Genomic DNA, 57,671 nt, shown 5'->3' with positions numbered 1-57,671 from the left:
ATCGACGAAGTGTTCATCGGTTCGTGCATGACCAACATTGGCCACTTCCGCGCTGCCGGCAAGCTGCTGGAGAAGGTCAAGGGCGGTATTCCGACCCGTCTGTGGCTGGCCCCGCCAACCAAGATGGACGCCCACCAGCTGACCGAAGAAGGCTACTACGGCATCTACGGCAAGGCCGGTGCGCGTATGGAAATGCCAGGCTGCTCGCTGTGCATGGGTAACCAGGCACGTGTGCAGACCGGTTCGACCGTGGTCTCCACCTCGACCCGTAACTTCCCGAACCGCCTGGGCGACGCGACCAACGTTTACCTGGCCTCGGCCGAGCTGGCAGCTGTCGCTTCGATCATCGGTAAACTGCCGACTGTCGAAGAGTACATGCAGTACGCCAAAGACATCGACAGCATGGCTGCCGACGTTTACCGCTACCTGAGCTTCGACCAGATCGCCGAGTTCCGCGAAGCGGCGGCCAACGCCAAGATCCCGGTTGTTCAGGCTTGATCAACAGTAAGCTGTAAGAAAAAACCCGGCAGAAATGCCGGGTTTTTTTATTGCGTTTTGGGTAACACCGCCAGAAAGTTATCCCGCGCCACCCGAATGGCCACCCCTTCCGGCAGGGCATCAAGGAACGGCTTGAATCCGTGCATCTGCTCACCAACACTGCCAAATTTCCCTACGACATCAGAGCCGAGCATGAACCGCTCCGGGTAACGCTCGACCAACGCCAGCCATTCCCTGCGCGGCACACCCTTGTCATCCAGTAGATAGGGGTGGAGCACACTCCAGGACAAGTCCACATACAAGTTCGGGTAGCCCTCCAGCAACCGCGTCAGCACCGGCAGCAGAAAGTCCATCTGCGTCTGGTGCCGGTGAATCTCCATGCTCGTGCCCGCATGCGCCCAGATGAACCGGGTATGCGGATGATTGCGCAGCGGTTCTTCGATCTCGGCCAGGTACAGCGGATTGCGCTCACGTTTAGAGGTGATGTTGGAATGCAACAGCACCGGCATGTCGCGCTCGGCGGCCAGATGATAGATGCGCGTCATGGCTTCGTTGTTGGCGCGCGGCGTGTCACCACTGGTGAGCGCCGTCAGGTCGTCGTGGCGGGTAAATACCTCGCCAATGCCTTGCCACAGCCCAGGGTAGAGGTCGAGCATGCGCTCGATATGGCTGACGGCGTTCTTGTCCACTGGGTTGAAACCGGTCAGAAAAGGATGAAAGCGCTTGCGCTGTGCTTCAGGCAGTTTCTGCAGCGCAGCCGCAACGTAGGTATCGGTGGCGCTGTACCAGTAGGCATCGGCGTCATCACCCGCGTAATAGCGCGGACGCTTGGGCTCGTCTTCATGCCATTTCTTGGCCACCGGAATGCCGGAGATCATCGAGTGCTCAACCCCTGCTTGATCCATGGCGTTGATCAGGGCAGGCATGCCCTCGGTCTCCTGGAAGAAGTCCAGATAGTGCAGGTGGGCGTCACTGTAGCGGTAATCACGCGCCTGCGCCGCTTGGCACAATCCTCCACATAACATCAGGCAGGCCAGCGCTCTGGCAATCATGGGCAGCTTCCTTCTCCGGGCTTGAGCAGAGTAGACCCGGTAGCTGAGACGACGGTTCAGCATTGCCAGGCAAACCGTTATGCTGGGCGCACCTGCACCCGCCTGGAGCCCCGCATGAGCAGCCCCCTGATCATCCGCCCGCGCGCCGAATCGGTCGAGGGCCAGCCGATCCTGCGCCCGCTGCCGTCGGCCCAGTGCCGCAGCGTCGGGCCCTTCGTGTTTTTCGACCATATGCTGGAGACCGACTATGTCCCAGGCCATGGCATGGACATCCGCCAACATCCGCATATCGGGCTCTCGACCCTGACCTATCTGTTCGAAGGGGCGATCGTGCACAAGGATAGCCTGGGCTCGAACCAGCGCGTGCTGCCAGGGGATGTCAGCTGGATGACCGCTGGCAAGGGCGTGGCGCATGTCGAGCGTACGCCTGCGGATGCGCTGGCCCAGGGTTCACGCCTGCACGGGCTGCAGGTATGGCTGGCATCGCCGCGAGCGCACGAGCTATGCGAGCCCAGCTACAGCCATCATCCCGCAGCCAGCCTGCCGGTCAGCGAGAGCCTGGGGGTACGCATCTGCATGATTGCCGGCAGCGGTTTTTGCCTGGAGTCACCCGTGCCGGTGCTCTCCCCCACCCTTTACGCGTATGTGCGAATGCAGCCGGCGACCACACTGCTTGTGCCTGGTGAGCATGCGCAGAGGGCGCTGTATGTGCTCGAAGGCGAGCTGATGCTGAACGACCAGGAAGTTGAGCCGTGCAGCTTGGTAGTGCTGCCAGAGGGCGAAGAAGTCACTCTTTATGCGGAAGGTGAATGCCAGCTGGCACTGATCGGGGGTTCGCCTTTGGATGGGCCGCGGCGGATGAACTGGAATTTCGTGGCAAGCGACCCTGAGTTGATCGAGCAGGCCAGGGCCAAATGGGCGGCCGGCGATTGGCCGACGGTGCCGGGTGAAACGTCGCGTATCGAGTTACCCCGCTGATGGGGGCCGCCTTGCGGCCCCCATGCACCTTCAGCGCTGGAACACTTCGCTGAGCAGATTGTGCATCGCGCGGAACGCCCGCTCGGAAGTCCGGCGGTCATACTGCATCTTGCCCGGCACATTGGCATTCGGGTCGGTGAACGAGTGCACCGCGCCGCCATAGCTCAGCAACTGCCAATCGACCTTGGCCGCGTTCATCTCGTCCTCGAACGCCGGCAGCTGCTCTTTCGGCACCAGTGGGTCGGACGCCCCATGCAGCACCAATACCGACCCCTTGATACGCTTGGCATCCTCTGGATTCGGCGTATCCAGCGTGCCGTGGAACGATACGGCAGCCCTCAGGTCAGCGCCAGTACGCGCCAACTCAAGGGCGCAGCACCCACCGAAGCAGAAGCCGAAGGTTGCCACCTTGCCCGGCTCCAGCAGTGCCTTGGATTGGCCCAGCAACTGCGCCAAAGCTTCCTGCATGCGCTTGCGCAGCTCGGCGCGGTCATTCTTCAACGGCATCATCGCCGCCCCCGCCTCGTCGGCGTTTGATGGGCGCACTGATTGCCCATACAGGTCGGCGATCAGCACCACGTAACCCTTTTCGGCCACTTCCTTGGCAATGCGCTCGGCGCCTTCGCCGATACCCATCCAGTTCGGCGCCATCACCAGGCCCGGGCGCCCAAGCGCACCGGGCTCATACACCAGGCGGCTTTCGTAGGTTTTGCCAGACAGGTGATAGACCAACGATTCGACGATTACCTTGCTCATCAAGCACTCCTTTTGCCTTCACCATGAAAAAAGCCCGCCGAAGCGGGCTTTCCTGTGTATCAACTCAAGCAGACAGCTCGACCAACAGCTTGTTCAGACGACGAACGTACGCCGCCGGGTCCTTCAGGCTGTCACCGGCCGCCAGGGCCGCCTGATCGAAGAGGATGTGCGACAGCTCGGCGAAGCGGTCTTCGCTCTGCTCGTTGTCGAGCTTCTCGATCAGTGGGTGGGTCGGGTTGAATTCGAAGATCGGCTTGGAATCCGGCACCTTTTGCCCGCTGGCTTCGAGGATCTGACGCATCTGCAGGCCCAGGTCCTGCTCGCCGATGGCAAGAATCGCCGGCGAGTCGGTCAGGCGGTGCGACACGCGCACTTCGGCGACGCTGTCACCCAGTGCGCCTTTCAGGCGCTCGACCAGGCCTTCCTTGTCCTTGGCGACTTCTTCCTGGGCCTTCTTGTCTTCTTCGGAGTCCAGCTTGCCCAGGTCCAGGTCGCCACGGGCGACATCGACGAAAGCCTTGCCATCGAACTCGTTGAGGTAGCTCATCAGCCACTCGTCGATGCGGTCGGTCAGCAGCAGCACTTCGATGCCTTTCTTGCGGAAGACCTCCAGGTGCGGGCTGTTCTTGACCTGGGCGTACGACTCGCCGCTGAGGTAGTAGATCTTGTCCTGGCCTTCTTTGGCACGGGCCAGGTAATCCGCCAGGGCAACACTCTGCTCGCCGCTTTCGTCATGGGTGGAAGCGAAGCGCAGCAGGCCGGCGATTTTTTCCTTGTTGGCGAAGTCTTCGGCCGGACCTTCCTTCAGCACTTGGCCGAAGTTTTTCCAGAAGCCCTTGTACTGTTCGGGCTCGTTCTTCGCCAGCTTCTCCAGCATGTCCAGCACGCGCTTGGTCAGCGCAGTCTTCATCGAGTCGATGATCGGATCTTTCTGCAGGATCTCACGGGAAACGTTCAGAGACAGGTCGTTGGAGTCCACCACACCTTTGATGAAACGCAGGTACAGCGGCAGGAACGACTCGGCCTGGTCCATGATGAACACACGCTGCACGTACAACTTCAGGCCACGCGGCGCTTCGCGCTGGTACAAGTCGAAGGGTGCACGGGCCGGCACGTATAGCAGCGAGTTGTATTCGAGCTTGCCTTCGACCTTGTTGTGGCTCCAGGCCAGCGGGTTTTCGAAGTCATGACCGATGTGCTTGTAGAACTCCTGGTATTCCTCGTCCTTGATCTCGGTGCGCGGACGGGTCCAGAGGGCGCTGGCACGGTTGACCACTTCCCACTCCAGGGCCGGCTGCTGTTCGCCTTCGGCGGCAGCTTGCTCCTTCGGTAGCTGGATTGGCAGGGCAATGTGGTCGGAGTATTTCTTGACCAGGTTACGCAGGCGCCAACCATCGGCGAACTCCTGCTCGTCCTTTTTCAGGTGCAGGACGATCCGGGTGCCGCGCTCTGGCTTGTCGACGGTGGCGACTTCGAATTCACCCTCGCCTTTCGACGACCAGTGCACGCCCTCGGAGGCCGGCTGGCCCGCACGACGGCTGAACACGTCGACCTTGTCGGCAACGATGAAGGCCGAATAGAAGCCCACGCCGAACTGGCCGATCAGGTGCGAGTCCTTCTTCTGATCACCGGTGAGGTTCTTCATGAAGTCGGCGGTGCCGGACTTGGCGATGGTGCCCAGGTGGGTAATCACGTCTTCGCGGCTCATGCCAATGCCGTTGTCGTCGAGCGTGAGGGTACCGGCGTCCTTGTCGAAGCTCAGCTGGATTCGCAGATCAGCGTCACCCTCAAGCAGCTCCGACTTGCCCAACGCTTCGAAACGCAGCTTGTCGGCGGCGTCGGAGGCGTTGGAAATCAGTTCGCGAAGGAAGATTTCCTTGTTCGAGTACAGCGAATGAATCATGAGGTGCAGCAGTTGCTTCACCTCGGTCTGGAAGCCCAGGGTTTCCTTTTGTGTTTCCACACTCATGGTCTTCAAAACTCCGATCTGATGGCAAGGGACGCCTGGCGGCCGGTTTGGCCTGCGTTAAGGCGGATGTCATGCAGATGGGGGCTGCCCGGACGATTTCAAGGGCTTTTCCGGTTCGATCTTGAAATGCGCGCGTGCCGTGGCGATCGGCGTATCTCGATCGCCCTGCCAGGCAGTGATCGCAACATTGGTCACCCGTCGGCCCTGGCGCCAGAGTTGGCACTGCGCGTAGGTATCGCGAACATGCCCGGCGCGCAGGTAGTCGATGGAGAAGTCGATGATTTTCGGGATGCTGGCGCTTTCACTGTAAATGAGCAGGTACAAAGCCGCAGAGAGCTCCATGAAGCCTGCAATCACGCCGCCGTGAATGGCCGGCAGCAACGGGTTGCCAATGTTGTCTGTGTTGGCCGGAAGACGGAACAGCAAGTCATCACCCTGGCGCTCGCAGGCGATGCCGATCAGGCCGGCATAGGGGATCAGCGCCAACAGGGGCTGATAGTCACCCACGGCGTGGGCCGCATTGAGCTGTTTACGGACATCTTGCGCAATCATGCGCCACCCTCCTTCAGGCTTTTGCCGAAACGAATGCCGCCTTTGATTTCCGACCCCAGACGCATGAACGTACCCACCACTTGGCAGATTGGCTCGCCAGGGTCGTCCTGATAGGCCGTGCCGCGGGTAAAGATCACGTCCCGGGTGACCCGGTAGCACTGGGCATGGCCGTAGATGGCCTTGCCAGCCTCTGCCGGGTGCATGTAGTCGATGCGCAAGTCCAAGGTGGGACACACCTCAAAGCTCGGCAGCACGCACAGCGTGGCCATGCCGCAGGTGGTATCCATCAGCGTAGTGAGCGCACCACCATGCACTGCACCGGTCTGCGGGTTGCCGACAATGGCGGGCGACCAAGGCATCAAAAGGGTGATGCCATCGCCGTCTGCGCGGGCAACTTGCATCTGTAACACTTGGCAATGTTTTAACGCCGACAGGAAACGTTCAGCCATCGCCTGCAAATTTGAATCGGTCATTGGTGCATGCCCTATCACTATCCCAGCTGCATAAAATCAGCAAAAAGTCTATATAGAACGCGGTGTTATATATCTGTAAAAGATACGGAACTTATGCGGCGAGCTCGAACTCGAAGGAACAAGTCACTTATTCCACCAAGGAGAAACACACCCATGCGTAAACCATTTGCTTTTGCTCTGATGCTGGCTGCTGCCATGGGCCTGGCTGCTTGCGATAAAGCGAGCGAAGACAAAGCCCAGGACGCACAGCAACACGCCGAGCAAGCCCAGGAAAAAATGGGCGAAGCTCAGGATAAGATGAACGACGCTGCCAAGGAAAACGCCGAAGCCGCCAAAGATCAGGCTGAAGCCGAGCAGAAGGCTGCCGAAGAGGCCGCACCTGCAACCCCACCAGCCGAGCCTGCCAAGCAGTAATCGCGCCGTACGAAAAAACCCGACAATGTCGGGTTTTTTTGTGCCTGGCATTTAGCGATTAAACGTTTCAGGTGCTGAAACTTCCCGTCTTCGCTTCCATGGCGATACTTGCTGTCGGCGTGAAAACCATCACTTCCAGCACGTCGGAATGGAACTCGCGACGGTACAGGACCAACACCACCCCAACACTTACGACCATGAACAACCAGGCACTGATGAACCAAGTCAGCATGGCCATACCGAAGTAGTAACTGCGCAGACCGTAGTTGAACTGGTTGGCGGCCAGCGACAATACCCTCGCTGCCCGTGAGGCGAATGCCTTGGGCTCCCGCTCATCGGTCAGACGCTCGCCAACCATGGGCGCGGAGCCGACCAGCACGGCAGCAAAATTGTATTGGCGCATGCACCAACTGAACGTGAAGAACGCATAGACGAAGACCATCGCCAGGCTCAGCAACTTGAGTTCCGAAATGCCCTGAGAATCCTGTTGCACCAGCGGAAGGTGAGCCAGTAGCGACAGTGCGCGATCCGAGCCACCCAGCACGGTAAGGATACCTGCCAGAATAATCAGGGTACTGGAGGCGAAGAACGACGCATTGCGCTCAAGACTACCTACCACGCTGGCATCGGCGATGCGGCCATCGCGCAGCAGCATGCGCCGCATCCAGTCTTCCCGATACAGGTGCATGACACTGGCCAAACAGACAGTGCTGCGGCCTTTCCAGGTGGCGTAGCGGGTAAAGCCGCCCCAACAAAGAACAAACCAACAAGCGGCCACTACGTTGGGGAGATGTTCATGGATGAAGTTCATGCAAAGGTCTCGAAAGCCAGGCGCATCTGGATTAGAACCCATGAGCCCTGGCCTGCAAACACGGAAAAACACACCCCCTGAAACATAAAAAAACCCCGCATCCTTGCGGATACGGGGCTTTGGGTAAAACGACTCGCGGCTGGCACCTACGGCTTGTGGCCGGCGCGCGCAGCGAGTGTCAACACATCAAGCCAGCGCTTCGCGCGGCTTGCCGAGCATACGGTCGCAGACCACGGCGCCAGCCAGGGTCACTACCGACGGTACCAACCAGGCCAGGCCTTGGTCGCTCAGCGGCAGGTGCGCCATGAAGTCTGGCAGCACGTGGGCAATGCTGCTGCCCTTGATCGCATCGACCATGCCGAACACCAGCGACACCAGCATCACCGGCGCGAGGATGCGCGTTGGCGAATTCCACAGGTCTTTGACGAAGCTCAGGCCCACCACCACGATGCACGGTGGGTAGATGGCGGTCAGCACCGGGATCGAGAACATGATCAGCTTGGTCAGGCCGAGGTTGGAGATCAGCAGCGAGAAGCCTGCCAGGATCACCACCAGCGCCCGGTACGACAGTGGCAGGATCTGGCTGAAGTACTCGGCGCAGGCACAGGTCAGGCCAACAGCCGTTACCAGGCAGGCCAGCGCGATCAGTACGGCAAGGAAGCCACTGCCGAGCGAACCGAAGGTGTGCTGCACATAAGCGTGCAGGACCGCAGCACCGTTGGTGGCGTCGGCCGCGATATCGTGGCTGCCGGCACCCAGGCGGAACAGGCTGATGTAAACCAGCGCCAGGCCCACACCGGCAATCAGGCCAGCAATGATGGCATAGCGGGTGATCAGCTTCGGTGACTCGACACCGCGCGAGCGGATGGCGTTGACGATGACGATGCCGAACACCAGCGCACCCAAGGTATCCATGGTCAGGTAACCGTCGGAGAAGCCTTTGGAGAAGGCTGCGGCCGCATAGGCTGGCTGCGCTTCACCAATGGTGCCCGCCGGCAGCGCGAAGGCGGCAATGCCCAGTACGGCCAGGGCGATGATCTTCAGCGGCGCAAGGAAACGGCCCACGGTATCGAGCAGCTTGCCCGGATACATGGAAACAGCCAGCACCACGATGAAGTACACCAGGCTGTAGAGGAACAGCGCCAACGGGCTTTCACCGGTCAGCGGCGCCACGCCCACTTCGAACGACACGGTCGCGGTACGCGGGGTTGCGAACAGCGGGCCGACCGAAAGGTAGCAAACAGCGGCCAGCAGGCCACCGAAGAACTTGCCGATCGGGCTGCTCAACGCATCCATGCCACCACCAACCTTGGCCAAAGCGACCACGGTGATGACTGGCAGGCCCACGGCAGTCACCAGAAACCCTAGTGCGGCCATCCACACGTGCGGCCCGGATTGCAGGCCGACGATAGGCGGGAAGATGATATTGCCGGCGCCTACGAAAAGCGCAAACGTCATAAAGCCAAGTGCCAGGATATCCTGGCCTTTTAAAACTTTCATTTAGGGTAGTACCACACTGCTGAAATCGGGATTCGAGAAGGGATTTCCCCATGGATGAGGGAAATGCTGCCCGGCTTGGTAGGCCAGACCCGTTTAGCGTGTCGTTCCCTTTTGGGGTACGGGCACAGAGTGAGCGCGTAGATTAACCGTTTTACCCGGCAAACGCACCGCAATAGTGCTGCTTGTCCGATGTGCGTACATGTTTGTCGTCTGGATGTCTGTGCTGGACGACAATTTATTGCTGAATCGAGCCAATGTCTGGTTGAAAATCCTGATGGAGTTAATCGAATTTTCCTAATCTGCATAACGACAAAGGCCACCCGAAGGTGGCCTTTGTGCGCGTGGGGGTATTACGTGTTACTTACTTCTTGGCTTCCCAGCCAGTCAGCTCAGCCAAGGCCTTGCCGATGTCAGCCAGGGAACGCACGGTCTTCACGCCAGCGTCCTGCAGCGCGGCGAACTTCTCGTCCGCTGTGCCCTTGCCGCCGGAGATGATGGCGCCAGCATGGCCCATGCGCTTGCCCGCAGGTGCGGTAACACCGGCGATGTAGGAAACGACTGGCTTGGTGACGTTGGCCTTGATGTAGGCTGCAGCCTCTTCTTCAGCCGAACCGCCGATCTCACCGATCATGACGATCGCTTCGGTCTTCGGGTCTTCCTGGAACAGCTTCAGGATGTCGATGAAGTTGGAGCCTGGGATCGGGTCACCGCCGATACCGACGCAGGTCGACTGGCCGAAGCCGGCGTCGGTGGTCTGCTTAACAGCTTCGTAGGTCAGGGTGCCGGAACGCGACACGATACCGACCTTGCCTGGCAGGTGGATGTGGCCTGGCATGATGCCGATCTTGCACTCGCCCGGGGTGATGACACCTGGGCAGTTAGGGCCGATCAGGGTAACGCCCAGCTCGTCGCACTTGACCTTGGCATCCAGCATGTCCAGGGTAGGAATGCCTTCGGTGATGCAGACGATCAGCTTGATGCCGCCGAAGGCTGCTTCCAGGATCGAGTCCTTGCAGAAAGGAGCCGGTACGTAGATGACCGAAGCGTCAGCGCCGGTCGCTTCTACGGCTTCTTTCACGGTGTTGAACACCGGCAGGCCCAGGTGAGTGGTGCCGCCTTTGCCTGGGGTCACGCCGCCAACCATCTTGGTGCCGTAGGCGATGGCTTGTTCGGAGTGGAAAGTACCCTGCGAGCCGGTGAAGCCCTGGCAGATGACTTTGGTGTCTTTATTGATCAGGACGCTCATTACTTGCCCTCCGCAGCTTTGACAACTTGTTGAGCAGCGTCGGTCAGGCTGGTTGCCGCAATGATGTTCAAACCGCTTTCTGCCAGTACTTTAGCGCCCAGTTCGGCGTTGTTGCCTTCGAGGCGAACGACAACCGGAACTTTAACGCCGACTTCTTTCACTGCACCGATGATGCCTTCGGCAATCATGTCGCAGCGAACGATGCCGCCGAAGATGTTGACCAGAACGGCCGCAACATTGCTGTCGGACAGAATGATCTTGAACGCTTCGGTAACGCGCTCTTTGGTAGCGCCGCCGCCAACGTCGAGGAAGTTGGCTGGCTTGCCGCCGTGCAGGTTGACGATGTCCATGGTACCCATGGCCAGGCCGGCACCGTTGACCATGCAGCCGATGTTGCCTTCGAGGGCAACGTAGTTCAGTTCGAACTTGGCAGCGTGGGCTTCACGGGCGTCGTCCTGCGACGGGTCGTGGAAGGTCTTCAGCTTAGGCTGACGGTACATGGCGTTGGCGTCGATGTTGAGCTTGGCATCGAGGCAGTGCAGGTCGCCGTCTGCCTTGATGACCAGCGGGTTCACTTCCAGCAGGGCCAGATCGTGATCCTTGAACAGCTTGGCCAGGCCCACGAAGATCTTGGCGAACTGTTGAACTTGCTTGCCTTCCAGGCCCAGCTGGAACGCCAGCTCGCGACCCTGGAACGGCTGAGCGCCGACCAGCGGATCGATGGTGGCCTTGATGATCTTCTCAGGTGTTTCGTGAGCGACTTTCTCGATGTCCACGCCACCTTCGGTGGAAGCCATGAACACGATACGGCGGCTCGAACGATCCACTACAGCGCCCAGGTACAGCTCTTTGGCGATGTCAGTGCAGGATTCGACCAGAATCTTGGAGACGGGTTGACCGTTGGCGTCGGTCTGGTAGGTCACCAGATTCTTGCCCAACCACTGTGCAGCGAACGCCTTGGCGTCTTCTTTGCTGCGAACCAGCTTTACGCCGCCCGCTTTACCGCGACCACCGGCATGTACCTGGGCCTTAACAACCCACTCGGAACCGCCGATCTTGTCGCAGGCTTCTGCTGCAGCTTCAGGGGTGTCGACTGCGAAACCCTTGGAAACTGGCAGGCCGTATTCAGCGAACAGCTGCTTACCCTGATACTCGTGAAGATTCATGCTTTTTACCGTCTTCGTTAGGTACTGCGCTTCGGCGCTGCGCCATTACTGGCGCCGCACCACCTGTGACCGTTGACCCCGGGTTTGCCCGTGTAGTCCGGTCCGGCGAACGTTCCGCGGTGAGTCATGCACGCAAGACTCACGACGGGCAGCCCGCCGTGGTTTCTTATAATTAACGCTTCTTACGGTTGGCCACGTGAATGGCGCCGCCATTCACAGCCAGCGCTGCTTCATGCAGCGCTTCGGACAGGGTTGGATGGCTGAAGACCATCATGCCCAGATCCTCGGCACTGGTGCCGAATTCCATTGCGATTGCGCCCTGCTGTACCAGTTCGGCAGCCGATGGGCCAATCACGTGCACACCCAGTACGCGATCGGTCTTGGCATCGGCGATGACCTTGACGAAACCACCGGTGTCGTTGGCTGCCATCGCACGGCCGCTGGCCGCGAACGGGAAGGTGCCTACGTTAACCTCAACACCCTCGGCCTTCAAGGCTTGTTCGGTCTTGCCGACCCATGCGATTTCCGGGTGGGTGTAGATAACCGATGGGATCAGGTCGTAATTCATCTGGGCTTTGTGGCCCTTGATGCGCTCGACGACCATGATGCCCTCTTCCGAGGCCTTGTGGGCCAGCATCATGCCGCGCACCACGTCACCGATGGCGAATACGCCCGGAACGCTGGTGGCGCAGTGATCGTCGACGAAGATGTAGCCACGCTCGTCGATGGTCACACCGCTGTCGGCGGCCAGCAGGTCAGTGGTCACTGGGCGACGACCAACAGCAACGATCAGCTTGTCGAAGGTGATCTTCTGTTCGCCTTCGGCATTGGTGTAAGTCACTTCGACTTCGTTGCCGTTGACTTTCGAGCCGGTGACGCGAGCGCCCAGCTTGATGTCCAGGCCTTGCTTTACCAGGGTCTTCTGGGCTTCTTTCGACACAGCGGTGTCGGCAGCCATCAGGAAGGTGTCCAGGGCTTCCAGCACGGTCACTTCAGCACCCAGGCGAGCCCATACCGAGCCCAGTTCCAGGCCGATCACGCCAGCACCGATTACACCCAGGCGCTTCGGCACGGTCTGGAATTCCAGGGCGCCGGTGGAGTCGACGATGACGTTCTGGTCGACCGGAGCCGGCGGAATGTCGATCGGACGCGAACCGGAAGCCAGGATCACGTTTTCGGCTTCGATGATTTCGGTGGTGCCGTCAGCCTTGGTGACTTCGACTTTCTTGCCAGCCAGCAGTTTGCCGTGGCCCTGGATCGAAGTGACGCCGTTGGCCTTGAACAGGGTGGCAACGCCACCGGTCAGGTTCTTGACGATGCCAGCCTTGCGGCCAACCATCGCGGCCACGTCCATTTTCACTTCGCCCGTGGAGATACCGTGGACGTTGAAGCTCTCTTTGGCTTCCTTGTACTTCCAGGAGCTGTCCAGCAGCGCCTTGGACGGGATGCAACCTACGTTCAGGCAGGTGCCGCCCAGGGCCAGCTTGCCCTCGGCGTCGGTGTACTTCTCGATACAGGCAGTCTTCAGACCGAGCTGGGCAGCCTTGATGGCAGCCACATAGCCGCCAGGACCTGCACCAATCACCACTACGTCGAATTTCTGGGTCATAAAAGATTCCTTATCAGCTACAAGCTACAAGCCGCAAACCGCGCGGCCCCGCTTCTTTCGAAGCCAGGGGCCGAACGGTACGCAGCCAGGGGGTTAGATGTCCAGCAGCAGGCGAGACGGATCTTCCAGCAGGTTCTTGATGGTGACCAGGAAGGTTACCGCTTCTTTACCGTCGATCAGGCGGTGATCGTAGGACAGCGCCAGGTACATCATCGGGCGAATCACAACCTGGCCGTTGATGGCCATCGGGCGCTGGATGATGTTGTGCATGCCGAGAATGGCGGCCTGCGGCGGGTTGACGATCGGGGTCGACATCATCGAACCGAAGGTACCGCCGTTGGTGATGGTGAAGGTGCCGCCGGTCATTTCGTCGATCGACAGCTTGCCGTCGCGGGCCTTCTTGCCGAAGGTGGCGATGCCGCCTTCGATTTCAGCCAGGCTCATCTGCTCGGCGTTACGCAGTACCGGAACCACCAGACCACGGTCGCTGGACACGGCAACGCCGACGTCGGCATAGCCGTGGTAGACGATGTCGCTGCCGTCGATCGAGGCGTTGACGGCCGGGAAGCGTTTCAGCGCTTCGGTGGCTGCCTTGACGAAGAACGACATGAAGCCCAGGCGCACGCCATTGTGGGACTTCTCGAACAGGTCCTTGTACTTCGAACGCAGGGCCATGACTTCGGTCATGTCGACTTCGTTGAAGGTGGTCAGCATCGCCATGTTCGACTGGGCTTCGACCAGACGCTTGGCAACGGTGGCACGCACGCGGGTCATCGGCACGCGCTTCTCGGTGCGGTCGCCAGCGGCGGTCACAACCGGGGCAGCGGCGGCAGCGGCCGGCTTGGCAGCCGGAGCAGCGGCAGGTGCGGACTTCTTGTTGGCGACTGCTGCCACCACGTCTTCCTTGGTGACGCGACCGCCTTTGCCGGTGCCAGCAACGGTAGCCAGGTCGATGCCGTTCTCTTCAGCCAGCTTGCGCGCGGCTGGTGCGGCAACTGGGTCGTCTTCACCTGCGTCGGCAGCGGCAGCCGGAGCAGCAGCAGCCGAAGCGGCAGCAGGCGCGGCGGCGGCAACGCCACCGGCTTCGATCGACCCCAGGACTTCGTCGGACAGGACGGTCTCGCCCTCACCCTTGACGATGGCGCCCAGCACGCCGTCGGCGGTGGCCAGGACTTCCAGAACGACCTTGTCGGTCTCGATGTCGACGATCAGATCGTCACGCTTGACGGCTTCGCCCGGCTGCTTGTGCCAGGTGGCAACGGTGCCGTCGGCAACCGATTCCGGGAAGGTTGGGGCTTTGATCTCGATAGCCATTATCTGTGTTTCCTTAAATTCGGTTTCAGGTGCGCGAAGGCGTTATACAGTGAAGGCGTCTTGCAGCAGTTTTTCCTGCTGTTCGGCGTGCTTCGAAGCGTAACCACAGGCTGGCGCGGCAGACGCGTCGCGGCCGGCGTATTCCAGGACCAGTGCCTTGTTGTGGCGGCCCAGGATACGGCGCATGTGGTGCTGACTGCTGTACCAGGCGCCCTGGTTCATCGGTTCTTCCTGGCACCAGACGGCGTGCTTGAGGTTGCTGTACTGCGCCAGGATTTCGACCAGGTCGTCTTCCGGGAACGGGTACAGCTGCTCCAGTCGCAGGATCGCGATGTCTTCGCGGCCTTCGGCACGGCGTTTTTCCAGCAGGTCGTAGTAAACCTTGCCGCTGCACAGGACCAGGCGCTCGACCTTGGCCGGATCGATCGCGTCGATTTCCGGGATCACGGTCTGGAACGAGCCTTCTGCCAGGTCTTCGAGGGTCGAGATGGCCAGCTTGTGGCGCAGCAGCGACTTCGGCGTCAGGACCACCAGCGGCTTGCGCAGCGGACGGATGACCTGGCGACGCAGCAGGTGGTAGATCTGTGCCGGGGTGGTCGGTACGCAGACCTGGATGTTGTGCTCGGCGCACAGCTGCAGGTAACGCTCCAGACGCGCGGAGGAGTGCTCCGGGCCCTGCCCTTCGTAGCCGTGTGGCAGCAGCATGGTCAGACCGCACAGGCGGCCCCACTTGTGCTCACCGCTGGTGATGAACTGGTCGATCACCACTTGCGCACCGTTGGCGAAGTCGCCGAACTGGGCTTCCCAGATCACCAGCGCGTTCGGCGTGGTGGTGGAGTAACCGTATTCGAAGGCCAGTACCGCTTCTTCCGACAGGAAGGAGTCGTACAGGTCGAAGCGCGGCTGGCCCGGGAACAGGTTCTGCAGCGGTACGTAGGTGCTGGCGTCCTTCTGGTTGTGCAGCACCGCGTGACGGTGCGAGAAGGTGCCACGGCCGATGTCCTGGCCGGTCATGCGGATCGGGTGACCTTCGAACTGCAGGGTGGCGTAAGCCATGGTCTCTGCATAACCCCAGTTGATCGGCAAGCCACCGGCCTGCATCTTCTGGCGATCTTCGTAGATCTTCGAAACCTGACGCTGGACGACGAAGCCTTCTGGCAGCTCGAGCAGCTTGGCCGAGAGGTCTTGCAGGGTCTTGAGGTCGAAGCGGGTGTCGTGACGCGCAGTCCAGGCGTGACCCAGGTACGGACGCCAGTCGACGAACAGCTCACGGTTCGGCTCCTTGACCAGGCTCTTGACCACGTGCAGGCCGTTGTCCAGCGCGTTGCGGTAGTCGTCGATCTTGGCCTGAGCGCGCTCGGCGTCGATACGACCCGCCTGGATCAGCGCGTCGGCATACAGTTCACGGGTGGTGCGCTGCTTGCTGATCTGCTGGTACATCAGCGGCTGGGTGCCGTTTGGCTCGTCGGCCTCGTTGTGGCCGCGACGACGGTAGCAGACCAGGTCGACAACCACGTCACGCTTGAACTGCATGCGGTAGTCGATGGCCAGCTGGGTCACGAACAACACGGCTTCCGGATCATCACCATTGACGTGCAGGATCGGCGCCTGAATCATCTTGGCAACGTCGGTGGCGTACTCGGTGGAGCGCGCGTCCAGCGGGTTGCTGATGGTGAAACCAACCTGGTTGTTGATCACGATGTGCACGGTACCGCCGGTCTTGAAACCGCGGGTCTGCGACATCTGGAAGGTTTCCATGACCACGCCCTGGCCAGCAAAGGCCGCGTCGCCGTGGATCGAGATCGGCAGCACCTTGTCGCCGACGGTGTCGTTGCGGCGGTCCTGACGGGCGCGCACCGAACCTTCGACCACTGGCGATACGATTTCCAGGTGGGACGGGTTGAACGCCATGGCCAGGTGAACTTCGCCACCGGTGGTCATCACGTTCGAAGAGAAGCCCTGGTGATACTTCACGTCACCGGAGCCCAGCTCGTTCATCTTCTTGCCTTCGAACTCGTCGAACAGCTCGCGCGGGTTCTTGCCGAAGGTGTTGACCAGCACGTTCAGACGGCCACGGTGGGCCATGCCGATCACGACTTCCTTGGTGCCGTAGGAGCCTGAGCGCTGGATCATCTCGTCCAGCATCGGGATCAGGCTTTCGCCGCCCTCGAGGCCGAAGCGCTTGGTACCTGGGTACTTGGTGCCCAGGTACTTCTCGAGGCCTTCACCGGCGGTCACGCGCTCGAGCAGGTGGGCCTGCACGTCAGCGGAGAAATCCGGACGGCCGCGCACGCTTTCCAGGCGCTGCTGGAACCAGCTGCGCTGCTCGGAATCGACGATGTGGGTGAACTCGGCACCAATGGTGCGACAATATGTCTTCTGGAGCGCGTCGACGATCTCGCGTAGGCTCGCTTCCTCTTTGCCGATGTACAGGTCGCCGGCACGGAAGGTCGTATCAAGATCGGCATTGGTCAAGCCGTAGTGATTGATCGACAGGTCTACGGGCGCAGAGCGCTGCCACAACCCCAACGGGTCGAGCTTGGCAGCCTGATGGCCGCGCATCCGATAGGCCTGGATCAGTCGCAGAACTTCAACCTGCTTCTTCTCGTGTTCACTGCTCACGCTCCCGGCAGATACCGGTTGGGCGCGGCGCTGGTTCTTTGCCAGCAGTACGAAATGGTCGCGGATTGTCGAGTGCGATACATCGGTAGCGGTGCTGCCATCAGCAGGCAACTTCTGGAAGTAAGTGCGCCACTCTTCTGGCACAGCGTTAGGGTCGTGCAGGTAGAGCTCGTAGAGCTCTTCCACATATGCAGCGTTACCACCTGAAAGGTGGGCGCTTTCCCACATGCGCTGCATCACGCTTTCTTGCATGCTTGGTCACCCTCGGTTAGGGGACTGATCGGCGAGAGCCATAGAAAACCTGGAAAAGTCCGAACACAGCGACTGAACCACGCCACTTGGATCTTGCTGATTTTCCGGGTACCAGCCCGGAAAGCCCCTGCTGGTCTCATATCTTCATAGGTATCGAACGCGGGCTTTGTGGGCCCTTGCTCAGGTTTTACCTCAGTGCGGGCTCACCACCCGCACCTCGGCTTACTGCAGTTACAACACTTTGAATCAGGTACCGCTTTGCAGCAGCATGTTACGTACGTGGCCGATTGCCTTGGTCGGGTTCAGACCCTTCGGGCAAACGTTGACGCAGTTCATGATCCCGCGGCAGCGGAATACGCTGAACGGGTCATCCAGGGACGCCAGGCGCTCCTGGGTCTTGGTGTCACGGCTATCGGCCAGGAAGCGGTAGGCCTGCAGCAGGGCGGCGGGGCCGAGGAACTTGTCCGGGTTCCACCAGAACGATGGGCAGGAGGTCGAGCAGCAAGCGCACAGGATGCACTCGTACAGACCGTCCAGCTTGTCACGCTCTTCCGGCGACTGCAGGCGCTCGATGGCCGGAGCCGGGGTATCGTTCTGCAGGAATGGCTTCACCTTCTCGTACTGCTTGTAGAAGATGCTCATGTCGACGACCAGGTCACGAATGACCGGCAGGCCCGGCAGCGGGCGCAGCACCAGCTTGTTGCCCTTGACCACGCCCGACAGCGGGGTGATGCAGGCCAGGCCGTTCTTGCCGTTCATGTTCATGCCATCGGAACCGCACACACCTTCACGGCAGGAGCGACGGTACGAGAAACCCTCGTCCTTTTCCTTGATCAGCGCCAGCACGTCCAGGACCATCAAGTCCTTGCCGCCGGTATCGACGTCGAACGACTCCATCTTGGGGGCCGCGTCGGTGTCGGGGTTGTAGCGATAAACTTCGACTTTCAACATAGCAGCCACCCTTAGTAAGTCCGGATTTTTGGTTCGAAGGCTGGAACAGTCTTCGGCGCAAAGTTGACGCCACGCTTGGCAACGCGCTTCTCACCCGGGTAGTACAGGGTGTGGCACAGCCAGTTCTCGTCGTCACGGTCTTCGAAGTCTTCACGGGCGTGAGCGCCGCGCGACTCTTTACGGGCTTCGGCCGCAATGGCGGTAGCTTCGGCAACTTCCAGCAGGTTCTGCAGCTCCAGCGCTTCGATACGCGCGGTGTTGAAGGCCTGGGACTTGTCGTTGATCTTCACGTTGGCGATGCGGTCACGCAGACCAGCCAGCTGCTCGATACCCTTCTGCATGTATTCACCGGTACGGAATACACCGAAGTAGTTCTGCATGCAGCTCTGCAGCTCGCGCTTGAGGCTTGCAACATCTTCGCCAGTGGAGCGCTCGTTGAGCTTGTTCAGGCGGTTCAGGGCAACATCGATGTCGGTGTCGCTGGCGTCGAGGTGCTCGATGCCGTCGCTCAGCGCCTTCTCCAAGTGCAGGCCGGCAGCACGGCCGAACACCACCAGGTCGAGCAGCGAGTTGCCGCCCAGGCGGTTGGCACCGTGAACCGATACGCACGCCACCTCACCTACGGCGAACAGGCCTGGGATGATGTGATCCTTGCCCTCTTCGTCCATGGTGATGGCCTGGCCATGAATGTTGGTGGCGACGCCGCCCATCATGTAGTGGCAGGTTGGAACGACCGGGACCGGCGCGACAACTGGGTCGACGTGGGCGAAGGTCTTGGACAGTTCGCAGATACCTGGCAGGCGGCTGTGCAGCACTTCTTCGCCCAGGTGGTCCAGCTTCAGCAGTACGTGGTCCTTGTTGGGGCCCACGCCGTTGCCGGCGATGATCTCTTTGACCATGGAACGGGCGACCACGTCGCGGCCAGCCAGGTCTTTCGCGTTCGGCGCATAACGCTCCATGAAGCGCTCGCCGTGGGCGTTGATCAGGTAGCCACCTTCACCGCGGCAACCTTCGGTGACCAGTACACCGGCGCCGGCGATGCCGGTTGGGTGGAACTGCCACATTTCGATGTCCTGCACCGGCACGCCGGCACGCAGGGCCATGCCGATACCGTCACCGGTATTGATCAGGGCGTTGGTGGTGGAGGCGTAGATACGACCCGCACCGCCCGTGGCCAGAACGGTGGCCTTGGACTTGATGTACATGGTTTCGCCGGTCTCGATGCAGATCGCGATCACACCGACAAAGGCGCCTTCCTGATTCTTCACCAGGTCAACGGCATAGTACTCGTTGAGGAAGGTGGTACCGGCTTTCAGGTTGCCCTGGTACAGGGTATGCAGCAGCGCGTGACCGGTACGGTCGGAAGCGGCACAGGTACGGGCGGCCTGGCCACCTTTACCGTAGTCCTTGGACTGACCACCGAACGGACGCTGATAGATACGGCCGGTTTCGGTACGCGAGAACGGCAGGCCCATGTGGTCCAGCTCGAAGACCGCAGCCGGGCCTTCCTGGCACATATATTCGATAGCGTCCTGGTCACCGATGTAGTCGGAACCTTTGACGGTATCGTACATATGCCAGCGCCAGTCATCGTTCGGGTCGGCCGAGGCGATGGCGCAGGTGATGCCGCCCTGGGCGGACACAGTGTGCGAGCGGGTCGGGAAGACCTTGGTGACCACGGCAGTCTTGTGGCCGCCTTGAGCCAGCTGCAGCGCTGCGCGCATGCCGGCGCCGCCGCCGCCAATGATGATGGCGTCGAAGGAAATAGTAGGAATGCTAGCCATGGATCAGATACCCCAGAGAATCTGCACACCCCAGACGAAGTAAGCGAACATCGCAACGCCGCATACCGCCTGGAACAGGAAACGAATCGCAGTTGCCGACTTACCGAACGACATAGGCGTCAGGTAATCGGTAGCAATGGTCCACATGCCGACCCAGGCGTGAGCACCCAGGGCAACGAGGGCCAGCAGACTGAAGATTCGCATCGCGTTATTGGAGAACAGACCGTGCCACTGGGTGTAGTCGATGCCTGGGTGGGCGACCACGTAGCCGATCAGGAAGATGAAGTAAGCCGCGAGAACGACCGCCGATACACGCTGCGCCATCCAGTCATAGAGGCCCGAACGCGACAGGTTCGTAACATTGGTTACCATACCCAAACTCCCACCAGAACGATCAGCACCACGGAGATGACGATCACGATTTTCGAGCCCAGTTTGCCGCCTTCCAGCGTCTCACCGATGCCCATGTCCATGATCAGGTGACGTACACCTGCCACGAGGTGATAAAGCAGGGCGGACAACAGGCCCCAGGTCACGAACTTGGCCAGCGGGCTGGTCAGACACGCCTTCACCTCACCGAAGCCTTCCTCGGAACCCAGCGATTTGCCCAATGCATAAAGCATGATGGCAAGGCCGATGAACAGGATGACGCCGGAGATACGGTGCAGAATGGACGTGTACGCAGTGACAGGAAGCTTGATGGTCCTTAGGTCTAGGTTTACAGGTCGTTGGCTTTTCACGGCTTTTTTCACACTGAAGAGCCCCTAGCGAATCAGGGCAAAGTTGTTGGTAAGTGTACTGGTCAGGTACCCACCACCCAGGGAACGGCGACCCCCAGCAGTTCGGGCTTGCAAGCCCCTGGGAGTCGGGTGCCGAGTATAGACAGTTAGGCTGCTTATGACAACGTGACGGGGTAGCCCAAATAGCGCATTGCCTTTAGCGAGCAAAAGGCGTAAATGGGCGAGAAGTTCTTGAAAAATCAGGCTTCAGGGGCCCTTTCAACCAGCCTTTAGGCAAATTGACATTCGAATTTACTTCTCTATAGTGGTGCGGGCCCTGCGTGGGGGGACTGTCTGATGATTTCAAGCATTAATAGGAGGCCACATGGCTGACAAAAAAGCGCAGTTGGTCATCGAGGGCGCTGCCCCCGTCGAGCTGCCCATTTTAACCGGCACCGTTGGTCCTGATGTAATCGACGTCCGCGGGTTGGGGGCCACTGGTCACTTCACCTTCGACCCAGGTTTCATGGCGACCGCCTCGTGCGAGTCGAAGATCACCTACATCGATGGCGACAAGGGCGTGCTGCTGCACCGCGGCTACCCAATCGAACAGCTCGCCGAACAATCTGACTATCTGGAAACCTGTTACCTGCTGCTCAACGGCGAACTGCCGAATGCCGAGCAGAAGGCCCAGTTCGTCAGCACCGTCAAGAACCACACCATGGTTCATGAGCAGCTGAAGTCCTTCTTCAACGGCTTCCGCCGCGACGCTCACCCGATGGCAGTGATGTGCGGTGTGGTTGGCGCCCTGTCGGCGTTCTACCACGACTCCCTGGACATCAATAACCCGCAACACCGCGAAATTTCCGCGGTGCGCCTGGTCGCCAAGATGCCGACCCTGGCCGCGATGGTTTACAAGTACTCCATGGGCCAGCCGATGATGTATCCGCGCAACGACCTGTCGTACGCGGAAAACTTCCTGCACATGATGTTCAACACCCCGTGCGAGATCAAACCGATCAGCCCGGTGCTGGCCAAGGCAATGGACCGGATCTTCATCCTCCACGCCGACCATGAGCAAAACGCCTCCACCTCCACCGTGCGCCTGGCGGGCTCCTCGGGTGCCAACCCGTTCGCCTGCATCGCTGCCGGTATCGCTGCACTGTGGGGCCCTGCCCACGGCGGTGCAAACGAAGCCGTGCTGACCATGCTCGATGAAATCGGCGATGTCTCGAACATCGACACCTTCATTGCCAAGGCCAAGGACAAGAACGACCCGTTCAAGCTGATGGGCTTCGGTCACCGCGTGTACAAGAACCGCGACCCGCGCGCCACCGTGATGAAGCAGACCTGCGACGAAGTCCTGCGCGAGCTGGGCATCAAAGACGACCCGCAGCTGCAACTGGCGATGCGCCTGGAAGAGATCGCACTCACTGATCCTTACTTCATCGAGCGCTCGCTGTACCCGAACGTCGACTTCTATTCGGGCATCATCCTGAAAGCGATCGGCATTCCGACCAGCATGTTCACCGTGATCTTCGCTCTGGCACGTACCGTGGGCTGGATCTCGCACTGGAAAGAAATGCTCTCCAGCCCGTACAAGATTGGCCGCCCGCGCCAGCTGTACACCGGCGAGCAGAAGCGCGACATCGTCGCACTGGGCGACCGCAAGTAAGCTCACCGAGCCGAACGCAAAAAGGCTGCCCTCGGGCAGCCTTTTTTGTGCTCGCTACGCTGACCTCAGGGCTTTTCAGCCCGCTCGCGCAAGCTCTTCAAGGTATTGAACGGCGCGTCGACCACGAACTTGTTGGCAACCATCGCCGGCACACTGCCACCTGGCTCGGTGTGCACCTGGTAAGTCACTTCGGTACTGTCACCCTTGGGCACCAGCTTCCAGAAGCCTTCGACCTTAGCCACCCGCACAAATCCCTTTTCTTCAGGGATATAGCTCGGCTCTTCTTTCAGGTTACGGGTCAGACTGCCATCGGCGCCTTTCACCGAGGTGATGTGCAGCACCGAGTCACGCGGCGTCACTGGCCAAGGGGTATTGAACTGGGTATAGGTCCAGCTCTGATCGCCTTCGTGCTTGAGCAGCTTCTGCGACTTGCATTCGTGAATCCAGGCACAGGCCCCTGCCACATCTTCTTGCAGTGCCTGCACTTTGGCCAACGGCGCCTTGATCACGGTCACACCGCGGTAGGCCTTGTACTTGGAGCCCGGCTCTTCACTCAGGGAAACCTTGATCCCCTCCTCGTCCTTGGCCACTTGCCAGTTCTCGGCCCAGGCGGCCGGCGCCAGCAGGACACCCATGCCACACAGCAGTGCAATACGCTTGAACGATCTCATCATGTTTATCCTTGTTGTCGAAGATCCAGCCTTGTCACGCCGCCGTCATCTGCTCCCACCAACCTAGAATCCTGATTGCCTCGTCGCGATCGTTGCCGCACACCTCGATATCCGCTTTGAAACCGCCACACACTGCCGGCCGTTCGGGCTTGCCGAACAAATCGCAGAGGTTGTCGACGGTCAGGTGCAGGCAGCGCTCACCCGCCGGCTTGCCGTGAGGCATGCGCGGCATCGCAGAGCTGATGGACGGGGCGATGCAGCAGGCACCGCAGCCCTCACGACAATTCATGGCAACAGGACTCCCTGAAACAAAACGGGACGAACGTCCCTCGATACTAACCGCTCAAACATACGTTTGAAATTGCGAATCGGATGAAATCGGTTGTGACCCGGCAGTCAGTTGGCCCGGTCTACTGACGGAACTCGAAGTCGATGGCCGCCCCTTCCACGTCGCGTCGACTATCGTTGCGCATCTGCAGCTGCATTTCGTTGCTGATCAGGCGTCCGTTGAGCTGGAACGGGCTGTCGTCGCTCTGCGGTTTCTCCGTGAACATGGCGGGCAGCAAAGGTTTGCGGCGCGTGCTGGAACTGCCGACATTGGGCTCGAGATCGTTGACCATCTCCACCGGCAAGCTCAGGTCGATCTTGGCCTTTGGCAGCGGCTTGGCTACCGCCTTGCTGACCGGCTTGCGTACTACCTTGGCTTTGGGCTTGGCAGGCTGTTTGCTCGCCGATTTCACAGGAGCCTGCTGCACCTGAGCCGCAGGCTGCGCAGCCTGGGCTACGCCAGAAGGCGTACAGAGCGGCGCAAGGCAAACCACCAAGGCAACACAACGCAACAGTTTCATGGACACCGCAAGGACAGGCTGGAATTGTGCGTATGCTCTCCGTTCCGCCCGCGCCTGGCAAGCCTTACAAAAGTGTGGGTTGCGTCTCTCTGCACAATTGCTGAGCCAACAAGCCCAAGGTCATTACCGCCCGCTCAGCCTCTTTGTTCCAAGGAATGCCGCAATTGAGGCGTATGCAGTGGTTGAACTGCTCGGTATTACTGAAGATCAGCCCGGGCGCGATGCTGATGCCCTGCTCCAGCGCGCGCACGTGAAGCTCTTGAGTATTCACCCGCCCCGGCAGACTGACCCAGAGAATGAAGCCCCCGGTGGGCCGGGTCATCTGCGTGCCCTCTGGGAAGTGCTGCTGCACAGCCAGTTGGTAAGCACTGAGGTTCTTGCGGTACTCCTGGCGGATATAGCGCAAGTGGCGGTCATAGCCACCATTCTCCAGGTATGCCGCCACCCCCATCTGCGTCACGCTGCAGGCCGAATGCGTGGTGAAGGTCTGCAGCCGCTGGATCTCGTCCTGGTAACGCCCCGCCACCATCCAGCCAACCCGTACGCCGGGTGACAGCGTCTTGGAAAAGCTCGAACAGTAGATTACCCGGTCCAGCCGATCGTAAGCCTTGAGGGCCTTGGTCTTGCCTTGCTCGAACATCAGCTCGCCGTAGATATCGTCTTCGACGATCTGGATGTCGAAGTCCGACGCCAGGCGCAGCAACTGCTTTTGGCGCTCCTCAGGGATGGTGCCGCCCAGCGGATTACTGAGGCGCGAGGTCAACACCAGGGCCTTGATCGACCACTGGTTGGCCGCCAATTGCAAAGCCTCCAGGCTGATACCGGTGGACGGATCGCTGGGGATCTCGATCACCTTCAACCCGAGCAGGTCGGCCAATTGCAGCAGCCCGTAATAGGTGGGCGATTCGGCGGCGATCAGGTCGCCGGGGCGGGTCAATACGCGCAACGACATCTGCAGGGCATCTACACACCCATGAGTGACGATCACTTCGCGCGGATCTACCAGCACACCGGCGTCGCGCATGCGGATTGCGATCTGCCGGCGCAAGGGCTCGAAGCCGGGGCTGAACATGTAACTGAACGCACGCGGGCTGTGAAACCGGGTGACCTTGGCGATCTGCTGATGCAGCGCACGCACGGGCAGGTAATCGACATGCGGCACAGCGGCGCCGAACGGAAACACGCCATCGCGACGCGCCTCGGTGAGCACTTGCTGGATGATGCTGGCACGGGTAACCAGACCCGGGCGCTCGACCCGGGCAATGTCCGGCGTTTGCGCGGTCAGGGCAGGGGTCTGGTGGACGTAATAGCCCGACTGCGGCCGGGCGCGGATCAGCCCCTGATCTTCGAGGTTAGCGTAGGCCTGCAGCACCGTGGCATGACTGACATTGAGCTGGGCGCTCATCTTGCGCACAGACGGTACGCGCTCGCCTGGCTGGTAGACACCACGACGGATGTCATCGGCCAGTTGCTGGGCGATACGCTGATACAGCAGCAGGTTGGTCATGACGGGCGGCTCGTTGTTTTTGTACGTCTCACTGACGGTAGAGCATACCGTAACAGTTTCTAAGTGTACTGGGACAGATTGCAGAATAGTCGACATTACAGTTACGTGGCATCTGTAGAAACGATTAACCCTTTACGCGTTGGCAAAAAAAAGGGACCGCAATGCGGTCCCAGATCTGATCAACGATCAGCGCGCTGGCGCGAGCTTACCCTTGTCGTCGGAAAAGACGATTTCCACCCGACGATTCTGCGCCCTGCCCCGCTCCGAGGCATTGGCCTCGATCGGATACTGATCGCCGTAGCCTTCGACCTGCAGGCGCTTCTCGTTGATACCGAGATCGACCAGCATGTCGGCTACCGCTTGCGCCCGATCACGCGACAGCTTGAGGTTATCCTCCGGTGCCCCGGTGTTGTCGGCATAACCCTCGATCCGCACGATGCGGCGCGGGTTGAGTTGGAGGAATTGCACCAGCTTGAGCACGGTGCGGCTGGCTGAATTCTTGAGGTCCGCACGACCCGTGTCGAACAGCACATCACCCAAGGTCATGACCAGACCCCGGTCAGCCTGTTCCGAGGCCAGTGCAGCGATTTGCGTTTCGACCCACTTGCCCTGTTGCTGCACGCTGGCCAGCTTGGCCTCGCGCAAAGCCAACTGGAGACGCTGGCGCTCGAGATCCAGCTTGGCGATGCGCTCCTGGTTCAGTGCCAACTTGGCGTGCTCACTGGCGATCTCGCTGTAGCGCTGGCTCAAGTAGGCATAGTGGCGCACATCGGCGCCTGTGCCGATGTAGCTGGACAAACGTTCGGCACGGGCCAGCGATTCACCGGCACGGATCACATCTCGCGGCGCACTGCGCAGCACATCTGAATCATCCTTGACCTTCTGGAACGCCGCCGTGGCATCGTCCAGCGCCGCCTCGCTGCGCTGACTTGCACAGCCCTGCAGACCAGCCGCAAGCGCGAGCAGTGTCAATGCAGCCATGGGTTTGAAACGTATCATGGCTGCACCTCCAACTGCTTACGCAAGCGCTTGACCCGCGACTGCAAGGCATCAAGCTGCTCGTCGCTCTTCTGGTTCAACACGCGCGCCTCGGCCAGGCGCGCATCCAATTCGGCCTGCTCTGCGCGCATGCGCGCGTCGCGGTAGTCTTCGGTGAGCATGTTGGTCTTGGCCCGGGCGAGTTTGTCTTCGGCCAGCTTCAGTTCGTCGACCTGGTCGGTGGCGCCGACCGCCTTGGCCTGGTCCAGCGCCTGCTCGGAAATACGCATCTGCTCATTGGGCGCCGGGTCATTGGCGCAGCCGGCCAGGCCGAGCATGGCCACGGCAAGGATCAGTGATTGGGTTCTCACGCACTCTTCCTACTGTTTGGGGGCGCTCGCCTGCACCTGCATCTGCGCTTTCCAGCGCTCGACATTACGTTGCAGCACGGCTTCAGACGCCCCGGAGATCGGCAATTCTGTCAGTTTTTTTGCCAGTTGCCCACGCAACCAGCTGTCATTGCATGCTGAGTTGTGTGAGACCGCCAGATACAGCCCTGGCCGATCCACCGGCAGGCCACGCGCGATCAGGTTATTGCCCATGCCCAGGCTCTGGGTCATGGCCATGCCCGAATAACGCCCGGCCAGTACGTAATCGACCTGGCCCAGCACCAATTTCTGGAATGCCTGGGTGAGGTTCTGGGCCGGTTCCAGCTTCAGCTGGCTTTTGGCGAAAGCGCTGAACGCTGGAGTCAAACGGGCGCGCTCCGAAAGACTGCCCTGGTAGTTGGCCAGGTCGGCAGGGCCTTCGAAGGTCACCTCGGCGTCATGTCGGGTCCAGACAAGGTACTCGTTGAGCTGCAAGGGCGGATGAATGTAGTCCAGCGCGGTCAGTTGCTCTACCTGCATCGGCGTATCGAGCAGCAGGTCCATGCGCCCGCTGCGCACCTCTTCCAGCGCTTGGTCACGCCTCCCGGCATTCAGCACCTCGACCTTGACGCCCAGCTCACCGGCCACCTGGCGCAACAGGTCAACGTTGGCGCCAATCAGGTGTTTCGGGTCCTTCGGGTCTTGCCAGGAATAAGGCGGTGCATCCGGGCTGCCGGTCGCCACCAGGCGCTCACACTTGCTAGCAGCCATCGCCAGCGGCGAAAGCATCGCTACCGTGCATGCCAGCACCTTGCCTGCTTTGCGAAACGCCATCCTTCACTCCTTGCCCGCATAAAAAAACCCGACCCCCATGACAAGGGCCGGGCTTCTTTATAAGTGAAGCAGGCGGATCAGACCAGCTTTTCCAGCTCTGGAACCGCTTCGAACAGGTCAGCGACCAGGCCGTAGTCGGCTACCTGGAAGATCGGCGCTTCTTCATCCTTGTTGATCGCAACGATCACCTTGGAGTCTTTCATGCCGGCCAGGTGCTGGATCGCGCCGGAAATACCAACGGCGATGTACAGCTGCGGCGCAACGATCTTGCCGGTCTGGCCGACCTGCATGTCGTTGGGCACGAAGCCTGCGTCGACCGCAGCGCGCGAGGCGCCGACGGCGGCGCCGAGCTTGTCGGCCAGGCTGTACAGGTGCTTGAAGTTGTCACCGTTGCCCATGCCACGGCCACCGGAGACGACGATCTTGGCAGCGGTCAGTTCTGGGCGGTCGGACTTGGCCAGTTCTTCACCGACGAAGGCAGAGACGCCGGCATTGTGCGCGGCGCCCACCGCCTCGACGGCAGCCGAGCCACCTTCGGCAGCGACAGCGTCGAAGCCGGTGGTACGCACGGTGATGACCTTGACCGCAGCGCTCGATTGCACGGTGGCAATGGCGTTACCGGCGTAGATCGGGCGCTTGAAGGTGTCGGCGGATTCGACCGAGATGATCTCGGAGATCTGGTCGACGTCCAGCAGCGCGGCAACGCGCGGCAGGATGTTCTTGCCGTTGGTGGTGGCCGGGGCCAGCACGTGGCTGTAACCCTTCGCCAGCTCGACGATCAGCGGCGCGACGTTCTCTGGCAAAGCGTGGGCGTAGGCAGCGTTATCGGCAACCAGCACCTTGGCCACGCCAGCGATCTTGGCAGCGGATTCGGCAACGCCACCGACGTTCTGGCCAGCGACCAGCACGTGCACATCACTACCAATCTTGGCGGCAGCGGCGACAGTGTTCAGGGTGGCCGGGGCTACGGCACCGGCTTCGTATTCAGCGACAACCAGGATAGTCATTTAGATTACCTTCGCTTCGTTCTTCAGCTTCTCGACCAGTTCGGCCACCGATTTGACCTTGATGCCGGCGCTGCGGGCAGCAGGCGCTTCGACTTTCAGGGTCTTGTTGGTGGAGGCGAGCGATACGCCCAGCGCATCTGGAGCAACAGTCTCCAGCGGCTTCTTCTTGGCCTTCATGATGTTCGGCAGCGACGCGTAGCGCGGTTCGTTCAGGCGCAGGTCGGTGGTGACGATGGCCGGCAGGTTCAGGGCAACGGTCTGCAGGCCGCCGTCGACTTCGCGGGTGACATTCAGCTTGTCGCCAGCGACTTCGACCTTGGAGGCGAAGGTACCCTGGGCATAGCCGGTCAGCGCGGCCAGCATCTGGCCGGTCTGGTTGTTGTCACTGTCGATGGCCTGCTTGCCGAGGATGACCAGCTGCGGCTGCTCTTTATCGACAACGGCCTTCAGCGCCTTGGCCACAGCCAGGGAATTCAGCTCATCGGCGGCTTCGACCAGAATGGCACGATCGGCACCCAGTGCCAGCGCGGTACGCAGCTGCTCCTGGGCGGTGGTCGGGCCGACGGAGACGACCACGATCTCGCTCGCCACGCCTTTTTCTTTCAGGCGTACGGCCTCTTCCACGGCGATTTCGCAGAAGGGGTTCATGGACATCTTGACGTTTGCAAGGTCGACGCCGGAGTTGTCCGCTTTGACGCGAACCTTGACGTTGTAGTCGACCACTCGTTTGACAGCTACAAGAACCTTCATGGATTCCTCGTTACTCTCCGGTGAATAGATAGTCGCCTGGGGCAGAGCCCTGCGATGCGCGTGGGTACAAGGGCACCTCTAAAAACGTACCGGGAGGGGCAAACTTCAGGATGACCACGCAGTCTTATTGGGACTGTTGCGGCAAATACCCGCGGGTCATTTTCTGTGGTGGCGTGTAAACTCCACTACAAACCGTGAATTGGCCTGAAAACCCTGCTCCACACCTGGTTTTTAGAGGTGTACCTGCGCCCGGCTGCAAGCCCACGGCGAACGTAAAACCGCTCGTATCTTGACCGCAACACCCCATCCGGTCAATACGGCAAATCGGTCACCCTTCAGCCGCGTTCCTGTGATTTTACTGGCCTGCGGCAAATTCAAACAAACGTTTGTATTGGACCCGCCAAGTGGTGTAGATATAATGCGCGGCCAAGACAAAACGGTGTAGTCCATCCTCTGCGCTGCTACAGCTCCGCTCCCGTGAAGCGCGGTGCGCATGATCACCCCACACCCATAAGACCTAGCAACAGCACGAGCCTTGATGAGTAGGAGAGAACCAGTGGAACGCGAATACATGGAATTCGACGTGGTCATCGTCGGCGCTGGCCCGGCGGGCCTGTCAGCCGCCTGCCGCCTGAAGCAGAAGGCCGCCGAAGCCGGTAGCGAGATCAGCGTCTGCGTGGTCGAGAAAGGCTCCGAAGTCGGCGCCCACATCCTCTCCGGCGCGGTGTTCGAGCCACGCGCCCTGAACGAGCTGTTCCCCGACTGGAAAGAACTCGGCGCCCCCTTGAACACCGAAGTGAAGCGCGACGACATCTACGTGCTCAAGGATGCTGGCAGCTCGACCAAGGTTCCAGACCTGTTCGTGCCCAAGACCATGCATAACCACGGCAACTACATCATCTCGCTGGGCAATCTGTGCCGCTGGCTGGCCCAGCAGGCCGAGAACCTCGGCGTGGAAGTCTACCCGGGCTTCGCCGCCCAGGAAGCGCTGTTCGACGACAACGGCGTGGTGCGTGGCATCGTCACCGGTGACCTGGGTGTCGACCGTGAAGGCAATCCGAAAGACGGCCTGTACACCCCGGGCATGGAACTGCGCGCCAAGTACACCCTGTTCGCCGAAGGTTGCCGCGGCCATATCGGCAAGCAGCTGATCAAGCGCTTCAACCTTGACAGCGAGTCCGACGTCCAGCACTACGGCATCGGCCTCAAGGAAATCTGGGAAATCGACCCGTCCAAGCACGAGCAAGGCCTGGTGGTGCACACCGCCGGTTGGCCGCTGGACGTGGTGAGCGCCGACAACACCGGTGGCTCGTTCCTCTATCACCTGGAAAACAACCAGGTCGTGGTCGGCCTGATCGTCGACCTGTCGTACGCCAACCCGTACCTGTCGCCATTCGACGAATTCCAGCGCCTCAAGCACCACCCGGTGATGAAGCGATACCTCGAAGGCGGCAAGCGCATCAGCTACGGCGCCCGGGCCATCTGCAAGGGCGGCCTGAATTCGCTGCCGAAGATGGTGTTCAATGGCGGCGCGCTCATCGGTTGCGACCTGGGTACCTTGAACTTCTCCAAGATCAAGGGCAGCCACACGGCGATGAAGTCCGGCATGCTCGCGGCCGAAGCTGTAGCCGACGCGTTGATCGCCGGCAGTGAAGGCGGCGACGCACTCAACACCTACGTCGAGGCTTTCAAGGCCAGCTGGCTGCATGAAGAACTGTTCGCCAGCCGCAATTTTGGCCCGGCGCTGCACAAGTTCGGCCCGCTGCTCGGTGGCGCATTCAACTACGTCGACCAGAACTGGTTCGGCGGCAAACTGCCGTTCACCCTGCACGACACCAAGCCAGACTATGCCTGCCTGAAGCTCGCGGCCGACTCGAAAAAAATCGACTACCCGAAACCGGACGGCAAGCTCAGCTTCGACAAGCTCAGCTCGGTATTCCTCTCCAGCACCAACCACGAAGAGGAACAACCCTGCCACCTGAAGCTGACCGACCCGAACATCCCGATCGCCAGCAACCTGCCGCTGTACGACGAACCGGCGCAGCGTTACTGCCCGGCGGGCGTGTACGAAGTGGTCACCCAGGAAGACGGCAACAAGCGCTTCCAGATCAACGCGCAGAACTGCGTGCACTGCAAGACCTGCGACATCAAGGATCCGGCCCAGAACATCACCTGGGTCACCCCTGAAGGCGCTGGCGGGCCGAATTACCCCAACATGTAAGCCCCACCCTCTGCCAAAAGCCCTCAGCGCGCGAGCCTGGGGGCTTTTTTACGAGCAGGCCATTCAGGCTGCCGAATTTTCTATGTTCGATGAGGTGGGCTCAAAGGGTCCGTTCCTGGTGTGGACCTGCGTGACGGAGGTGTCGAAGCCCAGTTGGGCGAGCCGTTCGAGCACATGCCCAAGACATGCCCCGCCATCGGGCTGATAGTGCCCTGACGCGTCATTGATCATTCCCAGTAGATCCTGCACTGCCAGATGGGAGGTCTCACGCCGGATAGTGAGCTCCCCCGCGCACACCACTGGCTTTCCCGCGCCCAGCTGGCTGTGGCGGATATACTGGTCACGTGAGGCGCCCTTATCCCAGTGTTTGACGATGATGCTGCCCTGGGGTGTGTAAACCCAGGTATAGGCGTCATTTTCCGTATTGGGCTTGAGATATACCGGGTGCTTGCCCTTCAGATCGTAGGCGAGAAGCTGTCCGCCAGACACGCCGATCAGCTGACATACACCCTCGATGCTCGCCGGATCATACGAACGCCAGGCCAACCAGTCCGCAATCGCAGGCTTCCAATTGACCGGGTAGGTATTGCCCGCATAATCCAGCGGTGTATAGCCATGTTCCTGCCGCCAGTCGAGCCAATTCACCTTACCGGTCCAATTCGCCTCCTTGGTGGGAAGCAACCAGGGGCTGTCGGACCCCAATATGCGATTGATCATGTGGTCATTGACCACGATGTCCATGGAGCTCATGCGCCAAGCCGAGCCGAAACCACCCCTATTCTCCTGATACAGTTCGACGCTGTCCAAGTCGTCTGCGAATATGGATTGACCAGGGAACATCGTGGGCAGATCGACAGTAACCAGCAACATGGAGTTGTATTCGAAGTCCTCGGCCAAGTATTGATGCCTCGGGCTGCCATTGATCGAGAACCAGATCTTGTCGTTGGTGCCCGCTCCGTATTCATTGGCCACCTGTACATGAATCTCCAGCTTGCTGATCAGCAGGCCTGAGGTTTTGCTTCGGGCCACCTGACCCGGCCATTTCACCTTCCATTTCGTGACGGCCGCCGCCTCGCTGCGAGCCTGCAGTCGAACGTCCCCGGTGAGAGGATCGGCAAGCAGTTCGCGGGCACCGTCGCCGTAGTTCAGCTCACCTGCGGGTGACAGATGCCAATGGTCCGCTTCCTGTGCCTCGGGCAATGGCCGTATGCCCATACCAAGCGCTTGACGCGTCTCAAGATTGATCAGGCGACCGTCCTTGAACAACCAACTCGCCGCCAGCGCATCGGCTGCCACAGCAACGCGAACGCCACCTTTGTCCACTGTCAGGACATCGTGCCCATTGCTCAGGCAAAAGGGGATACCCACAGGCAAACCTTCAAGCTCATCCCCCCGACGCTGCTTTCCATCCAATGAATCGAGTAGCATGTGGGAGATTTCGACCCAGCGGCCGCTGGCGTCATACAGATCCAACGCTACGCCTTTGGGCGATTCTTTGATGTCATGGATGTGCCGAAAGTCTGTGAGGTGATGGCCGCCGGTGATCTGCCCGCCCTCGCCGTAGACCACCAGCCATGCATGCTGATGCAGCACGCGGTCATCAAACACATAAGCCCGGTTTTTTCCCCAGCTGATCATCGGGGTCAGCACCTGCTCCGTTTCCCGCATTTTTCTGGAAATGCCTGCGAACAACATGTCCGGCGGTATCTCCGGTAGTTGGCTGCGCGCCTGCCATTCCACAGTAAATCCATACATGCTGCTTGCCTCCTCTGGCATGGGTACAGAGTCCAGTGATTTGGACCCTGGCAAGCTACCCATGCCTTGATTGGCAGGCTGTCAGCCAAGTCTCGTGCGGTTGCATGAAACCTATGTCGGGTACGGTGGGATCAAGACGTCGGGCACTGCACCATCAACGCTCGATCACGGCGCCCGAAAGAGATCGCTGTCAGCAGGCCGACCATGCCCATGATCAGACAGAAACCAACGCACACCCACGGGCTCCATGGCATCAGCGCGATCAACGCCAGCGGCGTAGTGCTGGCCCATAGCGCATAGGCGACGTTGTAGGTAAAAGAAATTCCCGACACGCGAATTTCTGCCGGAAACAACCCGACCATCACCGAGGGCACGACCCCTACCACACCGCACGAAAGCCCAGCCAGCGCATAGGCCAGCCAGGTCATGCCCCACTGCCCCACCAGGCTGGCGTACAGCACACCGATGCCCAGTGGCAAAAGCAGGCTGTAGATCATCAGCGCCCGCCAGGCGCCCAGGCGATCGACCAGCAGCCCGGCCAGCACGCAGCCAATGTTGAGGAAGACGATGCCTGCGCTACTCAGGGCAAAGGTGTGTCCCGCCGTCATGCCGAAGCGCTGCTGCATCACCGTCGGGGTGATCACCACCAGCACCACCACTGCCGAGGTCAGTACGCAGGTCAGCAGCGCGGCGGGGATCAGTGCCGCGCGGTGCTCGCCCAGCACACGCCGCAGCGGGAACGCCACCGGCTGCTCCTTGCGCTCGCGCAAGGCAAGAAACACCGGTGTTTCACTCAGCCAGCGGCGCAGCCATACGCCGATCACGCCAAATACGCCACCGAGCAGGAACGGGTAGCGCCAGGCGTAATCGAGAATTTCCTGCGCGGTAAAGGCTTGGGCCAACAGCGTTGCCGTCAGCGCCCCCAACAGGTAACCAAAGGTCAATCCAGCCTGCAGGAAGCCCAAGGCATAACCGCGCCGCCCTTGCGGTGCGTGCTCGGCAACGAACGTCCAGGCGCTCGGCACTTCACCACCAACCGCGGCGCCCTGCAGAATGCGCAACGCCAGCAGAATCAGCGGCGCCGCATAGCCGATGTCGGCATAGGTCGGCATTACCCCGATCAGCAGGCATGGCAGGGCCATCATCAGGATGCTCAGGCTGAACACCCGCTTACGCCCCAGGTGATCGGCGAAGTGCGCCATGACGATGCCACCTAGCGGCCGCGCCAGGTAGCCGGTGACAAAAATCCCGAAGCTCTGCAGCAGGCGCAGCCACTCGGGCATTTCAGGTGGAAAGAACAGTTGGCTGAGGGTCAGGGCAAAGAACACGAAGATGATGAAATCGTAGATTTCCAACGCGCCGCCCAGCGCCGCCAGGCCAAGGGTCCGGTGGTCGCCACGGCTGAACCGGGGCGGGCGAGCGGTATCGATGGCAGTCATGGCAGGGGTCCGCAAATCGGCAAAGGGCAGGAGGATAGCAAATGCTCGCCGCCTTGCCCCGCCCGCCCCTGCTAACGGTGGAACACCGTATGGGCGAAGTTCCTGCGCGGATAGGCCGCTGGCCCGCCGCCAGCAAGCCCCGGCGGCAAGGGCAGCTTGCCGATCAGTATCGGTGCATCGATGATCGCCATGAAAGCCTCCAGGGCCTCATTGTCCGGCACCTGCGGCAAGCTCACGTTCACCGCCTGGCGCTCGGTCTGCGGCACTGCTGGCACCTTCAGGTTACGCGAATGATACAGCAGCGCATGCTGGATCTGCGCGCTGACCCGGCAAAAGCGCGCCAGGTCGACCCCAGCATGGCTGGCCAGCTCGATATTGCCTACCAGCAGATTGAACGGCTGCAGCGCGCAATGCACCAGGCGCTGCAGCTCATCGAAGCTCTCCACCGGGGCGATCCGGTAATAGCCCAGGCCATTGAGCAGTTTCTCCAGCTGCAAGCGCTGGTACGGGTGCTCGTCGGCAATCAGGATGCGCAGGGTCTTGTTGGTCATTGGCGGACCTGGGCAGTCAGGTAAATAGGGCACGCTCCCTGACCAAACTGCGCCAGCAACAGGCAACCACCAGGGTCGAACACCTGGAGGGGTCAATTTAGATAGTTGTCGTGAAACACTTAGAAATCAAGTTGCCAGCACACAGAATTTTCACCGGGTCTTCACCCGTTTTTCAGGATTCCCATTCGCGCATACGCACACGGCAATGCTTCATGGCATTGACAATGTGCTTTTCCACCAGGCTACGGGAGATACTCAGTTGCTCGGCAATCTGCTGGTGCGAAAGGCCATCGAGCTTGCGTAGCAGGAAGCTGTCGCGACAGGGTTTGCTCAACTCCGCCAGTGCACGCTGCATCAGCATCAGTCGTTGATCCAACTGCATGTCCTGGGGAAAAGCCGGCGTGTGCCAGCGTTCATCCTGGTCGAGCACGTCCAGCGGTTCGGCCTGCCGGACCAGGTGGCGCCGGTGCCGATCGACCACCAGGTTGAGCGCGGTGCGATAAAGGAAGGCACGCGGGTGTTCGATCTGCTGCGCATCGGTGCGCTCAAGCACCCGCAGATAAGCATCGTGTGCAACATCCTCGGCCGCTTGACGACTGCCAAGGCGCGCGCACAGGAAATTCACCAATTCGCGATAGTAGTGTTCCACGGCGGCACCTGGATCGTCCTTAGCAGCCTGGGCCGACAAGGCCGTGGGCTGAGTGATATCAGCGTGCGATCTTACAAATTATAATTATTCTCAGCAACATGACGGGCTCGACTGCGCCCTCGCTAAATCCCGTCAACTTTCCTTCGTCTATCGGGGACCTCCCTGCACGCCACGATTTCCAGCGTGCGGCCATTACTCCGGCTGGAAGTCCTCATGAGTCGTGAAACCCCAATCCGCCGTCGCCTTGTCCTCGCAGGCCTCGGCCTGCTGAGCCTGGGCAGCCTGCTGGCCTGGAAAGCGCTGCCGTTCGGCGCACTGCCGGTCAATACCGTCACGGTCACCCGTGCCGACATCGAAAGCAGTGTCACCGCCCTTGGCACCTTGCAGCCCCGGCGCTATGTCGACGTCGGCGCCCAGGCCTCGGGGCAGATCCGCAAGCTCCACGTGGAAGCCGGCGACCCAGTGCGCCAAGGTCAGTTGCTGGTGGAAATCGATCCTTCCACCCAACAAGCCCGCCTCGACGCTGGGCGCTTCTCGATCGACAACCTCAAGGCGCAACTGGCCGAACAGCGCGCCCAGTTCCAGCTTGCCCAGCAGCAGCTCAAGCGCCAGCGTGAGCTAGCCGCCGCAGGCGCCACCCGCGACGAAGACCTGCAGGCCGCCGATGCTCAACTGAAAGTGACCCAGACGCGCATCGAGATGTTCCGGGCACAGATCAGCCAGGCACAGGCCAGCCTGCGCAGCGACGAGGCCGAGTTGGGTTACACACGCATCTACGCGCCGATGGACGGTACGGTGGTCGCGGTGGATGCCCGCGAAGGCCAGACCCTCAATGCCCAGCAGCAAACACCCTTGATCCTGCGTATCGCCAAGCTTTCGCCGATGACGGTCTGGGCGCAGGTGTCCGAAGCCGATATCGGCAAGGTCAAGCCCGGCATGACCGCCTATTTCACCACCCTGTCCGGGGGCAAGCGTCGCTGGGCCAGCACCGTACGGCAGATCCTGCCCATCCCGCCCAAACCGCTGGAACAGACCAGCCGTGGCGGCGGCAGCCCGGTCAGCGCCACCAGTGGCGCCACCGGCAGCCAAGTGGTGCAGTACACGGTACTGCTGGACGTCGACAATCCGGATGGCGCGTTGATGGCTGAAATGACCACCCAGGTGTTCTTCGTCGCCGGCCAGGCCAGCCAGGTGTTGACCGTGCCGCTGGCGGCACTGGATGACCACGGTGGCATGAGCCTGGCCCGGGTGCTCGACCAGGACGGCAAAGTCCACGAGCGCCAGGTACGTACCGGCCTCAGCGATCGCCTGCGGATACAGGTCGTCGACGGCCTCAGCGAAGGCGATCGCCTGGTGATCGGCGCCAGCGCGATCAGTGGAGGTTGAATGACCACGCCCCTGATCGAACTGCTCGACATCCGCAAGTCGTACGGCGGCCTCGACACGCCCAAGGTGGACGTGCTGCGCGGCATCAGCCTGAGCATCCACCCGGGCGAGTTCGTCGCCATCGTCGGCGCATCCGGCTCCGGCAAGTCGACGCTGATGAACATCCTCGGCTGCCTCGATCGTCCGACCTCCGGCAGCTACCGCTTTGCCGGCAAGGACGTGGCCGAGCTGGACAGCGACGAACTGGCCTGGCTGCGCCGTGAAGCGTTCGGCTTCGTGTTCCAGGGTTATCACCTGATTCCTTCCGGGTCAGCCCAGGAAAACGTCGAAATGCCTGCTATCTATGCCGGCACCCCAGCCGCCGAGCGCCACGCCCGTGCCACCGCCCTGCTCGAACGCCTGGGCCTGGCCAGCCGCACCGGCAACCGCCCCCATCAGTTGTCCGGCGGCCAGCAACAACGGGTTTCGATCGCTCGCGCACTGATGAACGGCGGCCACATCATCCTCGCCGACGAGCCTACCGGCGCGCTCGACAGCCACAGTGGCCGCGAAGTCATGGCGCTGCTGGATGAACTGGCCAGCCAGGGTCATGTGATCATCCTCATCACCCACGACCGTGAAGTGGCAGCGCGTGCGCACCGTGTCATCGAGATTCGCGATGGCCTCAAAACCAGCGACTCGGCCAGCGAGCAAAGCGCATTCGACGCCCATCCGGGCCTGCAGGCCAATGAGTTGCGCCAACGCCTGGACCGCGGCGCGAACCTGCGCGGGGCCTGGAAAGGCGAGCTGCTCGAAGCACTCCAGGCCGCTTGGCGGGTGATGTGGATCAACCGCTTCCGCACCGCCCTGACCCTGCTCGGCATCGTCATCGGCGTTGCTTCGGTGGTGGTCATGCTGGCCGTCGGCGAGGGCAGCAAACGTCAGGTCATGGCCCAGATGGCCGCCTTCGGCTCAAACATCCTTTACCTCAATGGCAAGCCCGCGACACTCGGCGAGCCGGCTGGCACCGTTACCCTCGACGACGTCGCTGCCATCGGCGAACTGCCGCAGGTCAAACACATCATGCCGATCATCGGCGAAAAACTGATGGTGCGTCAGCACAACAACAGCCAGGTGTTCTACGTGGGCGGCAACAACACCTGGTTCGAGGAAATCTTCAACTGGCCAGTGGTCGAAGGCGCGTTTTTCAGCGAGGCCGACGAGGCCAGCGGTGCGGCCGTGGCGGTCATCGGCCAGAAGGTACGGGAAAAGATGCTCGGCAATCAGGCCAACCCGATCGGCCAATACCTGCTGATTGGCAACGTGCCGTTCCAGGTGGTCGGTGTGCTCGCCGGCAAAGGGGCCAGCTCCGGCGACCAGGACAGCGACGGACGCATCGTGGTGCCCTACACCGCAGCGGCAATCCGCCTGTTTGGGCAACGCGACCCGGACTACATCACCGTTGCGGCGCGCGATTCAGCACAGGTCAACGACGCCGAAGCGGCCATCGACCAGCTCTTGCGCCAGCGCCATCAGGGCCGCCACGACTTCGAGCTGACCAACGACGCCGCACTGATCCAGGCCGAAGCGCGTACCCAGAACAGCCTGTCGCTCATGCTCGGCGCGATCGCCGCCATTTCCCTGCTGGTCGGGGGGATCGGGGTGATGAACATCATGCTCATGACCGTGCGCGAGCGCACTCGCGAGATCGGCATTCGCATGGCCACCGGCGCTCGTCAGCGCGACATCCTGCGCCAGTTCCTCAGCGAGGCGGTGATGCTGTCGATGGTCGGCGGCCTGAGCGGCATCGTCCTGGCCCTGGCCATCGGCGGCGGGTTGATGCTGGCCGACATCGCCGTGGCCTTTGCCCTGCCTGCCATGCTCGGCGCCTTCGCCTGCGCCGTGGTGACCGGCATCGTGTTCGGCTTCATGCCAGCACGCAAAGCCGCCCGACTCGACCCGGTGAAAGCCCTTACCAGCGAATAATCCATGACCCTGCCAAGCCGTATCAGCCTGTTGACCCTCTGCCTGGGCCTCAGCGCCTGCAGTACTCCACCCGCCCCGACCAGCGGTATTGCTGCACCGCAGGCCTGGCAAGGTGAAACCACCCTGCCCTCGGCGGGCTCGCCCTCGGCACACTGGTGGCGGACATTTGCCAGCACCGAGCTGGACCAGCTGGTCGAACGCGCCCGGCACAATGCCCATGACCTTGCCGCCGCCACCGCCCGTGTGCGCCAGGCCCAGGCCCGCGCAGTGATCGCCGGGGCGCCGTTGCTGCCCGAGGTGCAGTTGGGCCTCGACGGCAGCCGGCAGCGGCTGCTGCACGGGCCAGGCAACAACGTGCTGGATGTCAGTAAAGAAGCGCCCACCTACAGCACGTTCGCCCTACAACTCACCGCCAGCTACGAACTTGATTTCTGGGGCGGCCTGCGAGCCGCGCGCGACAACGCCCTGCACGGCCTCGACGCCAGCCGCTACGACCGCCAGACGGTGGAACTCACCCTGGTCAGCGCTGTTGCCAACAGTTATCTGCAAGGCCTGGCGCTGGATGAACAATTACGTATCGCCCGCCTGAATCTGCGCAATGCACGCGACGTGCTGAACCTGGTCGAAACCCGCCAGCGCGCGGGCTCGGCCACCCGCCTGGAGCTGGCCCAGCAGCGCAGCCTGGTGGCCGCCCAGGAACGCCAGGTACCGCTGCTCGAACAGCAGCGGCAAGACAACCGCGTCACCCTCGCCACCCTGCTCGGTGACCCGGTGCAGGCCTTGCCTGCCAGCCGCCAGGCAATCGCCACGTTGCACTGGCCAGGCATCGACAGCGGCATGCCCAGCGAGCTGCTGACCCGGCGGCCGGACATCGCTGCCGCCGAGGCCCGCTTGGCAGCCGCCAACGCCAATGTGCAAGTGGCCAGGGCTGCGATGCTGCCAAAAGTCACCCTCGGTGCCAGCCTGGGTACGGGCGCGGACACCTTCGCCCAGGTGCTCGACAGCGCCTTCTATACGCTCACCGCCGGCCTGGTCGCACCCATTTTCAACAATGGACGGTTACGTGCCTCGCGCGCGCTGGCCGAAGCCGAGCAGGACGAATTGCTGGAAAACTATCGCAGCAGCATCCTGGCTGGCTTCGCCGATGTCGAAAAGGCCCTCAATGCCATCCAGGGCGTGGAGCGTCAACGGCAGTGGCAGGACGAAGAAGTGCAGCAGGCACGCCAGGCCTTCGATCTGGCGCAGCAACGCTATGGCGCCGGCGCCGAAACACTGCTGACCGTGCTGGAGACGCAGCGCACACTGTACCTGGCGCAGGATCAGCAGGCACAACTGCGCCTGGCTCGCCTGCAGGGCAGCGTGGCGTTGTACAAAGCATTGGGAGGCGGCTGGCAGGTGGAACCGCACTGACGTCTATTGGGAGCTTGCACGGTCGGTGCCGGAGCGGGCTTGCCCCGCGAAGAACGCACCGCGCTGTATGGCACGGGCTTTGCCCGTGTTCGCGGGACGAGCCCGCTCCCACTGGATTGCGTCAGCTTTTAGATTTTGAACAAGACAATTGCTCCCACAGCACTAACACTGCGCTTACCGTGGCTGCCCAGCCAGCTTGAGATTGCGCGCATACCAAGGCCGTTGCGGCACCTTCGGCCGCAGCTTGGCAAAGATGTCGTCATCGCCATAGATGATGCGCATTGCCAGCTTCATGGTCTCCGGGTCCATTTCCACGCTGCGCCCTGGCCGCAGCCCTGGGACGTTAGAGCAACCGTGGGTGTCCGGCCCCAGCCACGGGTCGGCCACCTGCACCCAGCGCCCTGGCGCGAACCACGGCACACCGTTGACCTCCATGCGCCGCACTTCACCGGGGTGCAGCCGCTCGTGGGCGCGGAACCAATCTTCGATACGGTCGTCGATCCAGCCATGAAAGTGCCAGAACACCGGGTGCACATGGGATGAAAACGGATCGCCAAGGAAGTCGTTCTCGGCGCCATACCAGCGTTCGGCGAAATCGTTCGGCGTACGCGCCATCGGCACCGGCATGCCATTGGCCGGGTCGCGCGGTACCGATGCCCAACGCATGTGCAGCCAGTCATGCAGGCCCAGCTCCACTTCCGAGCCGAACTGCCCAAGGGTCAAGGTGCTCAGGTAATCCGGGTCGCTGTAACGCGACTCCCAAACCTGGAAGTTGCCATGCAGGGTGTCCGGGCTCTTGATGTCCCGCACCCACTGGGTGTATTCGGCATCCCCCGGCGCCAGCCAGGTGGGCGGCAGTGCGGTGCCGTCATGGTTGTCGAAGTAGCGGGCGAAACCGGCGCGATCACGCTCAAGCTCCGGTTGCGGCAGCGGGAACCGTGTCCACGAGGGCAACGGCTGAATGGCACGGGCGGCGCGCAGCATATGCCGGTGCATGAAGAAAAAATCCTCGCCCGAGCCGTTGCGGTCCTTGTGCCGGCCGCGCGCATCACGCTCCCGATCGCGCGGGCCGGGCTGCCAACCGAGGCCTCGCAGGGCAGCGTGCTTGTCGTCGTCGAGCTTGTGCCACTTGTCCCGCGAAGCGTGCCAGAGCTGGTGAAACAACCGATGCTCGGGCGCAATCAGCCAGGCCAGCAACTGCGGCGACAGTGGCGTACGCTCGCGGGCCTCCGGGAAGGTCCGCTTGAGCGCCAGAAAACGGTTGTCCTGCAGCGGCAGCGCCAGTGAGCGGTCCAGTGACGCGATACGGCCATTGAGGGTTGTCGGCCCGGCATTACCGAAGGCACCCCAGACTTCGTCCAGGACGATATGGCATTCGTAGCGCGGCTGCTGCTCACCCGCTTCATCGCAGAACAACCGCCAGCGCAAGGTGCCCGGCTTGTCCGCCAACAGGTCGCCGACCACCCGATAACGCGGCTGCGCCTCACTGCGTAAGCGTTCGGCTGTGTCGAGGTAGCCGCGCAGGCCGCGCCCGCTCGGTGCAACATCAAGGAACAATTCCAGCTCGCCCTCGGGCAAGCCCTGTAAACCGGCGTCCCGCCCCAGCGCCGTCCAGCGCCAGATGCCGCGCAGCGTGTCACCCAACTGCCGCAGGCGGCTGTCAGCCAACTCGACCACCGCCTCGCCTGGGGTCTCCGGGAACTCCTCGGCGGCCCGCTGGCGCTGCAGATACAGCGCCCCCGGTACCGCTACTCCCGTCAATGCCACACCGGCGATGAACCAGCGTCGAGAAATCGTCATTGCAACTACCTGCGCATTCATTGCGGCCATGGAGCACGGCCCGTCCAAGGCTAGAACGTTGCTGGCAGGGCGAAATTTACCACCGTGCGTGGCCTTGACCGGCACCGCCAGGCGTTTGCCCGCCGGCTAAATTTCCATCCCCTGGGCTCGTTCCCTCCAGGTAGCGGCGGCCTCTGTGCCCATCCCTCGACGGTGAACCTACTGAGACCAAGATGACGACACCACGCTGGAAAAAAGCCCTGTACATCAGCCTGACCGCGGCCGTGGCCGCCGGTGCCGGGCTGGGCGCCTGGCATTACTTCACCACGCCCGCCGGCTACCCACGGGAGGTGGTGCGCCAAGCCAACGACCTGCAGGAGCGCATCGTCTCGTTCGACAGCCACGTCACGCTGCCTTTGACGTTCGGCACCGAAGGCAACGAGGCCGACAAGGACGGCCACGGCCGCTTCGACCTGAACAAGGCCGCACGCGGGCGCCTGTCCTCTGCCGCATTGACCATCTTCGCCTGGCCAGAATCGTGGACCGGCGATAATGGCCCGCACCGCCCCACTGCCGGTTTCGTCGAGGCAGCACGGCACACCCAGGAGGTGCGCTACAACGCCATCAACGCCATGCTGCGCGACTTCCCCGAGCAGGTCGGCATCGCCTACACGCCGCAAGACCTGCGACGCCTGCACGGTGAAGGCAAGTTCGCGGTGTTCCTCAGCATGCTCAATGCCTACGCGTTTGGCGACGACCTCGATCAACTTGACCGCTGGGCTGCGCGCGGGGTGCGCATGTTCGGCTTCAGTTACGTGGGCAACAACAGCTGGGCCGACTCCTCCCGTCCGCTGCCGTTCTTCAACGACACCGCCGATGCATTGAACGGTCTGTCTCCCATCGGCAAGCGTGCGGTTCAGCGGCTGAACGACCTGGGCGTGATCATCGATGTTTCGCAGATGTCCAGCAAAGCCTTGACCCAGGCGGTCGAGCTCAGCCGCGCCCCGGTGGTCGCGTCACACTCGGCCCCGCGTGCGATGGTCGATATCAACCGCAACCTGTCCGACAAGGAAATGCAACTGATCAAGGACAGTGGCGGGGTGATTCAGCTGGTTGCCTTCTCCACCTACCTCAAGCCATTGAGCCCACAGACCCAGGCCAAGCTCAACGAGCTGCGCGCCCGCTATGCCCTGCCCCCCCTGGCCAACCTGAACTACGCGTTGATGCCTGGCGACCCAGTCATCGCCGGCTGGCCGGAACAGAAAGTCGGCCAGTACGCCAACGAGCTCTACGCCATTCTCGATGAAGAGCCGCCGGCCACGCTGAAGGATTACGGCGACGCCATCGACTACACGGTGCGCAAGGTGGGGATCGACCATGTCGGCCTGAGCTCGGACTTCAACGAAGGCGGCGGCATCGCCGGTTGGCATGACGCCAGCGAGGCGCGCAACGTGACCGCCGAGCTGATCACACGGGGCTACAGCGAAGCCGACATCGCCAAACTGTGGGGCGGCAACTTCCTGCGGGTCTGGGAGCAGGTGCAACGCGTCGCCAAACCCAACGTCACCTCAGCCCGATGAACCTGCGAGCCTCTGCATGAACGATCGCCGTACTTTCCTCAAGCAGGCCGGCCTGCTGGCCGCCAGCCTGCCCCTGGCCGGGCACCTGTCAGCCAATACCCAGGCCAAGGTTACGCAATCGGCTGCCGGCGACACGTGGGCCGGCTTTCGCAACCTGTTCGAGCTGGACCCAAGCTACGCCCACTTCGCCAACTTTCTGATCACCTCGCACCCCAAACCTGTGCGTGATGCCATCGAGGCCCTGCGCGCCCAGTTCGACCGGCATCCCGCCCGCCTGGTCGATTGGGACACGCAGTCAGAATGGAAGCATGAAGCCCAGGTGCGCGAATCGGCGGCCCGTTACCTGGAAGTCGCGCCTCGGCAGATTGCCCTCACCGGCAGCACCACCGAAGGCCTGGGCCTGATTTACGGCGGTCTCAAGCTTGCGCCTGGGCAGGAAATCCTCACCACCGTGCACGAGCACTCCGCAGCTCGCCATACCCTGGACTTTCGTACCGCACGTGACGGCACGCCGGTACGCCGGCTGCGCCTGTTCGAAGAGCCCTGGAAGGTCAGTACCGACCAGGTGCTGAGCACCATCGCCGCCGCCATCCGCCCGCAGACCCGGGTGCTGGGCATGACCTGGGTGCATTCCGGCAGCGGCGTGAAACTGCCGGTCGGCGAAATCGGCACCCTGCTGCGTGAAGTCAACCGCAACCGCGACGAACGTGATCGCATCCTCTACGTGATCGACGGCGTGCACGGTTTTGGTGTCGAGAACATGCGCTTCGCCGACCTGAACTGTGACTACTTCATTTCCGGCACGCACAAATGGATGTTCGGCCCACGGGGCACCGGCATCATCTGCGCCGCCTCCACCACGCTCAAAGATCTGAACCCGACCATTGCGACCTTTTCCGAAGACGAGGACTTCGCCACCACCATGACCCCAGGTGGCTATCACGCCTTCGAGCACCGCTGGGCCTTGGGCAAAGCGTTCGATCTGCATCTGCAGCTGGGCAAAGCGCAAGTCCAGGCGCGCATTCACGCCCTCAACGACTATCTCCGCCAAGGTCTAGAAACCTTGCCAGCGGTGCAACTCGTGACGCCGCGAAACGCCAGTCATTCAGCCGGATTCACCTTCTTCCGGATCAAAGACCAGGACGCCGACGAGGTGGCCAACTACCTCAACAGCAAGCGCATCGTCGTCGATGCCGTGGCGCGCGATGCCGGCCCTGTCGTGCGCACGGCACCCGGGCTGCTCAACACCGAAGCCGAGATTGATCGGCTGATCGACGTGCTGCGCCAACGCCTGCGCAGTTGAACCTTCTCTTTCTTGTAGCCACCAGCTGACGGAATCTTCGCCATGCCTCACGTTCTATCCACCACATCCAGGCTTCCGGCCCGCACGCTGTACCCGCTAGGCGTCAGTGCCTTGCTCGGCCTGCTCGCCTGCGGCGTTGCGCAGGCAGCGGATGCGCCCAAGCCGGGCAGCGTGTTCAAGGACTGCCCACACTGCCCGCAGATGGTGGTGTTGCCAGCAGGCAGCTTCGTGATGGGGACGCCCGAAAACGAAACCGGCCGCGAATACGATGAAGGCCCTCAGCACACCGTCACCTTCGCCAAGCCGTTCGCCATCAGCCGCTCCCACGTCACCGCCGGCGAGCTGGATGCCTACATCCGCGAGACCGGGGTGAAGATCGCCGATGGCGACACCCGTCCTGGCCGCCTGTGCAAGGCCAGCAAGCCGACCTACAAGCAAGGGCCGCAACAACCTGCGGTGTGCGTGAGTTGGTTCGATGTCGACAACTACGCCAAATGGCTGTCGAAAAAAACCGGGCACAACTACCGCATGATCAGCGAAGCACAGCGCGAATATGCCGCGCGCGCCGGTTCCACCGGGCCCTTCCCGTTTCCCTTCGACAACAATGACGAGAAAGCCTACAGCATCACCCAACATGCCAACACCTACGGCCCTGCCGATGGCTACTCCTACACCTCGCCTATCCGCAGCTACCCCGCCAATGCCTTTGGCGTCTACGACATGCACGGCAACGTCTACGAATGGACCGCCGACTGCCTGAACCCCAGCTACGAAGGCGCACCCACCGATGGCAGCGCCTGGACCACCGGCAACTGTGAAAAACGCGTGATGCGTGGCAACGACTGGGGTGAAGCCCCGGTGTTCTCACGCTCGGGCAACCGCAACAACCGCTCGCCGGACGTGCGTGGAGACTTCCTCGGTTTCCGCGTGGTTCGCGAACTCTGATGGCCATTGAGCGCCTGTGCTCGGGGAGAAACACATGACCACTAAACCTCGCGGCGCCGTCAGGGAACTGTTCGGCCTGCTCAAACCCTTCTGGCCCCTGGTGACGGTTTCAGTCCTCCTGGGCATGGTCGGTGGCCTCAGCGTCACCGCCCTGTTGGCCACCATCAACAATGCCCTGCACAGTGAGGGAGGCTTGACCCAGGGCATGGTCAGCGGCTTTGCCGGCTTGTGCCTGCTGGCCCTGTTCAGCTCGATCTGCTCCGACATGAGCAGTAACTACGTTGGCCAGCACATCATCGCCAAGCTGCGTCGCGAACTGGGCGAAAAGGTCTTGTCGGCCCCTATCGACCAGATCGAACGTTACCGCAGCCACCGCTTGATCCCGGTGCTGACCCACGATGTCGACACCATCAGCGATTTCGCCTTCGCCTTCGCGCCACTGGCAATCTCCCTGACAGTGACCCTGGGCTGCCTGGGTTACCTGGCGCAGCTGTCATGGCCGATGTTCCTGGTCATTCTGCTGGCGATCGGCCTGGGCACGGTGATGCAGTTCATCGCCCGCGCCTGGGGCATGCGCGGCTTCGAGGGTGCACGGGAAGCGGAGGACGAGCTGCAGAAGCATTACAACGCAATCGCCGAAGGCGCCAAGGAACTGCGCATCCACCGCCCCCGCCGCAAACGCATGTTCAGCCATGGCATACGTGATACCGCCAACCGCATCTGCGCGACCCAGGTCCGCTCGATCAACACCTTCGTGGTGGCCAAGACCCTGGGATCGATGCTGTTCTTCGTGGTCATCGCCCTCGCCCTCACCCTGCAGTCGCTGTGGCCCAGCGGCGACAAGACCGTTACCAGTGGTTTCGTGCTGGTCCTGCTGTACATGAAAGGCCCGCTGGAACACCTGATCAGCACCCTGCCCATTATCAGCAAGGCGCAAATCGCATTCCGCCGCATCGCCGAGCTGTCCAGGCAATTCTCTTCACCTGAGCCTCACCTGCTGCTGGACGATGCACGCAGCGCGGCCAAGCACTTGCAGTCGCTGGAACTGAAGAATGTCAGCTACACCTTCCCCAAGGTCGAAGGCTGCGAACCGTTCCATCTGGGCCCGGTGAACCTGAGCATCAAGCAAGGCGATATCGTGTTCATCGTCGGGGAGAACGGCTGTGGCAAGACCACCCTGATCAAACTGCTGCTGGGCCTGTATGCGCCACAGTCGGGGAGTATCGTGCTCGATGGCCAAGCGGTCACCGCACAGAACCGGGACGACTACCGCCAGCTGTTCACCACCATCTTCGCCGACTATTACCTGTTCGACGATGTGATCCAGGGCGACCAACCATTGCCTGAGGATGCTGGGCGCTACCTCAAGCGGCTGGAGATCGACCACAAGGTCAGCATCCGCGACGGGGTGTTCAGCACCACCGACCTGTCCACCGGCCAGCGCAAGCGCCTGGCGTTGGTCAGCGCATGGCTGGAGGAGCGCCCGGTACTGGTGTTCGACGAGTGGGCCGCCGACCAGGACCCCACCTTCAGGCGGATCTTCTACACCGAGCTGCTGCCTGACCTGAAACGCCTCGGCAAGACCATCATCGTCATCTCCCACGACGATCGCTATTTCGACGTTGCCGACCAGCTGGTGCGCATGGAGCGCGGCAAGGTGGCCACCGAACTGCAACCCGCCTGAACGCACTGAAAAAAACCGGATTGAAATTTTCTTTCCGGTTTTTTTTCGCCCGTGCGTCTCACTCAGCAATGAATAGCAATCATTATCATTTTTAAACTCCACTAGAGAGCTTGTAATGCCAGCCCTTAACACGCGCAACCCAATCGCCCAAGCCATCAAGCTACACCGCCTGTTCCAACCGACCCTGGTCGGTTCGAGCCTGTGCATGGCCCTGTCGCTGCCACTGGCCGCCCAGGTCATGGCCCAGGAAGTCGAAATCGATATCCCGGCCCAGTCGCTTTCCGCCTCGCTGCAGGCGTTCGGCCGCCAGACCGATCAGCAAGTGCTGTTCAGCCCGGATGACGTGCGAGACCTCAGAAGCCAGGCAGTCAAAGGTCGCTACACTCCGCAGCAGGCCATCGCCGCGCTGCTCGCCGGCACTGGCCTTTCCTACAACCTGCAGGGCAACAGCATCACCATCCACCGTCGCGGCGGTGACACCAGCTCGATGGAGCTGGACGCGACCAACGTGCAGAGCAGCCTGGACGGTTCCAGCGAGGCGACCCACTCGTATACCGTGAACAGCAGCAGCGCGTCGACCAAGCTGCCGATGTCACTGCGTGAGACCCCGCAGTCCGTCAGCGTGATGACCCGCCAGCGCATGCAGGACCAACAGCTCAATACCCTCAGCGACGTGCTCAAGCAGACCCCTGGGCTGAACGTGCAGAACATCGACACCGAGCGCGTCAACATCTACTCGCGCGGCTACTCCGTCGACAGCTACCAGTTCGATGGCATCCCCACCACGCTGATCGTGCAGACCAGCGCCAGCCCCCAGAGCATGATCGACACCTCGATCTATGACCGGGTCGAGATCGTTCGCGGCGCCACCGGCTTGATGACCGGAGCCGGCGACCCGTCGGGCAGCATCAACCTGATCCGCAAGCGGCCAACCTCCGAGTTCCGTGGGTCGGTCAGCGCCGGGGCAGGCTCCTGGGACACCTACCGCACCGAGGTCGATGTCTCCGGCCCGCTGACCGATGATGCCCGCCTGCGTGGCCGCGCCGTTGTGGCCTATCAGCAGGGCAACAGCTACATCGACCACTACCAGCAAGAGAAACAAACCTATTTCGGCATTCTCGAAGCCGACCTCACCGACAGCACCCTGCTGACCGTCGGTTTCGATTACCAGAAGAACGACCCGCGCGGCGTCTCGTTCGCCAACTTCCCGCTGTTCTACGATGACGGCGAACAGACCGACTTCTCCCGCGACACCAATGCCGGCTCGCGCTGGAGCTACCGCCAGCAGGACACCCTCAATACCTTCGCCACCCTCGAACAGGGCCTGGTCAACGACTGGAAGCTGAAGGTGTCGGTCAACAACATGTACAGCACCCGTGATTACTCGCTGGCCTCCGCCAGTGGCGGCTTCCCCAACAAGGAAACCGGCGACGGCGCCTACCTCTACGGCGGGGACGGCTATGGTTCGCAACGCCAGCTGGGCATCGATGCGTTGGTGCAGGGGCCTTTCCAGCTGTTCGGTCGCCAACATGAACTGGTGGTGGGTGTAAGCGGCTCGGAGTTCCACGACTACAGCAACCCGGAATTCAGCGACCTCGAAATGAGGCCGATCAATATCTACACCTGGGACAACTACACCGACCGCGCCACGCCGGCCGGCAAGCTGATGAACGATGACACCACCATTCGCCAGGATGCGGCCTACATGGTGGCGCGCTTCAAGCCGACCGATGACCTGTCGCTGATCTTCGGTGCCCGCGTTGGCGACTACAGCTACAAGAAAAAGGCCATCTACAATGCGCCTTTGACCGCCTCCAGCAACACCGCCGCAACCCGCGAAAGCGGTTTCGTCACCCCTTATGCCGGCGTGGTCTACGACCTCAACGACATCCATTCGGTGTACGCCAGCTACACCAAGATCTACAAGCCACAGTCGATTCGCGACAGCAGTGGCGCGACCCTGGATGCACGTGAGGGCGACAACTACGAAATCGGCTTGAAGAGCGAGTTCCTCAACGGGCGGGTCAACACGGCCATCGCGCTGTACGAGATCAAGCAGGACAACCTGGGCGTGCTCGCTGGCGGCTTCGTACCTGGCACTGTCCGCGAACGCGCCTACAAGGCCGTCTCCGGTGCCACCACGCGCGGCATCGACATGGAGATCTCGGGTGAAGTAATGACCGACTGGAACGTCAGCGCCAGCTACAGCCACAGCCTGACCAAAGATTCCGATCACGAACGCATCAACACCATTGCGCCGGCCGACATGGTCAAGCTGTGGACCACCTATCGCCTGCCGGGCGAACTCAATCGCCTGACCATCGGTGGCGGCATGAACTGGCAGAGCGGCATCAGCCTGACCGACACGCCATGGCAGATCGGCCAGAAAGTGAAGGCGACCGAGGATGCCTATGCCGTGTTCAATGCCATGGCCCGCTACGATGTCACGAAGAATCTCAGCGCCACGGTCAACGTCAACAACCTGTTCGACAAAAAGTACCTCAGCTCGCTGGACCCGACCTTCTACACCGGGTTCTACGGCGAGCCACGCAACGTGATGTTCACCACCAAATACAACTTCTGATTCAGCCCGCCTAAGCAAAAGCGGCCGGTCCCTCACGGGGCCGGCCGCTTTTGTCGTTTCTGCGCCCGTTTAGCCAGCGAGACCCTTCAGCCAGTTGGCAACGGACTGGTAAATCTCATCGACCTGCCCCACGATCCCCGACATCCGCAGAAAATCATGGGTCAGACCCTCGGCCCTGGCGAACGTCACCGGCGTCCCCCCGGCCTGCAGCCAGTCACGGTATGCCAAGCCTTCGTCATGCAGCGGATCGTACTCGGCCACCCACAGGTAGGTGGGCGCCAACGGTGCCTGCACGCTCGCCAGCAGCGGCGACGCACGCCAATCCAGGCGCTGCTCGGGCTGTGGTGCATAGTGCTGGTAGAACCAGTCCAGGGTCGGAGTTTCCAGCAGGTAACCTTCGCCATGCTGGCGATGTGAATCACGCTGACGCGAGATATCGGTAACGGGATAGAACAACAACTGCGCCAACGGTTTGAGGGCCAGTGCTGCAGGCTGTTCGACCGCCGTGATCGACAGCACGGCAGCCAGGCTGGCCCCGACGCTGTCACCGGCGAACACCACCCGACGGCTATCCAGGCCCAGCGCGCCGGCCTGTTCGGCCAGCCAGTTGGCGGCATCGAGGGCATCGTTCAGCGGTACGGGGAACGCGTGCTCGGGCGCCAGTCGGTACTCCGGCGCCAGGACCGCGAACTCGCCCATGCTCGCCAGCCGGCGGCACACCGAATCGTGCGAGTCGAGGCTACCCACCACATAACCGCCGCCATGCAGGTAGAAGATGACCGGTTGCGGGGCGCCGTCAGCCCCCCCGGTGCGGTACAGCCGTGCCGCCAGCTGGGCGCCGTCGCGCGATGGGATGCTCAGTTCGCTCACGCTGACGTTGCCGGGGGGGCTGGGGTCGAGCACTTGCGAACTGGCGGCGAACTCGGCCCGGGCTTGGGCCACGTCCATCGCGTGCATGGGCAGGCTCTTGCCGGTCAGCCGGCCGAATTCGACCAGTTCCAGAAACGCCGCCAGGTCAGGGTGCAATGCCATGTTCAATCCTTGTTTGAAAAGTCAGTGACAGGGGCGCGTCACGCGCGCCCCTGGATTTCGGTGGTCTGCTCCAGGCACTGTCGGACATCGCGCAGCAGGCGTGGCTGCTTGAGCATCTCGAAGTGCGAAGCATTGAACGGCGCGCCAAAGGCACTGCCAAACCGCTGTTCGTAGGCTTTTGCCAGCGCACTGCAAGCGCCCTCGGCCCACCAGAACGTGGCCTGGCATTCGATCGCTGGCAACGGCGCCAGGCGCCGCGACAACGCCTTGAGGCGCAGCGCCACGGAGAAGGCATGCACCAACTCCTCGGCGCCGAAGCGCGGTGTGTCGTCACTGCCCAGCACCTCGGCCTGCAGGCTCGCCACCAGTGCCTCAAGGGCCTGACTGGAATCGTCGGCAGACAGGTCGAAGGCCGGCAGGCGCTGCGGTGGCAGGTCGAGGATGATCGACAGGAAGTTGCGCAATTCCTGGGTCAAATCATCTTCCGGCCCTTCATCGCCCGGCACGAAGCTATCGACCACACCGACGAACTGCACGACCTGGCCTTGATCCTCCAGCGCCCGGGCGACCAGCAGGGCCAATGGCCCACCCAACGACCAACCGAGCAAGTGATAAGGCCCCAGTGCCTGGTGCTGGCGAATGTGCGCGGCATAATCTTCGGCCATGGCTTCAAGCGAACTGTCCTGCCAGGCCTTGTCCAGCAGCATGCGGCACTGCACCCCAACGACCGGGCGAATGCCTTCGAGCTGACGCGCCAGGGGCTCGTAGTCGAATACCGTGCCGAAGCCTGCGTGCAGGCAAAACAACGGCTCGCAGCCCGCCACCGGGCGATTGAGCGGCAGCAGCGGTGACAACACTGACGGCGCATCGTCGACATACCCGGAAAGCTCAGCGATGGTCGGCTTGCTCATCATGTCCCGCAGCTTCAGTTCAAAGCCCAGTTCCGGCTGGTTACGCACCCGCGACAGGACCTTCAAGGTGCGCAGCGAATCACCGCCCAGCTCGAAGAAGTTGTCCGTCACGCCGACTTGCTCCAGTTCCAGCACGTCCTGCCAGATCGCCGCCAAACCGGCTTCCAGGGCGTTGCGAGGGGCAACGTACTCACGCCCCTTGAAGGTTGGATCCGGCAGCGCCTTGCGGTCGATTTTCCCGTTCGGGCTCAGCGGCAACTGTTCAAGGACCAGAATCTGGCTCGGCACCATGTAGTCAGGCAACACCTGCTGCAAGGCCTTGCGCAGCTGCTCACCCAGCTGCGCATCGCCACTGGCGGCGACATAGCCGACCAGCTGTTTGCCGCCCTCGATATCCCTTGCCACCACCACCGCATCACGCACCTCGGGCTGAGCCCGCAGGCGCGCTTCGATTTCGCCCAGTTCGATACGGAAACCACGGATTTTCACTTGATGGTCCAGGCGGCCGAGGAAGTCGATCACACCGTCGGCACGGCGTCGCACCAGGTCACCGGTGCGGTACAAGCGGCCGCCGTCAGCGAACGGATCGGCGACGAAGCGTTCGGCGGTCAGGCCAGCCCGGGCGTGGTAGCCACGGGCAAGCCCCTCGCCACCGATGTAGAGCTCCCCAGGTACGCCATGCGGCAGCGGATTGAGGCTGGCATCGAGCACGTGCAGGGTCCGTTCGCCCACACGGGTACCGATCGGCGCATAGGCCGCCTCGCAGTGCTGGTCAGCATCGACCACCCACAGCAACGGCGTGACCACGGTCTCGGTCGGGCCGTAACCATTGGTCAATTGCCGTGGCCGCAGGGTGCGCTTGACCAGTTCGAAGTTGGCATCGGCCACCGCATCACCGCCAAAGCAGTAGATTTCCACCGGCGGCGGGTTGTCATGGGCCTGCCCATACTCGGCCAGTTGCTGCAAGTACGCTGGCGGGAAGCAAGCGATGGTGATGGCCTGCTCGTGCAGCACGAGCCAGGTTTCCTCGGGTGTCCACAGGCGGTTGTCACGCAGCACCAGCTGGCCACCGGCGGCCAGGGTCGAGAGCCAACGCTCCTGGGCGCCATCGAATGCAAACGACATGAACAGCAGCTCACGGGTGGCCGGCGTCATGCCGTAGCGCGCGATGATCGCCTGGCAATGCATGGCCATCGGCCCGCGCGCCACCGCCACGCCCTTGGGTTTACCCAACGAGCCGGAGGTGTAGATCAGGTACGCCAGGTTGTCTTCATCGATGGCCACTGCGGGCGGCAGTGCCGGCGCGTGGTCCAGGTCGAGGCTGTCGAGCTCCAGCGTGCTGACCCCATCGGCCACTGGCAGGCGATCGACGACCGCCGACTGACTGACCAGCAGGCTCATCGCCGAATCCTCGATGATCCATTGCAGGCGATCACGTGGGTAGTCGATATCGATCGGCACGTAGGCGGCGCCGGTCTTGAGGATCGCGTAGAACGCCACGATCATCTCCACCGAGCGCTCCAGGGCAACGCCAATGCGCACTTCCGGGGCGGCACCGGCAGCGATCAAGGCCTGAGCCAAGCGATTGGAGCGCGCATCCAGTTCGGCAAAGGTCAGGGTGCGGCCGGCACAGCGCACGGCGACGTGCTCAGGCTGGGCATGCACATGCCCGGCAATTTGCTGCAACAGAGGCAGACGATCAGGGTTTTCAGCCAGGTGATTGGCCTGGGCCTGCTGCTGCTCGGCAGCGTCATCGAGCATGCCAAGGCTGCCAAGCGCTGCCTGCGGGTCGGCCAACATGGCCTGCAGCAGGCGGGCGAAGCTGTCCTTGATGCCTTCGCAACTGGTGCGGCTGAAACGGCTGCGCCAATAGAGGAACTCGATCTTCAGCGTCTCTTCAAGGTGAACGGCCAGGTCCATGGCGTAGTTGGTGACATCACGGCCCTCGCTGGCGCCAAAGCGCAACGCACCTTCCCCGGCCGCCTGCAGGCGTTCATCCAGCGGATAGTTCTCGAACACCACGATGCTGTCGAACAAGGCCTGACCGCTCTGGCCCGACCAGCGCTGCACGTCGGCCAGCGACACGTGCTCATAGTCACGCACTTGCAGGTTGTAATTCTGCAGCGCCTGCAGCCAGTCGCCAAGGCGCTGTTCAGGTGCCGGCGCCTGGACGATAGGCAAGGTGTTGATGAACAGGCCGAGCATATCTTCGGCACCCGGCAAGCTGGTCGGGCGCCCCGCCACGGTCGCGCCGAAGCAGACTTGCGACTGCCCGGTGTAACGCTGCAGCAGCAGCAGCCAGGCACCCTGAATCAGCGTGTTGGGCGTCACGCGCAGGCGCTGAGCCTGATCGCGTAGTACCCGGGTTTGTGCCGCGTCCCAGTTCAGGTAGACAGCATCGTAGCCATCAGCATCGGCAGGCGCGGCCGGATGCAGCCCGGTGGCCAGCGTGGTGGGGCCTTCCAGGCCTTGCAGCTTGTCTTTCCAGAACTGCTCCATCTGCGCTTGCGGCTGGGCCACCAGCCAGTCGATGTAGTCGCGGTAGCTGCCACGCTTGTCCGGCAACGATTGCCCGTCATAGACGGCAAGCACCTCGCCGAGCAAACGCGAATGGCTCCAGCCATCCATGAGGATATGGTGGCTGCTCCAGATAAGCTGCTGGCGCTGGTCATCCAGGCGCACCAGGGTCAGCCCCATCAGCGGTGGCTGCAACAACTCGAAGCCGCGGGCGTAGTCCTGCGCGGCCAAGGCCTGAAGGTCGGCGGCACTGACCTCGCGGTCACGCCAGTCGAGCTGGCGTACCCGCAACTCGGCACGCTTGGCCACCCATTGCAACGGTTCGCTCAGGTGGCTGTCGGTCCAGAAGCCCGTGCGCAGGATCTCATGACGTTCCACCATGCACTGCCAGGCGGCGAGGAAGCGCTGGTTGTCCAGGCCTTCGACCTCGACACTGGTCTGGCTGACATACAGGCCTTCCTGGGCGGCTTCGAGGGTGTGGAACAGGATGCCCTGCTGCATCGGCGACAGCGGGTAGAAGTCCTCGACGCGCGCGGCCGGCATCGGCAGGTTGTCCAACTGGGCCTGGGTCAACCCCGCCAACGGGAAGTCCGACGGCGTCAGGCAGTGCTGGTCGGGTGCCAGGCAATGCTCGACCAGCGTGCGCAGTTCGGCCGTGTAGGCGTCGGCCAAGGACTGGATGGCAGCCGAATCGAAACGCTTGCCGCTAAACGCCCACTCCAGTTTCAAGGCGCCGTCGAAGACCTGCCCGTTGATGGTCAGCGCATTGCTCAGCGGCGCCTGCTCGCTGACCTGGCGGCCAGCACTTTCGCTGGCCGGGACGAACAGCGCGCCCTCGTCATCGGCGAAGCTGCCGTCGAACTGGCCCAGGTAATTGAAAGTGATCCGCGGCTGCGCCAGCGCTGCCAGTGCCTCGCGGCTAGCGGCATCGCCCAGGTAACGCAAGGCGCCGTAGCCGATGCCCTTATCGGGGATCGCCCGCAGTTGCTCCTTGATCGCTTTGATCGAATCGCCCAGGCCTGCGGCCACCGGCAATTTCACCGGGAACAGGCTGGTGAACCAGCCCAGGGTGCGGGTCAGGTCGATGTCATCGAACAGTTCTTCGCGACCGTGGCCTTCCAGCTGAATGAACGCGGCGTGCTCGCCAGTCCAGTGGCAGATCACCCGTGCAAGGGCCGTCAGCAGCAGGTCGTTGACCTGGGTGCGGTAGGCGGCCGGCGCTTGCTGCAGCAACTGGCGCGTCAACGCCTTGTCCAGCTGTACCTGTACCGTCTGCACATCGCTGACGCGCTCGCTACCCTGGGTATTTTCGCCCGGCAAGGCGTTGCTGGCGCCCTGCAGCTGGCCCTGCCAGTAAGCCAATTGCTGCTGCAGTTCAACGCTGCCCGCATGGGCTTGCAAACGTTGCGCCCAGGTCTGGTATGCCGAGGTCTTGGCCGGCAGTTTCACCTCCTGGCCAGCCAGGCACTGCTGGTAGGCCTGCTGCAGGTCCTCGAACAGGATCCGCCACGACACACCGTCCACCACCAGGTGGTGGATCACCAGCAGCAAGCGCTGGCTGCCGTCTTCCAGGCTCGCCAGCACCGCCCGCAGCAGTGGGCCTTCGCTCAGGTTCAGGCTGCGTTGCGCTTCGTCGCACAGCGCCGTCAGCTGCGCCGCGTCGGCGACGCTGGCCTGCCACAGCAAGTCCGGCGTGCTTTCGCCGTGCACTGCCTGCCAGCCTTGCTCGCCTTCGCTGAAGCGCAGGCGCAGGGCGTCGTGGTGCTGCACCAGCGCCTGCAGCGCTTGCTCCAGGGCCGCGCCCTGCAGTGGCGACTGCGGCATCAGCAGCACCGACTGGTTCCAGTGCTGACGCTCAGGGATCGCCGTGGCGAAGAAGCCCTGCTGCACTGGCAACAGCGGCGTGCTGCCGGTCACCGGGCCCTGGTCGATCTGCACGGCCGCTTCGGCACTGCGCACCACCTGGGCCAGGGCACGGATGGTCTGGTGCTGGAACAGCTCCTTCGGCGTCAGGTGCAGGCCCAACTGGCGTGCACGGCTGACCACCTGGATCGAGATGATCGAGTCACCGCCCAGCTCGAAGAAGTTGTCGTCCAGGCCTACTTGCGCCAGTTTCAGGACGTCTTGCCAGACGCCCGCCAGTTGCTGCTCCAAGGCGCTCTGCGGCGCCACGAAGGCCTGGCTGCTGGCCGCTTCCGGCAGCGGCAGGGCCTTGCGGTCGATCTTGCCGCTGGGGCTCAGCGGCAGGCTGTCGAGCAGCATCAGGTGGGCCGGCACCATGTATTCCGGCAGGCTGGCCTTGAGCGCTTCGCGCAGCGCCTCGACCGGCGCCTGGGCCACCACATAACCGACTAGCTGCTGGCCGCTCGGCCCGGGTTGGGCCATGACCAGCGCCTTGCTCACGCCGGGCTGATCCAGCAGGCAGGCTTCGATTTCGCCCAGCTCGATGCGGAAACCGCGGATTTTCACCTGGTGGTCCACCCGGCCGACGTATTCGATCACGCCGTCGGTGCGGTAGCGCGCCAGGTCGCCGCTGCGGTACATGCGCCCGCCGTTGCCGGCGAACGGGTCCGGCAGGAAGCGCTCGGCACTCAGCCCGCTGCGGCCGAAGTAACCCCGCGCCAGCAGCTCGCCACCGATCATCAGCTCACCGACC

At 61.9% G+C, this 57,671-nt stretch carries 45 protein-coding genes (2 of these 45 only partly in view); 13 read left to right on the top strand and 32 right to left on the bottom strand.

Annotated features, from left to right (window positions below):
• On the top strand, window positions 1-498 hold the final stretch of the coding sequence (gene acnB, locus ACZ6YA_RS00900) for a bifunctional aconitate hydratase 2/2-methylisocitrate dehydratase (RefSeq protein WP_465895319.1). It extends 2,112 nt beyond the left edge of the window; the window shows 498 of its 2,610 coding nt (coding positions 2,113-2,610); the start codon falls outside the window, past its left edge; the stop codon is at window positions 496-498.
• A 47-nt stretch (window positions 499-545) separates the two neighbouring features.
• Here the strand turns inward: acnB and ACZ6YA_RS00895 are convergent, their stop codons facing one another.
• Window positions 546-1,550 (bottom strand): amidohydrolase family protein, encoded by a 1,005-nt coding sequence (locus tag ACZ6YA_RS00895; protein ID WP_465894849.1) that lies wholly within the window; start codon window positions 1,548-1,550, stop codon window positions 546-548.
• 114 nt (window positions 1,551-1,664) lie between these two features.
• Here ACZ6YA_RS00895 and ACZ6YA_RS00890 point away from each other — a divergent pair, with 114 nt between their 5' ends.
• A complete protein-coding gene (locus tag ACZ6YA_RS00890; protein ID WP_465894847.1) occupies window positions 1,665-2,528 on the top strand; it encodes a pirin family protein in 864 nt (287 codons plus the stop codon).
• Between the two features lie 30 nt (window positions 2,529-2,558).
• Here ACZ6YA_RS00890 and ACZ6YA_RS00885 read toward each other — a convergent pair whose 3' ends face one another.
• From ACZ6YA_RS00885 to ACZ6YA_RS00870, 4 genes are all read right to left on the bottom strand, one after another.
• A complete protein-coding gene (locus tag ACZ6YA_RS00885) occupies window positions 2,559-3,284 on the bottom strand; it encodes a dienelactone hydrolase family protein (RefSeq protein ID WP_465894846.1) in 726 nt (241 codons plus the stop codon).
• Window positions 3,285-3,348: 64 nt separating this feature from the next.
• Window positions 3,349-5,253: a molecular chaperone HtpG gene (gene htpG / locus ACZ6YA_RS00880; protein ID WP_465894845.1), complete on the bottom strand. Its 1,905-nt coding sequence runs from the start codon at window positions 5,251-5,253 to the stop codon at window positions 3,349-3,351.
• Between the two features lie 69 nt (window positions 5,254-5,322).
• Entirely contained in the window at window positions 5,323-5,805 is a 483-nt protein-coding gene (locus tag ACZ6YA_RS00875; protein ID WP_465894844.1) for a PaaI family thioesterase, read from the bottom strand.
• A complete protein-coding gene (locus ACZ6YA_RS00870; protein ID WP_465894843.1) occupies window positions 5,802-6,278 on the bottom strand; it encodes a PaaI family thioesterase in 477 nt (158 codons plus the stop codon). Before ACZ6YA_RS00870 ends, ACZ6YA_RS00875 begins: the two co-directional genes overlap by 4 nt.
• Before the next feature lie 153 nt (window positions 6,279-6,431).
• Between ACZ6YA_RS00870 and ACZ6YA_RS00865 the strand changes: the two genes are divergently transcribed.
• The gene (locus ACZ6YA_RS00865) at window positions 6,432-6,692 is read left to right on the top strand and encodes a hypothetical protein (protein ID WP_400794113.1); all 261 of its coding nucleotides are present in this window, start codon (window positions 6,432-6,434) and stop codon (window positions 6,690-6,692) included.
• A gap of 67 nt (window positions 6,693-6,759) precedes the next feature.
• Here ACZ6YA_RS00865 and ACZ6YA_RS00860 read toward each other — a convergent pair whose 3' ends face one another.
• The 11 genes from ACZ6YA_RS00860 to sdhC form a co-directional block, all read right to left on the bottom strand.
• Window positions 6,760-7,503: a DUF599 domain-containing protein gene (locus ACZ6YA_RS00860; protein ID WP_465894842.1), complete on the bottom strand. Its 744-nt coding sequence runs from the start codon at window positions 7,501-7,503 to the stop codon at window positions 6,760-6,762.
• 186 nt (window positions 7,504-7,689) lie between these two features.
• Window positions 7,690-9,003, bottom strand: coding sequence for a branched-chain amino acid transport system II carrier protein (brnQ, locus tag ACZ6YA_RS00855; RefSeq protein ID WP_465894841.1), 1,314 nt, complete (start codon window positions 9,001-9,003; stop codon window positions 7,690-7,692).
• 361 nt (window positions 9,004-9,364) lie between these two features.
• Window positions 9,365-10,249, bottom strand: a complete 885-nt coding sequence (sucD, locus tag ACZ6YA_RS00850; protein ID WP_016393102.1) for a succinate--CoA ligase subunit alpha — start codon at window positions 10,247-10,249, stop codon at window positions 9,365-9,367.
• Window positions 10,249-11,415, bottom strand: coding sequence for an ADP-forming succinate--CoA ligase subunit beta (gene sucC / locus ACZ6YA_RS00845; RefSeq protein ID WP_465894840.1), 1,167 nt, complete (start codon window positions 11,413-11,415; stop codon window positions 10,249-10,251). The genes sucD and sucC overlap by 1 nt, the downstream gene beginning before the upstream one ends.
• 172 nt (window positions 11,416-11,587) lie before the next feature.
• Complete coding sequence (gene lpdA / locus ACZ6YA_RS00840) at window positions 11,588-13,024, bottom strand: dihydrolipoyl dehydrogenase (protein ID WP_465894839.1); 1,437 nt, start codon at window positions 13,022-13,024, stop codon at window positions 11,588-11,590.
• A gap of 93 nt (window positions 13,025-13,117) precedes the next feature.
• Entirely contained in the window at window positions 13,118-14,338 is a 1,221-nt protein-coding gene (gene odhB / locus ACZ6YA_RS00835; RefSeq protein ID WP_465894838.1) for a 2-oxoglutarate dehydrogenase complex dihydrolipoyllysine-residue succinyltransferase, read from the bottom strand.
• Window positions 14,339-14,380: 42 nt separating this feature from the next.
• The gene (locus ACZ6YA_RS00830) at window positions 14,381-17,212 is read right to left on the bottom strand and encodes a 2-oxoglutarate dehydrogenase E1 component (protein ID WP_465894836.1); all 2,832 of its coding nucleotides are present in this window, start codon (window positions 17,210-17,212) and stop codon (window positions 14,381-14,383) included.
• Window positions 17,213-17,458: 246 nt separating this feature from the next.
• Window positions 17,459-18,163, bottom strand: a complete 705-nt coding sequence (locus tag ACZ6YA_RS00825; protein WP_346615142.1) for a succinate dehydrogenase iron-sulfur subunit — start codon at window positions 18,161-18,163, stop codon at window positions 17,459-17,461.
• Between the two features lie 11 nt (window positions 18,164-18,174).
• The gene (gene sdhA / locus ACZ6YA_RS00820) at window positions 18,175-19,947 is read right to left on the bottom strand and encodes a succinate dehydrogenase flavoprotein subunit (RefSeq protein WP_465894834.1); all 1,773 of its coding nucleotides are present in this window, start codon (window positions 19,945-19,947) and stop codon (window positions 18,175-18,177) included.
• A gap of 3 nt (window positions 19,948-19,950) precedes the next feature.
• Window positions 19,951-20,319, bottom strand: coding sequence for a succinate dehydrogenase, hydrophobic membrane anchor protein (sdhD, locus tag ACZ6YA_RS00815; protein ID WP_008091903.1), 369 nt, complete (start codon window positions 20,317-20,319; stop codon window positions 19,951-19,953).
• The gene (sdhC, locus tag ACZ6YA_RS00810; protein WP_008091902.1) at window positions 20,313-20,699 is read right to left on the bottom strand and encodes a succinate dehydrogenase, cytochrome b556 subunit; all 387 of its coding nucleotides are present in this window, start codon (window positions 20,697-20,699) and stop codon (window positions 20,313-20,315) included. Before sdhC ends, sdhD begins: the two co-directional genes overlap by 7 nt.
• Before the next feature lie 352 nt (window positions 20,700-21,051).
• On the opposite strand from sdhC, the gene gltA reads away from it, so the two are divergent.
• A complete protein-coding gene (gene gltA / locus ACZ6YA_RS00805; RefSeq protein WP_465894832.1) occupies window positions 21,052-22,341 on the top strand; it encodes a citrate synthase in 1,290 nt (429 codons plus the stop codon).
• A gap of 65 nt (window positions 22,342-22,406) precedes the next feature.
• Here the strand turns inward: gltA and ACZ6YA_RS00800 are convergent, their stop codons facing one another.
• The 9 genes from ACZ6YA_RS00800 to ACZ6YA_RS00760 all read right to left on the bottom strand — a co-directional run bounded on the left by ACZ6YA_RS00800 (window position 22,407) and on the right by ACZ6YA_RS00760 (window position 29,304).
• The gene (locus tag ACZ6YA_RS00800; protein WP_465895318.1) at window positions 22,407-23,012 is read right to left on the bottom strand and encodes an START domain-containing protein; all 606 of its coding nucleotides are present in this window, start codon (window positions 23,010-23,012) and stop codon (window positions 22,407-22,409) included.
• A gap of 34 nt (window positions 23,013-23,046) precedes the next feature.
• Complete coding sequence (locus ACZ6YA_RS00795) at window positions 23,047-23,301, bottom strand: YkgJ family cysteine cluster protein (protein ID WP_465894831.1); 255 nt, start codon at window positions 23,299-23,301, stop codon at window positions 23,047-23,049.
• A 121-nt stretch (window positions 23,302-23,422) separates the two neighbouring features.
• Window positions 23,423-23,860: a hypothetical protein gene (locus ACZ6YA_RS00790; protein ID WP_465894828.1), complete on the bottom strand. Its 438-nt coding sequence runs from the start codon at window positions 23,858-23,860 to the stop codon at window positions 23,423-23,425.
• Between the two features lie 64 nt (window positions 23,861-23,924).
• On the bottom strand, window positions 23,925-25,367 hold the full coding sequence (locus tag ACZ6YA_RS00785) for an aminotransferase-like domain-containing protein (RefSeq protein ID WP_465894827.1): 1,443 nt from the start codon (window positions 25,365-25,367) through the stop codon (window positions 23,925-23,927).
• A 186-nt stretch (window positions 25,368-25,553) separates the two neighbouring features.
• Window positions 25,554-26,366 carry an OmpA family protein gene (locus ACZ6YA_RS00780; RefSeq protein WP_465894826.1) on the bottom strand — a complete coding sequence of 271 codons (813 nt, stop codon included), beginning with the start codon at window positions 26,364-26,366 and terminating at the stop codon, window positions 25,554-25,556.
• On the bottom strand, window positions 26,363-26,716 hold the full coding sequence (locus ACZ6YA_RS00775; RefSeq protein WP_465894825.1) for a DUF4398 domain-containing protein: 354 nt from the start codon (window positions 26,714-26,716) through the stop codon (window positions 26,363-26,365). Before ACZ6YA_RS00775 ends, ACZ6YA_RS00780 begins: the two co-directional genes overlap by 4 nt.
• Before the next feature lie 9 nt (window positions 26,717-26,725).
• Entirely contained in the window at window positions 26,726-27,547 is an 822-nt protein-coding gene (locus tag ACZ6YA_RS00770) for a substrate-binding periplasmic protein (RefSeq protein ID WP_465894824.1), read from the bottom strand.
• Window positions 27,548-27,624: 77 nt separating this feature from the next.
• Entirely contained in the window at window positions 27,625-28,554 is a 930-nt protein-coding gene (locus ACZ6YA_RS00765; RefSeq protein ID WP_465894823.1) for an electron transfer flavoprotein subunit alpha/FixB family protein, read from the bottom strand.
• The gene (locus ACZ6YA_RS00760; protein WP_465894822.1) at window positions 28,555-29,304 is read right to left on the bottom strand and encodes an electron transfer flavoprotein subunit beta/FixA family protein; all 750 of its coding nucleotides are present in this window, start codon (window positions 29,302-29,304) and stop codon (window positions 28,555-28,557) included.
• A 538-nt stretch (window positions 29,305-29,842) separates the two neighbouring features.
• On the opposite strand from ACZ6YA_RS00760, the gene ACZ6YA_RS00755 reads away from it, so the two are divergent.
• Entirely contained in the window at window positions 29,843-31,525 is a 1,683-nt protein-coding gene (locus tag ACZ6YA_RS00755) for an electron transfer flavoprotein-ubiquinone oxidoreductase (RefSeq protein WP_465894820.1), read from the top strand.
• Between the two features lie 63 nt (window positions 31,526-31,588).
• On the opposite strand, the gene ACZ6YA_RS00750 is transcribed toward ACZ6YA_RS00755, so the two are convergent.
• The 4 genes from ACZ6YA_RS00750 to ACZ6YA_RS00735 form a co-directional block, all read right to left on the bottom strand.
• Window positions 31,589-33,280: a hypothetical protein gene (locus ACZ6YA_RS00750; RefSeq protein ID WP_465894818.1), complete on the bottom strand. Its 1,692-nt coding sequence runs from the start codon at window positions 33,278-33,280 to the stop codon at window positions 31,589-31,591.
• A gap of 131 nt (window positions 33,281-33,411) precedes the next feature.
• Complete coding sequence (locus ACZ6YA_RS00745) at window positions 33,412-34,719, bottom strand: MFS transporter (RefSeq protein ID WP_465894817.1); 1,308 nt, start codon at window positions 34,717-34,719, stop codon at window positions 33,412-33,414.
• 71 nt (window positions 34,720-34,790) lie between these two features.
• Window positions 34,791-35,270 carry a histidine kinase gene (locus tag ACZ6YA_RS00740; protein WP_465894816.1) on the bottom strand — a complete coding sequence of 160 codons (480 nt, stop codon included), beginning with the start codon at window positions 35,268-35,270 and terminating at the stop codon, window positions 34,791-34,793.
• Between the two features lie 172 nt (window positions 35,271-35,442).
• Window positions 35,443-35,919 (bottom strand): sigma-70 family RNA polymerase sigma factor, encoded by a 477-nt coding sequence (locus ACZ6YA_RS00735; protein WP_465894814.1) that lies wholly within the window; start codon window positions 35,917-35,919, stop codon window positions 35,443-35,445.
• A 213-nt stretch (window positions 35,920-36,132) separates the two neighbouring features.
• Here ACZ6YA_RS00735 and ACZ6YA_RS00730 point away from each other — a divergent pair, with 213 nt between their 5' ends.
• Genes ACZ6YA_RS00730 through ACZ6YA_RS00720 form a run of 3 tightly spaced genes read left to right on the top strand, consistent with a single transcriptional unit; the run spans window position 36,133 to window position 40,680 of the window.
• Complete coding sequence (locus tag ACZ6YA_RS00730) at window positions 36,133-37,305, top strand: efflux RND transporter periplasmic adaptor subunit (protein ID WP_465894812.1); 1,173 nt, start codon at window positions 36,133-36,135, stop codon at window positions 37,303-37,305.
• On the top strand, window positions 37,306-39,270 hold the full coding sequence (locus tag ACZ6YA_RS00725) for a MacB family efflux pump subunit (RefSeq protein WP_465894811.1): 1,965 nt from the start codon (window positions 37,306-37,308) through the stop codon (window positions 39,268-39,270). It begins immediately after the preceding gene.
• A gap of 3 nt (window positions 39,271-39,273) precedes the next feature.
• Window positions 39,274-40,680: an efflux transporter outer membrane subunit gene (locus tag ACZ6YA_RS00720; protein ID WP_465894809.1), complete on the top strand. Its 1,407-nt coding sequence runs from the start codon at window positions 39,274-39,276 to the stop codon at window positions 40,678-40,680.
• A 174-nt stretch (window positions 40,681-40,854) separates the two neighbouring features.
• Here ACZ6YA_RS00720 and pvdP read toward each other — a convergent pair whose 3' ends face one another.
• The gene (gene pvdP / locus ACZ6YA_RS00715) at window positions 40,855-42,480 is read right to left on the bottom strand and encodes a pyoverdine maturation tyrosinase PvdP (RefSeq protein WP_465894807.1); all 1,626 of its coding nucleotides are present in this window, start codon (window positions 42,478-42,480) and stop codon (window positions 40,855-40,857) included.
• Between the two features lie 212 nt (window positions 42,481-42,692).
• Here pvdP and ACZ6YA_RS00710 point away from each other — a divergent pair, with 212 nt between their 5' ends.
• From ACZ6YA_RS00710 to ACZ6YA_RS00690, 5 genes are all read left to right on the top strand, one after another.
• Window positions 42,693-44,039, top strand: coding sequence for a dipeptidase (locus tag ACZ6YA_RS00710; protein ID WP_465894806.1), 1,347 nt, complete (start codon window positions 42,693-42,695; stop codon window positions 44,037-44,039).
• A 16-nt stretch (window positions 44,040-44,055) separates the two neighbouring features.
• A complete protein-coding gene (pvdN, locus tag ACZ6YA_RS00705) occupies window positions 44,056-45,342 on the top strand; it encodes a pyoverdine-tailoring periplasmic protein PvdN (RefSeq protein ID WP_465894804.1) in 1,287 nt (428 codons plus the stop codon).
• 42 nt (window positions 45,343-45,384) lie between these two features.
• Complete coding sequence (gene pvdO, locus ACZ6YA_RS00700) at window positions 45,385-46,287, top strand: dihydropyoverdine dehydrogenase (protein WP_465894802.1); 903 nt, start codon at window positions 45,385-45,387, stop codon at window positions 46,285-46,287.
• Between the two features lie 34 nt (window positions 46,288-46,321).
• On the top strand, window positions 46,322-47,971 hold the full coding sequence (locus ACZ6YA_RS00695; protein ID WP_465894800.1) for a cyclic peptide export ABC transporter: 1,650 nt from the start codon (window positions 46,322-46,324) through the stop codon (window positions 47,969-47,971).
• Between the two features lie 115 nt (window positions 47,972-48,086).
• Window positions 48,087-50,555: a TonB-dependent siderophore receptor gene (locus ACZ6YA_RS00690; protein ID WP_465894799.1), complete on the top strand. Its 2,469-nt coding sequence runs from the start codon at window positions 48,087-48,089 to the stop codon at window positions 50,553-50,555.
• A 69-nt stretch (window positions 50,556-50,624) separates the two neighbouring features.
• Here ACZ6YA_RS00690 and ACZ6YA_RS00685 read toward each other — a convergent pair whose 3' ends face one another.
• On the bottom strand, window positions 50,625-51,587 hold the full coding sequence (locus ACZ6YA_RS00685; RefSeq protein WP_465894798.1) for an alpha/beta hydrolase: 963 nt from the start codon (window positions 51,585-51,587) through the stop codon (window positions 50,625-50,627).
• A 38-nt stretch (window positions 51,588-51,625) separates the two neighbouring features.
• On the bottom strand, window positions 51,626-57,671 hold the 3' portion of the coding sequence (locus ACZ6YA_RS00680) for a non-ribosomal peptide synthase/polyketide synthase (RefSeq protein WP_465894797.1). The gene runs 11,651 nt beyond the window's last position; 6,046 of the gene's 17,697 nt are visible here — the last part of the coding sequence; the start codon falls outside the window, past its right edge; it ends in the stop codon at window positions 51,626-51,628.

The organism is Pseudomonas sp. NPDC090752, assembly GCF_055584805.1.
Note: the sequence above shows the minus strand (reverse complement) of the source record. Positions and strands in the feature narration are given on the sequence as shown.

Excerpts from the sequence above, each read along its gene's own strand:
- ACZ6YA_RS00895 (WP_465894849.1), bottom strand. The coding sequence starts at position 1,550 with ATGATTGCCAGAGCGCTGGCCTGCCTGATGTTATGTGGAGGATTGTGC.
- ACZ6YA_RS00890 (WP_465894847.1), top strand. The coding sequence starts at position 1,665 with ATGAGCAGCCCCCTGATCATCCGCCCGCGCGCCGAATCGGTCGAGGGC.
- ACZ6YA_RS00885 (WP_465894846.1), bottom strand. The coding sequence starts at position 3,284 with ATGAGCAAGGTAATCGTCGAATCGTTGGTCTATCACCTGTCTGGCAAA.
- htpG (WP_465894845.1), bottom strand. The coding sequence starts at position 5,253 with ATGAGTGTGGAAACACAAAAGGAAACCCTGGGCTTCCAGACCGAGGTG.
- ACZ6YA_RS00875 (WP_465894844.1), bottom strand. The coding sequence starts at position 5,805 with ATGATTGCGCAAGATGTCCGTAAACAGCTCAATGCGGCCCACGCCGTG.
- ACZ6YA_RS00870 (WP_465894843.1), bottom strand. The coding sequence starts at position 6,278 with ATGACCGATTCAAATTTGCAGGCGATGGCTGAACGTTTCCTGTCGGCG.
- ACZ6YA_RS00865 (WP_400794113.1), top strand. The coding sequence starts at position 6,432 with ATGCGTAAACCATTTGCTTTTGCTCTGATGCTGGCTGCTGCCATGGGC.
- ACZ6YA_RS00860 (WP_465894842.1), bottom strand. The coding sequence starts at position 7,503 with ATGAACTTCATCCATGAACATCTCCCCAACGTAGTGGCCGCTTGTTGG.
- brnQ (WP_465894841.1), bottom strand. The coding sequence starts at position 9,003 with ATGAAAGTTTTAAAAGGCCAGGATATCCTGGCACTTGGCTTTATGACG.
- sucD (WP_016393102.1), bottom strand. The coding sequence starts at position 10,249 with ATGAGCGTCCTGATCAATAAAGACACCAAAGTCATCTGCCAGGGCTTC.
- sucC (WP_465894840.1), bottom strand. The coding sequence starts at position 11,415 with ATGAATCTTCACGAGTATCAGGGTAAGCAGCTGTTCGCTGAATACGGC.
- lpdA (WP_465894839.1), bottom strand. The coding sequence starts at position 13,024 with ATGACCCAGAAATTCGACGTAGTGGTGATTGGTGCAGGTCCTGGCGGC.
- odhB (WP_465894838.1), bottom strand. The coding sequence starts at position 14,338 with ATGGCTATCGAGATCAAAGCCCCAACCTTCCCGGAATCGGTTGCCGAC.
- ACZ6YA_RS00830 (WP_465894836.1), bottom strand. The coding sequence starts at position 17,212 with ATGCAAGAAAGCGTGATGCAGCGCATGTGGGAAAGCGCCCACCTTTCA.
- ACZ6YA_RS00825 (WP_346615142.1), bottom strand. The coding sequence starts at position 18,163 with ATGTTGAAAGTCGAAGTTTATCGCTACAACCCCGACACCGACGCGGCC.
- sdhA (WP_465894834.1), bottom strand. The coding sequence starts at position 19,947 with ATGGCTAGCATTCCTACTATTTCCTTCGACGCCATCATCATTGGCGGC.
- sdhD (WP_008091903.1), bottom strand. The coding sequence starts at position 20,319 with ATGGTAACCAATGTTACGAACCTGTCGCGTTCGGGCCTCTATGACTGG.
- gltA (WP_465894832.1), top strand. The coding sequence starts at position 21,052 with ATGGCTGACAAAAAAGCGCAGTTGGTCATCGAGGGCGCTGCCCCCGTC.
- ACZ6YA_RS00800 (WP_465895318.1), bottom strand. The coding sequence starts at position 23,012 with ATGAGATCGTTCAAGCGTATTGCACTGCTGTGTGGCATGGGTGTCCTG.
- ACZ6YA_RS00795 (WP_465894831.1), bottom strand. The coding sequence starts at position 23,301 with ATGAATTGTCGTGAGGGCTGCGGTGCCTGCTGCATCGCCCCGTCCATC.
- ACZ6YA_RS00790 (WP_465894828.1), bottom strand. The coding sequence starts at position 23,860 with ATGAAACTGTTGCGTTGTGTTGCCTTGGTGGTTTGCCTTGCGCCGCTC.
- ACZ6YA_RS00785 (WP_465894827.1), bottom strand. The coding sequence starts at position 25,367 with ATGACCAACCTGCTGCTGTATCAGCGTATCGCCCAGCAACTGGCCGAT.
- ACZ6YA_RS00780 (WP_465894826.1), bottom strand. The coding sequence starts at position 26,366 with ATGATACGTTTCAAACCCATGGCTGCATTGACACTGCTCGCGCTTGCG.
- ACZ6YA_RS00770 (WP_465894824.1), bottom strand. The coding sequence starts at position 27,547 with ATGGCGTTTCGCAAAGCAGGCAAGGTGCTGGCATGCACGGTAGCGATG.
- ACZ6YA_RS00765 (WP_465894823.1), bottom strand. The coding sequence starts at position 28,554 with ATGACTATCCTGGTTGTCGCTGAATACGAAGCCGGTGCCGTAGCCCCG.
- ACZ6YA_RS00760 (WP_465894822.1), bottom strand. The coding sequence starts at position 29,304 with ATGAAGGTTCTTGTAGCTGTCAAACGAGTGGTCGACTACAACGTCAAG.
- ACZ6YA_RS00755 (WP_465894820.1), top strand. The coding sequence starts at position 29,843 with ATGAGTAGGAGAGAACCAGTGGAACGCGAATACATGGAATTCGACGTG.
- ACZ6YA_RS00750 (WP_465894818.1), bottom strand. The coding sequence starts at position 33,280 with ATGTATGGATTTACTGTGGAATGGCAGGCGCGCAGCCAACTACCGGAG.
- ACZ6YA_RS00745 (WP_465894817.1), bottom strand. The coding sequence starts at position 34,719 with ATGACTGCCATCGATACCGCTCGCCCGCCCCGGTTCAGCCGTGGCGAC.
- ACZ6YA_RS00740 (WP_465894816.1), bottom strand. The coding sequence starts at position 35,270 with ATGACCAACAAGACCCTGCGCATCCTGATTGCCGACGAGCACCCGTAC.
- ACZ6YA_RS00730 (WP_465894812.1), top strand. The coding sequence starts at position 36,133 with ATGAGTCGTGAAACCCCAATCCGCCGTCGCCTTGTCCTCGCAGGCCTC.
- ACZ6YA_RS00725 (WP_465894811.1), top strand. The coding sequence starts at position 37,306 with ATGACCACGCCCCTGATCGAACTGCTCGACATCCGCAAGTCGTACGGC.
- ACZ6YA_RS00720 (WP_465894809.1), top strand. The coding sequence starts at position 39,274 with ATGACCCTGCCAAGCCGTATCAGCCTGTTGACCCTCTGCCTGGGCCTC.
- pvdP (WP_465894807.1), bottom strand. The coding sequence starts at position 42,480 with ATGACGATTTCTCGACGCTGGTTCATCGCCGGTGTGGCATTGACGGGA.
- ACZ6YA_RS00710 (WP_465894806.1), top strand. The coding sequence starts at position 42,693 with ATGACGACACCACGCTGGAAAAAAGCCCTGTACATCAGCCTGACCGCG.
- pvdN (WP_465894804.1), top strand. The coding sequence starts at position 44,056 with ATGAACGATCGCCGTACTTTCCTCAAGCAGGCCGGCCTGCTGGCCGCC.
- pvdO (WP_465894802.1), top strand. The coding sequence starts at position 45,385 with ATGCCTCACGTTCTATCCACCACATCCAGGCTTCCGGCCCGCACGCTG.
- ACZ6YA_RS00695 (WP_465894800.1), top strand. The coding sequence starts at position 46,322 with ATGACCACTAAACCTCGCGGCGCCGTCAGGGAACTGTTCGGCCTGCTC.
- ACZ6YA_RS00690 (WP_465894799.1), top strand. The coding sequence starts at position 48,087 with ATGCCAGCCCTTAACACGCGCAACCCAATCGCCCAAGCCATCAAGCTA.
- ACZ6YA_RS00685 (WP_465894798.1), bottom strand. The coding sequence starts at position 51,587 with ATGGCATTGCACCCTGACCTGGCGGCGTTTCTGGAACTGGTCGAATTC.